This is a genomic window from Pseudomonas entomophila (genome assembly GCF_029193575.1).
In the GTDB taxonomy this organism is placed as follows: Bacteria; Pseudomonadota; Gammaproteobacteria; order Pseudomonadales; family Pseudomonadaceae; genus Aquipseudomonas; species Aquipseudomonas entomophila_G.
Genome location: NZ_JARGCS010000029.1, coordinates 1 through 56,490, shown reverse-complemented (window position 1 = coordinate 56,490; position 56,490 = coordinate 1). Strand labels below are relative to the sequence as shown.

Below are 56,490 nucleotides of genomic sequence, written 5' to 3'. Positions count from 1 at the left end.
GCCTGCCAGCTCATTGATGAAGGAAATCTTGGTGGCGAGGAAGGCGTTGGCCGCGTACTTGCTGAACTCGGCGGCACGCGGCGCCATCACCAGCACCCGCTCGCGGTTGCGCACGAACGGCGCGTAAAGTCGCTGCAAGCACTGGCTGGCATGCTCGCTGTCGGTGCCGATGACAACGCGATCGGGGCGCATGAAATCCTCGACCGCGGTGCCCTCCTTGAGAAATTCAGGGTTGCTCGCCACCTCCACGGCCAGCTTCGCCCCGCGCTCACGCAAGCCAGCGGCAATGTGCCGAGCCACCCGCTCGGCGGTGCCCACCGGCACGGTCGACTTGTTCACCACCAGGCACGCACGGCGCAACTGGCGGCCGAGGCTGTCGGCCACCGCCAGCACGTGTTGCAAGTCGGCCGAGCCGTCTTCCTGGCTTGGCGTACCCACAGCGATGAACACTACCTCGGCGCGCGCCAAGGCCTGCGCCCAGTGCTCGGTGAAGCTCAGTTGGCCGCTGTGCAGCCCCTCCTGCAACAAGGGCGCGAGGCCCGGCTCGTAGATGGGACACTGGCCCTGGCGCAACTGCGAAAGGCGCGCCGGGTCACGCTCCAGGCACACCACCCGGTTGCCCATCTGCGCGAAACAGGCCGCCGTCACCAGCCCCACATAACCCGCCCCGATCACACAGAGTTCCATGGCCGCGCTCCTTCAATGAGATGACGGCCATTGCAACCCGAGGGCGATTGCAGGGCGGTGACAACGCCGGGACACGCCGATGACAGTGAAGCCGCTACGCGGCCCTGCGGGCGCAAGGGCTGCAAAGCCGCCCGCGCAACTACAACCCCTGCCCGATCAGCACGCCATCGATCTTCTGCCCATACAGGTTGACCCCATCGTTGGCATGGAACTTCACCCGCGTCTTCTCGATGGACCCCTCCACCAGGCGCGGATCCTGTGGCCGTTCATGGCGGTTGATCCAGGCCGCCACGTCCCAAGCCTGCTGGTCGCTGAGGCTGCCGGGTTTGCCCAACGGCATGTTGTGCTTGATGAACGATGCGGCGGTGTTGATCCGGTGCATGCCCGCCCCCCAGTTGTAGGCGTCTTTGCCCCACAACGGCGGCATGACGTACTCACCGGCCACTTTCTGGCCCTCGCCGTTGTCGCCATGGCAGATCGCGCACTGCTCGCGGTACACCTGCTGGCCACGCTTGAAGTCATGGCCACCGGAGGGCTGGGCCACCTCGGGGTAGCCACGCCCCGGGGTTTCCACACCGGTCGGCGCCTTGGTCGAAAGCCAGTAGGAATAGGCGCTCAATGCCGTCATCTGTGGGCTGTCAGCGGCCGGGGGCTTGCCATTCATGCTGAACTGGAAGCAACCCTGGATGCGTTCGGCGTAGGTATTGACCTTGTCGTTCTTCTTTCGATAAGCCGGATACATCGGATATGCGCCCCACAACGGTGCGGAGTGCGCCAGGCGGCCCTGGTCCAGGTGGCAGTTGCTGCAGTTCATGCCGTTGCCGACCGCCTCCGGCATCAGCCGCCGGGTATCGACAAACAAAGCGTGCCCCTCACGGACCATCTTGCCGAAGGCATTGTCCGGCAACGCGTCTTCGGCAGGCGGGTTGAACCGAGGCGCTGCGTCGCGGGCGGGAACCTGCAGTTGCGATTGGTCTTCCATGGCGATGTCAGCCGCCTGGGCACCACCGACAAGCAAAAGCGACAGGGCTGCACTCATGGCTGCTCTCATGGGGTGACCTCCTGGGCGGGGTTGGCGAAGAACGCGGCGATCGCCTTGACCTCATCGTCGGTCATGGCCTTGGCCACGCCGACCATCAACTGGTTGGGATCATTGCGGCGGCTGCCGTCACGCCAGGCGTCGAGCTGCGCGACCAGGTAGCCGGCCGGTTGCCCGGCCAGGGGCGGGAAGTGCTCGCCGACGCCACCACCACCGGGACCATGGCACTGCACGCAACCCGGAATGGTGCGGCTCCAATCGCCATACAGGGCCAGACGGGTGAGCGGGTCGGCAGCGACCTGCTGGCGACGCAGATCAGGGGCAGCGTCGGCGGGCAGTGCCGCCAGGTACTGACTAACGGCGCTGATCTCCTCGTCGCTCAGCGCCTTGGCCAGCGGCTCCATCACTGCCTGCTGGCGGCTGCCATTGCGAAAATCTTGCAGTTGCTTGCTCAGGTAGGAGGCCGACAGCCCGGCCAAGCGAGGAAAGCCGGCGGCGGCGATGCCTTTGCCGTCCGCGCCGTGGCAACCGAGGCAGGCCATGGCAGCGGGATTCTGCCCGCCCTGCTGGAAGATCTTCTGGCCCTCGGCGGCATGCGCCAACGGCCCGCCCAGGATCAGCAAGCTGCCGATCAGTGCATGACTCAACGGTTTCATCAGGAAGCTCCATTTCTCTAGTTATATGCTTAGTCTTAAAAGACATAAGAGAAAGGGATACTAGCCGCGGGACGGAAACCGCAACAATGACCGAACCGGCCAATAGCAGGCTATTGGCGGCCTACTTCAGCGTTCGTTGAGCCAGATCAAGAACCGGAGATGCACTGGGTAGCAGCGGTACGCACGTCGCCCAGGCGCAGGGGAAAGTTGTTAAGCCGCTCGTGCACCTTGATGGCGCTGCCGCTGCCGCGTTTGTCGATATCCAGCAAGGCCGCGGGCCCCGCCCCGGCGGTGATTTTCTGCGGCACCAGCAGGCGCAGGCCTTCGCCTCGCGTTTCCTCGGTCAGCGAGTCACGGGTGTCGGCCAGCTTGTGCTTGACACAATCGGCGTACTCTCGCGGCGTCTTGCCGGAAATCACGTCCATGGTCTCGCGCGATTGTTCCAGTTCCGAGACACTGACACAGCCGCCCAGTGTCAAGGTCAACGCCGCCATCACCCACTTCATTCGACACACCTCTGCCAATAAAAAATCTCTGACACCTTCCGGACGGATTTGCTCCCTGCTTTGGCAGATTTCTCCCTGGTCCGGCGGCCTAGCGCGGCAGTCTACCCTGACATCGTGGTATCGTGCGCGTTTGCAAAACCAGACTTTGCGGAGCCTCACATGAAATTCGTACACCAGCGCGAGCACCTCAACGAGGACGACATCGTCGTCATCGAGTGCTCCCAGCGTTGCAACATCCGCCTGATGAACGACGCCAACTTCCGCAGCTTCAAGAACGGCGGCCGCCACACTTACCACGGCGGCGCCTTCGAGCGCTTTCCGGCGAAGATCACCGTGCCGAGCACCGGTTTCTGGAACATCACCCTCGACACCGTGACCACCCGCCCGATCTCGGTAACGCGCAAGCCAGCCTTTACCCACAAGATCAAGATCATCCGCCGCTCTTCGCCCAAACTCGGATAACCCGCCAGCATGACCCAGACCATTAAATACGTGATCAAGTACAAGCTCGATGGCCAACGCCGTTGGGATTTCGCCCAGATGCCCGATGCCTCGCTTGAACAAGCCCTGGAAGCCCTGCGCAAGATCCACGGCGAAGACGCCGAGAAGATCAGCGACATCCAGGTCAGCAAAGCCCTGTAACCCCTCAACAAGGAGCTGCCCATGCGCACCTGGCAGGACCGCCGCCTCCTAGACCTGCTGGGCATCGGGGTGCCCATCCTCCAAGCACCCATGGCCGGTGCCAGCGGCGCGGCCATGGCCATCGCCGTCGGCAACGCTGGTGGCCTGGGTGCCCTGCCCTGTGCCTTGCTCAGCCACACCCAGGTGCGTGCCGAGGTCGACGCCTTCCGCGCTGCCTGCAAAGGGCCGCTGAACCTGAACTTCTTCTGCCACCAGCCGCCAGCGCCCGATGTCGAACGTGACGCGTGCTGGAAACAGGCACTGCACACCTATTACACCGAATTGGGCGCGGACTTCGACGCACCGACGCCGGTGTCCGACCGCGCGCCGTTCGACGAGCAGGCCTGCCAACTGGTCGAGGCATTGCGCCCAGAAGTCGTGAGTTTCCATTTCGGCCTGCCGCGCGCCGACCTGCTGCAACGGGTCAAGACGACGGGCGCCAAGGTGCTGTCCAGTGCCACCACGGTCGAGGAGGCCATCTGGCTGGAGCAGCGCGGGTGCGATGCGATCATCGCCATGGGCTATGAGGCCGGCGGTCATCGTGGCATGTTCCTCAGCGACAACCTCACCACGCAGATCGGCACCTTTGCCCTGGTGCCGCAGATAGCCGATGCGATCCGCCTACCGGTGATTGCCGCCGGTGGGATTGGCGATGCACGCGGGCTCGTCGCGGCCTTGGCGCTGGGCGCCTCGGCAGTGCAAATCGGCACCGCCTACCTATTCAGCCCGCAGGCCAAGGTCTCGCCGGCCCATCGCCAGGCGCTCGACAGCGCGTCGGCCAGCGATACCGCGCTGACCAACCTGTTCACGGGGCGCCCGGCACGTGGCATCAACAATCGGTTGATGCGTGAACTGGGGCCAATGAGCGAGCTGGCGCCGCGGTTTCCGCGGGCTGGGGGTGCGCTGGTGCCACTCCGGGCAATCAGTGAGCCACGAGGCAGCAGTGCGTTCAGCAACCTGTGGGCCGGCCAGGGGTTGCGACTGGGACGGGCGATGGACGCGGGGGCGTTGACCCGGGAGATTGCCAGCGGGGCACTGGCGCGGATGGGGGGTGGCTGAGCGTGCGCTGTCGCGGGGCAAGCCCGCTCAGGCGCAGCACCACCCTCGAAAACGGTGCTGTACCTGTAGCTGGCTTGCCCCGAGATAGCGTCGGCCAGCACAACCGATTCTCCCCGAATACGCCCCTTCCCGACGGACGGCTTATCGCTATATAGTCCGAGACATAACGATAACCACCCTCGGAGCCTTCCCATGCGTATCCGCTTGTCTCACCTGGCCGCCAGCGCCCTCGCCAGCCTGATTTCCCTCAACAGCGCCTGGGCCGACGAGGTCCAGGTGGCCGTCGCCGCCAACTTTACAGCGCCAATCCAGGCCATCGCCAAGGACTTCGAGAAAGACACCGGCCACAAGCTGGTCGCCGCCTTCGGCGCCACCGGCCAGTTCTACGCACAAATCAAGAACGGCGCACCGTTCGAAGTGTTCCTCGCCGCCGACGACAGCACTCCGGCAAAGCTCGAGCAGGAGAAGGAAATCGTCGCAGGCTCGCGCTTCACCTACGCCATCGGCACCCTGGCCCTGTGGTCGTCCAAGCCCGGTTACGTCGACGCCAACGGCGACGTGCTGAAGAAGAACGAGTTCCAGCACCTGTCCATCGCCAACCCGAAAACCGCGCCTTACGGCCTGGCCGCCACCCAGGTGCTGGACAAGCTCAAGTTGACCGAAGCCACCAAAGGCAAACTGGTCGAAGGCCAGAACATCACCCAGGCGTTCCAGTTCGTCTCCACCGGCAATGCCGAGCTCGGCTTCGTCGCCCTCTCGCAGATCTACAAGGACGGCAAGGTCAGCGAAGGTTCGGCGTGGATCGTTCCGGCCAACCTGCACGACCCGATTCGCCAGGACGCGGTGATCCTCAACAAGGGCAAGGACAACCCGGCGGCCAAGGCCCTGGTCGACTACCTCAAGGGCCCGAAGGCCGCTGCGGTGATCAAGTCCTACGGCTATGAACTCTGATGCCGCTCGACGCCAGTGACTTCGGCGCGGTCTGGCTGACGATCAAGCTGGCCAGCCTGACCACGCTGATCCTGCTGGTGGTGGGCACACCCATCGCCTGGTGGCTGGCGCGCACCCGTTCGTGGTTGCGCGGGCCGATCGGCGCGGTGGTGGCGCTGCCCCTGGTGCTGCCACCGACGGTGATCGGCTTCTACCTGCTGATCGCCCTGGGCCCCCACGGCTGGATCGGCCAAGCCACCCAGGCCTTGGGCCTGGGCAGCGTGGTATTCAGCTTCGCCGGGCTGGTGATCGGCTCGGTGGTGTACTCCATGCCGTTCGTGGTGCAGCCCCTGCAAAACGCCTTCGGCGCCATTGGCCAGCGCCCGCTGGAGGTGGCCGCGACCCTGCGCGCCAGCCCGTGGGACACGTTCATCCATGTGGTGTTGCCACTGGCCCGACCCGGTTTCGTCACCGCCAGCATCCTCGGCTTCGCCCACACCGTGGGCGAGTTCGGCGTGGTGCTGATGATCGGTGGCAACATTCCCGACAAGACCCGCGTGGTCTCGGTGCAGATCTTCGATCACGTCGAGGCCATGGCCTATCCGCAAGCGCACTGGCTGGCCGGTGCCATGCTGGTGTTCTCTTTCCTGGTGCTGCTGATGCTCTATGCTGGCCGCCGTGGCAAGGCAGGCTGGAGCTGAAATGACTGCATCGATACAGGCGCGGCTGAAACTGCGGCGCGACGACTTCACCCTGGACGTCGACCTGCGCCTGCCTGGGCGCGGAATAAGCGCGCTGTTCGGCCACTCCGGCTCCGGCAAGACCTCCTGCCTGCGCTGCCTGGCGGGCCTGGAGCGGGCCGCCGAGGCCTACATCGAAATCAACGGCGAGGTCTGGGAAGACAGCGCCCGTGGCCACTTCATCGCGCCGCACCAACGCCCAGTGGGCTATGTGTTCCAGGAGGCCAGCCTGTTCCCGCACTTGTCGGTACGCGGCAACCTGGAGTTCGGCTGGCGACGGATCACGACCAGCGAGCGCAAGGTCAACCTTGACCAGGCCTGCGCACTGCTGGGGATCGGCCACCTGCTCGACCGTCGCCCGGCCACGCTTTCCGGTGGCGAGGCGCAGCGAGTCGGCATCGCCCGGGCCCTGCTGAGCAGCCCGCGCCTGCTGCTGATGGACGAGCCCCTGGCAGCGCTCGATGGCCCACGCAAGCGCGAAATCCTGCCATACCTGGAGCGCCTGCACGACGAACTGGACATCCCGCTGCTGTACGTCAGCCACGCCCAGGACGAAGTGGCGCGACTGGCCGATCACCTGGTGTTGTTGGAGCAGGGCCTGGCGATGGCCAGCGGGCCGATCGGCGAAACCCTGGCGCGCCTGGACCTGCCGCTCGCCCAAAGCGAGGATGCTGGCGTGGTCATCGCCTGCACAGTCGCCGGCCACGACCCGCACTACGAGCTGCTCGACCTGCGCCTGCCCGGCGAGAGTGGCCCGCCACTGCGCATCGCTCACCCGCCGCAAGCCATCGGCAGCAGCCTGCGGGTCAAGGTACAGGCCCGCGATGTCAGCCTCACCCTGGCCCAGGACAACGCCTCCAGCATTCTCAACCGGCTGCCGGTCACCGTGCGCGAGTGCCGCCCGGCCGACAACCCGGCCCATGTGCTGGTGAGCCTGGACGCCACTGGCAATGCCCTGCTGGCACGCATCACGCGTTACTCGGCGGACCAACTCGGGTTGCACCCCGGACAAACCCTATGGGCGCAGATCAAGTCGGTGGCGTTGCTGGGCTGAGCAACCGTGGCGCAGGCGTTGTCCATTGTTCAGATGACTGGCCGATGGAGCGCGCGATGCCCGACACCCTCCTGCCACCGACCCTGCACTTCGTCGACGACAGCCAGCCGGGGCTGACCCGGCGACGCTGGCGCGGCCGTTTCATCTACCTGGACCCGGACGGAAACCGAGTACGCGACGAAGCCACCTTGGCGCGCATCACAGCGTTGGTCATCCCACCTGCCTACACCGATGTGTGGATCTGCATCGACCCCCAGGGCCACCTCCAGGCTACCGGCCGCGATGCCCGCGGGCGCAAGCAGTACCGCTACCATGCGCAGTGGCGCGAGGTGCGCGACGAGCACAAGTACGGGCGCATGCTCGCCTTCGCCCAAGCCCTGCCCCGCCTGCGCAAGCAACTGGACGGCCACCTGGCGCGACCCGGGCTGGACCGCGAGAAGGTCATGGCCCTGGTGGTCAGCCTGCTGGACAACACGCTGATCCGCATCGGCAACCAGCAATACCTGCGCGATAACCGCTCGTACGGCCTGACCACCCTGCGCAACCGCCACGTACAGGTGAACGGCAGCACCATCCGCTTCCAGTTTCGTGGCAAGCGCGGCGTCGAGCACAACGTGACCCTGCGCGACCGGCGCCTGGCCGGGTTGCTCAAACGTTGCCTGGAGTTGCCAGGGCAGGCGTTGTTCCAGTACCTCGACGAACACGGTGAACGCCATTGCGTCGGCTCCAGCGAGGTCAACCAATTCCTCCAGCAACTGACCGGCGCGGACTTCACCGCCAAGGACTACCGCACCTGGGCCGGCAGCTCACTGGCCCTGAGCCTGCTGCGCCCGCTCGCGTGGGAGCCGCAAAGCGAGGCGCGGCGCCAGGTGGCGGCGATCGTCCGGCAGGTGGCCTCACGGCTTGGCAACACCCCTGCCGTGTGCCGACGCTGCTATATCCACCCTGCGGTGCTGGAGCACTTCGAACTCGGCCGCCTGGCGACACTGCCGCGCGCGCGTGCGCGCAAGGGCCTTGACCCCCAGGAAGTCGCATTGCTGCGTTTTCTCGAAGCGCTGGAGGCCCTGTAGCCCACGATTGAAAGCCGCTATTTACCACATAACGCAGAGAAATTTCCCATATTCGCTCGAGCCCCCTATCCTTGCCACCGAGCACCTTCGCCGATTGACCTTGAACCGGTTGATTTCGGCACCTGCGACTGAAGACGGGCAACAGAATTTGTCCGCGGGGGAATTAATATCCGCCGAAAGCGTCTTTAATGAGAAGGAAGAGGGACAGGCTCCCGCCGCTACGGCAATTGGCCTCGCGGTTTTAATCATCACCAAGGAGAACTACATGCTGATACTCACCCGCAAGGTTGGCGAAAGCATCGTCATCGACGATGACATCAAAGTCACCATTCTGGGCGTCAAAGGGATGCAAGTGAGGATCGGCATCGATGCGCCGAAAGATGTCCAGGTTCATCGGGAAGAGATTTTCAAGCGTATCCAGGCCGGCAACCCCGCTCCGGAGAAAGCCGACGACCAACACTGACCCACCCCCGCCTCAAGCCGCACGGATGCGCTTGAACGCCCGGCCCGCCCATGCGGGAGCCTGCCTGACACTCAGGTATCCAGCAGTTCGCGCACCTTGGCGATCATCCTGTCCATGTCGAAGGGTTTGTCGAACACGGCGGCGAATAGCTCCGGGCAGATCCGTCCCTCGCTGGCCTGTGCCCCGCTCATCAAAATCACCGGTAAATCCGCCAACTGCAGTTCATCGCGAATGGCCCGCGCCAATTCCTCACCGTTGAGCACCGGCATCATGTAGTCGGTGATCACCAGCTCCACCCGTTTCTCCTTCAGTGCCTCCAGCGCCTTGCGTCCATTGCCGGCCTTCTCCACCAGGAAGCCCTCGTCTTCCAAGGCGAAACCGAGGATATCGGCAATCAGGTATTCGTCATCGACGATCAGGATGGTGTTCATGGCACTGTCCGTCAGCCGCTCCCTTGCGGCACCGCCGTGCCGGATAAAACGCCGCTGGCCCCTTCGAACGCCTTGTGCAGGGCGATGCCATGCGGACCGATATCCAGCTCATGCAGCGCCGGGTCGTGGTGGCTGTCACGCACCTTGAGGATCGACAGCATGCGTCGCAAGCGCGACTCATGCTCGACGAAGCGCATGAGCAGCAGGTTGTCGACGATGCTCGACAAATCCGGGGCCGGCGCGGTGATCTCCGAGCCGAAGATGTCGCGCATTTCCCAAGTCAGCAGGACGCTGACGTCACGCGCGCGCAGCTCTGCGCTGAGGGCCCGGAAGAAGCCGTTCAAGCGTGCCGGATCTACCGCCAGGCGGCCAAAGGCGCCCAGGCTGTCGATCAGCACACGCTTGATGCCGTGGCGCTCGACCTGATCGAGCAAGCGCGCGCCCACCTGGTCGAGCAACCCTTCGGTAGTCGGCTGCCAGCTCAGTTGCAACGCGCCCTGGCCCTCCAGGGCGGCGAAGTCATGCCCCAGCGCGGCAGCCTTTAGGCGCAGGCGCGCGGGTGTTTCATAGAAACCGAAGTGCAGCCCGGGTGACTGCGCGGTGCAGGCGCCGAGGAAGGCCAGGCCCAGCGACGTCTTGCCTGCCCCCGAAGGCCCCATCACCAGGGTCACAGAGCCCTCCGCCAGGCCACCGTCGAGCATCTCGTCCAACGCCTGCACACCCGTGGACACCCGGCTCAGCACCGCCGAGCCCAACTGGCTGGGGTGGCTGTAGAGCGACTCCAGGCGTGGGTACACCTGCAACCCGGCCTCGCTGATCAGGCACTCATGCCGACCGGAAAGCGCGCCGCTGCCGCGGGTCTTGCGCAGTTGTACATGACGCACCGCGCGGCTGCCCTGCAGTTGCTCGCCCAACTCGATCACGCCATCGACCATGGTGTGCTCGGGGCTTCCCTCATCGAGCCGGGCACTGGTCAGCAGCAGCACGGTGCAACCGGCAAAGGCGGCATGCCCTTGCAGCTCGGAAACGAACTTCTTGGTATCCAGGCTGGTTTCGGCCCGCGCGCGGGCATTGAGCAGGCCATCGACGATCAGCAGGCTGGCCTGTTGCCGGGCGATCTCCTGACGCAGCAGTTTCACCACCGCATCCAACCCTTCCTGCTCGAGGGTATCGAAGGCGCTGACGAACTGGATCTGGTCGCCGACCAGCGCCGGGTCGAAGAACTCCAGGGTCGAAAGGTACTGGAACAAACGCTCGTGGGACTCACTGAGCAGTGTCGCCACCAGCACACGCCCACCCTCGCGAGCATGGCTGCAGGCCAACTGGTTGGCGAGAATGGTCTTGCCCGAACCCGGCGGGCCTTGGACGATGTATGACGCGCCCACCACCAGCCCGCCCTTGAGCAGCGCATCGAGCCCTTGTATCCCCGTAGGCAATCGCTTGAGTGTTTCTACCATGTCGGTCTCTACCCGTTGCGTTCAAGGTCGGGGGCGCTGGGTTGGGCCGGCAGGAACAGGCTCATGGAGGTGCCCTCGCCCACGGTACTGGCCACGCAGATGGCGCCGTTGCTCTGCTTGGCGAAACCATATACCTGGCTCAAGCCAAGGCCGGTGCCCTTGCCAAAGGCCTTGGTGGTGAAGAATGGCTCAAAGATACGCGGCAGCACCTGTGCGTCGATACCCTGCCCGGTGTCGTGCACGTCGAAGCGCACGAACGCCCCTTGCAGGCCATCCACCTCTCCCGCCAGTTCCACCACGCCGACATCGAGGCAGATACGCCCGCTGCCGACGATGGCATCGCGGGCGTTGAACAACAGGTTGAGCAGTACCATCTGCAACTGCCCGGCGTCCACTTCGATCAGCGGCAGGTCAGGCTGCACGTTTTCTTCCAGCTCGATGCCGTCGGGCAGCGCGTGCTCCAGCAGACTGCGGGTGGAATCGATCAGTTCCCCGGGCCTGATGCGTGTCATGCTCAACTGCCGGTGACGGGCGAAGCTGAGCAGTTGCCGGGTCAGTTGCGCGCCGCGCTGGCCGGCATCGAGAATATGTTCCAGCAGGCAGTTCACACGCTGCGGGTCTTGGCTGGTCAGGGCCAGGCGGGCGGAGCTGAGGATGATGGTCAGCAGGTTGTTGAAATCGTGGGCCAACCCACCGGTGAGCTGCCCCAGGGCTTCGAGCTTCTGCGCCTGGAACAGTTGGGCACGCATGGCATCGAGTTGTAGCGCCGAGTCGCGTCGGTCGGTGATGTCGCGGGTGATCTTGGCCAGGCCGATAATCTGGCCATGGTGGTCACGGATCACATCCAGCGCCGCCAGCGCCCAGAACTGGGTGCCATCCTTGCGCACGCGCCAGCCTTCATCCTGCGCCACGCCTTGCTCCAGGGCCTGGCGCAGCAAGCGCTCCGGGCGGCCGTCAAGGCAATCCTGCGGGGTGAAGAACAGCGAGAAATGCCGACCGATCACCTCTTCGGCCCGGTAGCCTTTGATCCGCTCGGCACCTGCGTTCCATGACACGACGTGCCCGGTGGGGTCGAGCATATAGATGGCGTAGTCGACCACCGCTTGAACCAGCTGTTCATAACGGTAGGCAGGCATGAAAGGGTCAGGACGACTGGCTGAAACCATGCGAGCTCCCACAGGCACAGCGAGAAGAACATAATGAGCTTAGTCAAAGCAGCCCGATGAGAGGCGGCACGGACAGAGTGTCCGATACATGGCCCGATGGCGGCAAGGCCTGGTTTGACCTATAGTGCACGCGCCCTCCTCCCTCTCGGAATCGACATGTTCGCCAACGTCCGTCTGCTGGTCCTGCAGGATGACCTGATCCACACCGCGCAGCAGCTCGATGAACTGTGCCGAGGGCTTGAAGGCCACGCACGCTTTCTCGGCCATTCGCTGTATCGGGCCGACGCCTCGGCCATGTCCGAGCGTGCGAATGAGTTACGCGATTCGGCGCGGCAAATGCGCCACATTGCCCAGACGATGACCCCTTGAAAGCATGGGTGCGGTTGACGTCCCTATAACGATGGGTTATAAAGCGCGCTTGATTGCATGGCCCTTCTGCACTGAAGCGCGCCGGTCAGCGATGACCCTTTCAAGCGTGCGAGTGTGGTGGAATTGGTATACACAGCAGACTTAAAATCTGTCGGCGCAAGCCTTGCGGGTTCGAGTCCCGCCACTCGCACCATCTCTTTTCGAAAGGCGCCTTCGGGCGCCTTTTGCATGCCCACCGGAAATCCGTCACGCAGCTGCTAGAGTGGAATCTGTCTCCGTCCACTGGAATGCCGCCATGCGCCACACCCTGTTCGAAGGTCAACGCGACGCCATCATCCTGCTTGCCCGCATCCTGCTGATGATCCTCTTCGTGCTCTCCGGCTGGAGCAAGCTCACCGGTTTCGAAGGCACGGTCGGCTACCTCGGCTCACTGGGCGCCCCCGCCCCCACCCTGGCCGCGGCGATCGCGGTGATCATGGAGTTCTTCGTCGCCATCGTGCTGATCCTCGGCTTCTATACACGGCCGCTGGCGTTTCTGTTCGCCTTGTTCGTGCTCGGCACGGCGCTGATCGGCCACCCTTACTGGAACATGGTCGACCCACAGCGCAGCGCCAATATGACCCAGTTCTTCAAGAACATGAGCATTATCGGCGGGCTGCTGCTGTTGGTGGTGACCGGCGCCGGGCGCTACTCGCTGGACCGACGCTGAGGCTCAGTCGTCCTCGGGGTCGTCGTGCCAGGCTGGGTGGTCCTGGTCATCGAAGTCATCCAGCACGTCGTCTTCCTCGACCTCATCCTCCGCGCCTTGAGCGTCGGCTTCCGGGTCGAGGTCGTCATCCAGGAATTCGTGATCGAGCAGGTGATCGTGCTCGGGTTCGGGGAGGTCGTCTTCGTCGTGCATCACAGGCTCCGGGAAATGAGGCAGGGCTGTATAGGCTGCCTGGTGAAAGCAGTCAATCATTCTGTCGTTTAACGATGACTTAACCCGGGATGCCCTAGCCTAGAGCTGCTCCCTTCAGAACGTCTTGCCCGCCGCCATGGTGGGCTTTTTTTTGTGTTGGGTTTTAGGGCCCTATCGCGGGGCAAGCCCGCTCCAGGGACGGCGCAGTTCCTTGAGCAGGCTTGCCCCGCGATAGGGCCATCAGCAGTCACCACCAACAGCCGGCCCGCCCCCTGCAGTAGCTGGATGACTTGCGCACCAGCGATGCACGCGAAGAAGGCCATTGGCCACGAAACTTGCGCGCTTTTTGGAGCTCGGACAGGTGTGTCAATCACCTCCCGCGCAAGGAAAAAACCGCATGGCTGTAAACATGGACAAGCTCATCATCACCACCCCAGTGCCCAAATCCGCCACCAACCCGGTGGCTTTGGAGCTCACCGGCGCCCAAGCGCTGGCCACCCTCCCCAAGGTCATCGCCCGCCTCAGCGACGGCTCGGTACGCATGACCGCTCCCACCCGTGGCGCCTCCAGCAAGAGCACCCACCGTACCCGCTGCGAATGGAAGGAGGCCACCTACTGGAGCCTGGCCAGCGCCAGCCGCCACCACAATCATCAGGTGATGACGCTGGAAAAAGTGAATTCGGCGCAGAAGGTGGTGATCGCCCAGATGCACGTCAAGGACGACGACAGCCCGGCGATCAAGGTGTTCTGGAACAAGGGCAAGATCACCCTGGGCTTTCGCCAGGACTTCAACCAAACCACCCCGGTCACCAGCACCGTGCTGGAAGACGTGCCTCTGGGCAGCCGCTTCGAGGTGGTCATCGAAGTCTCCTCCGGCGGCGTGGCCAAGGTCAGCGCCCTGTGCAGCGGCCGCAGCGCCAACAGCGGGATGCTGCAGATGGCCACGAGCTGGAAGGCGCGGACGTTCAACTTCCACGGCGGGGTATACAACCAGGTGGACTACACCGACACCACCCCTGCGGCCGATGGGTCGGTGTGCGTGATCAGCCGCCTGGAACTGCAACACGTCTAGAACGCTTTGTGAACACAAGGTTCACGAAATTCTGACATTTGCATAGGCACACTGACCTGGCTTCGATACGTTCCTTGGGCCCGCCTGTTTAGGCGGGTTTTTCTTTTGCCTGGCGAAAAACCCGCCCTTGCCGCAGCCTCAAAAATCGCCGCGCAGGGTGAGCATGTAGCTGCGCGGTGTGCCGTAGGTGGTGCCCCGCGTCCAGTACCCGGTCGAGTCGAAGTATTGGCGGTCCAGCAGGTTCTCGATATCCACGCCCACGGTCCAGTGCTGGTCGAGCTTGTAGGCCGCACGCGCGTCGAAGACCGCTCGGCCGCTGTTGCTCACTCCGTTATAGGCATCGTAGTAGGCCGACTGTGCCGACACGCCAGCGCCAACGCTGAAACGGCCCCATTCACCCGGCAGGGTGTAGTGGGTGTTGAGGCGCAGCAGATGCTTGGGGGTTTGCGCGGAAATCGGCCCGCCATCCTGTGAACGGGTGGTATTGAAGGTGTAGCCGGCAGCCACCTGCAAGCCCGGATACAGCTCGCCGCTGGCCTCCGCCTCGAAGCCCTTGCTGCGGCTGATGCCGTCGCTGTTCACGTAGCAGCGCCCGGCGACATCCTGCGGGCAGTTGCCGTCGTTGGCGTAGTCGCGGGCGGCGACGTCCTGCTGCTCGATATAGAAGGCTGCGAAAGACAGGTTCAGGCGCTTGTCGAACAGCTCGCCCTTGATGCCAGCCTCGTAGTTGGAGCCAATGGACGGGTCCAGCATGCCGCCGTCGGCGCTGCGGTAGCTGGCCTGGGGCATGAAGATGTCGGCATAGCTGGCGTACAACGACCACGTGTCGTCGAGGTCGTAGATCGCGCCGACGAAGGGCGTGAATTCGTGCTTCTGTTCATTGGTGGAGACCCGCGGGCCATCCCAGGCCTCGGTCTTGTACCAGCTCAGGCGCGCGCCCAGCACCAGGCTCAGGGCTTCGGTCATGTGCAGGCGGGCGTTGAGGTAGGTGCCGTAGCGGGTGTCGTGAGTGTCGTCCGCGTAGTCCCAGCCCGGCCGCGAGGGTTCGGGCACGATATCGTGGTCAGGGTTGAACACGTTGAGCGGGATGGGGCTGTCGAGCCTGACTGTCGTGTCCTTGTCGTTCATCTTGCGCCGCGACCAGTTGGCCCCCAACGACACTTGATGGCTCAGGCCGAAGGCCTCGAAATCGCCATCCAGGTGGCCGTCGATGGCGTTGGAAGTGACGTCGAACTTGTGAAAGCTGGTGTCGTAGATCATCGGGCCAGTCGGGCTGCCGTACGCCAGGGTGTCCTCAGCGCCCCACTCGATGGCGCTGCGGTTATAGGCGCTTTCGGAATGGGACAGGGCCAACTTGCCGCTCCAGTTCTCGTTGAAGCGGTGGCTGAGGTCGGCGAACACTTCGTCGGTGCGGGTCTGCAGGGTGGCCCAGTCCTGGCCGAGGAAGGTCGAGCGCTTCAAGTGCGGGTTGCTGCCGTCGGGGTTGGTCGGCAAGCCCAGCACACTGTAGCCATCGATACGCGAGGTCTGCCGACGCAGGCCAAGGGCTACGGTGGTGGCGCTGCCCAGGTCGCCCTCGACGATGCCATAGAGCAGTGGGCGCTTGGACTGAGTGACATCAGTGAAGTAACCACGATCCTCATACGAGGCGACCATGCGCCCGCGCAGGGTGCCTTCGGGGTTCAGCCTGCCGCTGGCATCCAGGTCCAGGCGGTAGTTGTCCCAGGAACCGGCCCGCGTGGTGACAGAGAAACGCGGCTCGACGGTCGGGCGCTTACGCACAAGGTTCACCGCGCCACCTGGGTTGCCCGCCCCTACCAGCAGGCCCGCGGCGCCACGCAACACCTCGACGCGATCGAACACCGCCATGTCCGGGATCATCCAGCCTGTGTAGGCATAGGCCTGCCCGGCCACGCCATCGACCATGTAGCTGTCGTCGGTGAGGTCGAAACCGCGGGAGCTGAAGTGGTGGTTGCCATAGCCACGGTTGGCGCGGGTGATACCCGGTGTCTGGGCCATCACCTGGTCCAGCGATACCAGGTTCTTGTCGTCCATCAGTTTACGCGTGACCACCGTCACCGACTGCGGTGTCTGGCGCAACGATTGCGGCGTCTTGCCAATTGTCACCGCGCCAGTGGTGTAGGACCCGCTACCTTCCGTGGTCTCGCCCAGGCCCACACTGTTGATGCGCGTGGCGCCAAGCTCCAGCGCGCCGTTGGCGTCGACGGCTGGCGCGACGGTGAAGGTCTGGCTGCCGGTCACGATCACCTGCAGGCCACTGTTCGCCAGCGCCAACTGCAAGGCCTGCAAGGCGCTCATTTGCCCATGGATGGCGGGTGCCTGCTTGCCGGCGACCAGGGCCGGGTCGAGCGACATCACCAGACCGCCCTGCCGAGCGATGGCATTGAGGGTTTGCGCCAGGCTCGCGGCCGGCAGGTCGAAGCGCTGCACCTGTTGCTGGACAGGGCCGTCAGCCCGAACGAAAGCCGTCGGCGCGACGGCCAGGGCGATGGCAAGGGCGAGTGGCCAGGGTTTTAGCACGTGAATTCTCCTGATTGTGTTGGCGTTGTCAGGAGAGAGGTGCAACGAACGCGGAAAACCAGACAGCAATGAGAAAGATTTTTACTCATCAATGACAAAAACCAGTGCTCAAGCCGCGTCGATCAGGGTCAGCCACGCACCATAGCGCTCGACACGGATGGGCAGGGTTTCCGCCAGCGCCGCGAGGGTGCGCTCGCTGTCATCCAGCGGAAACACACCCTGCACGCGCAGGTTTCGCACCTGCGGGCTAACCCGGATAAGCCCCGCACGATAAGGCCTCAGGGCGTCGACCACCGTGCCCAGGGGTTCATCCAGCACGCTGAGGCGACCCTCGACCCAGTCGGCCCGGTAGGCCTGACCGGCAGCCAGCGGCTCGATGCGGCGCGCGTACAGCAGCGCGGCTTGGCCTTGCGCCAGATCCCACACGGCACCACCCGGCAGTGAAGCGCGCACCGCATGCTCCAGCACCACCACCCGGGTGGCGTCCGCCAGTTGCTCGACCATGAAGCGCGTACCCAAGGCGCGCACATCGCCCTGGGCGCTGCGCACGATGAACGGCCGCGTCGGGTCCGCCGCCACTTGCACCACCAGTGCACCTTGGTAAAGACGCAGCAGGCGGTGCTCGGCGCTGAAATCGAAGTCCACTGCACTACCAGCGTTGAGGATCAGTTGGCTGCCGTCCCGCAAGGACAAACTACGGCGCTCGCCCGTGCCGGTGCGCAGCTCGGCCATCAACGCGCGGCTGCCGTCACTGCGAGCGGCCAGCCACAAGCCGCCACCGAACAGCCCGAGCCCCGCCAGCCCACGCACCAGGTCGCGGCGGCGCATCTCCGGTTGCAGCAGCGCGTCGCGCAATGCCCCCGGCGCACGACGCACGACGTCGTAGTGCCCGCCGAGGCCACGTTGCAACTGGGCCCAGGCTGCGGCGTTGGCCGGGTCCTGGCCCAGCCACTGCTGGAACAGGGCCTGCTGACGGGCATCGTCACCTCCACCGCACAGGCGCACCATCCAGGCGATGGCCTGCTCGGCGGCCGGGTCCAGCACGTTGCGACTCATGCTTGCGCGCCACTCAGGTAGCACTGGCGCAGGGCCTGGGTCATGTAGCGGGCAACGGTGCGTTCGGAAATGTCCAGGCGGCGGCCAATCTCCAGGTAGGTCAGGCCATCGAGCTGGCTCATGAGGAAAGCCTTCTTCACCAGCTGCGGCAGGCCTGCGAGGCTACGGTCGATGGCGTGCAAGGCTTCAAGCAGCAGGTGGGTCTCTTCCGGCGAGGGTGCCAGCGCCTCGGGCAGCAGTATCAGGCGCTCCAGGTAGGCCTGTTCCAGGCGACGTCGGCGATGGCGGTCGTAGATCAGCCTGCGGGCGATGGTGGAGAGGTAGGCGCGGGGTTGTTCCAGGGTCGCAGGGTCGACCTGCGCGGCGAGCAACTGGCAGAAAGTCTCGGCAGCAGTATCCTCGGCGTCTGGGCGGTTACGCAGTTGCCGGTGCACGTGCTGCAGCAGCCAGCGGTGGTGGTCGCTGAAGAAGAAACCCAGTTTGCGGGTGTCGAATGCGGGCACGGGAAAGCCTGGACCAATGAGAATGCGTCGCATTTTATAGATCGAGCTATAGCTTTCGCAATATCGGGGCTGCTGCGGAATCGATTTGTTTTTCTTGACGCAAAGAAAAACCCCGCAAATTTTCATTTGCGGGGTTTTCGAAGAGTGGAGGCCGAGGTCGGAATCGAACCGGCGTAGACGGATTTGCAATCCGGAGCATAACCACTTTGCTACTCGGCCTCAAAGTCGGAGTCAGCTTTCGCTATCCCCTTGAAACCGCTCAACTTTTTCAAGCGAGCTGCGTTTCGATGGACGCCATTATGTCGGCATTCGACTCACCTTGCAACCCCCTGCAAGAAAAAAATCTTCAAGGGGTTCAAGGTGTTAGCGCAGACGACCGAGCTTGCTCCACAGCCCTACCAGCGTGTTCTCCACCGTGCCGCTGGCGGCCATGCCGATGCGCTCCTGCAACGACTTGCGTTCGGCATAGCGCACGTGGAACAGGTTGGCTTCGCCGGCGCGCTCGCTCAGGTATTCGTCGCTGGTGCGCAGTTCGTCGACCAGCTTGCGGTTGAGCGCGGCAATGCCCAGCCAGACTTCGCCGGTGGCCACTTCGTCGATGTGCAACTGCGGACGGTAGCGGCCGACGAAGTCCTTGAACAGCTGGTGGGTGATGTCCAGGTCCTCCTGGAACTTCTCCCGGCCCTTCTCGGTGTTCTCGCCGAACACGGTCAGGGTACGCTTGTACTCGCCGGCGGTCAGCACCTCGAAGTCGATGTCGTGCTTCTTCAGCAGCCGATTGACGTTGGGTAGCTGGGCCACCACGCCGATCGAGCCGAGCACGGCGAAGGGGGCGCTGATGATCTTCTCGCCGATGCAGGCCATCATGTAGCCGCCGCTGGCGGCGACCTTGTCGATGCAGATGGTCAGCGGGATGCCCGCCTGGCGGATGCGCGCCAGCTGCGAGGCGGCCAGGCCGTAACTGTGCACCAGGCCACCGCCGCTCTCCAGGCGCAACACCACTTCGTCACGCGGGGTGGCGAGGGTTAGCAGCGCGGTGATTTCGTTGCGCAGGCTTTCGGTGGCCGAGGCCTTGATGTCACCGTCGAAATCCAGCACGAACACCCGGCTCTTTTCCTCGGGCTTGGTCTTGGTTTTCTTCCGCTGTTTTTCCGCCTTGGCCTGCTGCTTGCGCAGGGCCTTGAGCTGAGCCTTGTCGAACAGGCCCGCCTCCAGCCGCTCGCGCAGTTCCTTGTAGAATTCGTTCAGGCGCGTGACTTGCAACTGCCCGCCCGGTTTGCGCCGCCCTTTGCCGCGCATGCCGGCAATGGCCGAGAGCACCACCAGAATGGCGATTACCAGAGTGGCGGTTTTGGCGAGAAAGCTTGCGTATTCAGCAAGAAACTCCACAGTGACTCCTTGATAGACCAGCGCTCTTGCAGCGCGAAATTGTTCCAAGCATACCGGCACGCCTGGGCTGCTGCCAGCCGGGGAAAACGCTGGCAACACAGTTCAAACAACCTTTTCAAACGCTTGTATGTTTTTTCATTGACAGCCTGTCTGGCGCATCCTAACCTCGCAGCAACCTCCATCCAGGCCGGACTTCCACGTGGGCAACATCTACCTGATCCGACATGGCCAAGCCTCCTTTGGTGCCGACGACTACGATGTCCTGTCGCCCGTGGGCGTTCGCCAGAGCCGGGCGCTGGGTGAACACCTGGCCCAGCTCGACCTGCGCCTGGACCGCTGCCTGGCTGGCAACTTGCGCCGCCAGCAAGACACCGCGCGGCTGGCGCTCGAATGCATGGCCGCCAGTGGTTGCGCCACCCCGGCAGTGGAGACCGATCCTGCGTTCAACGAGTTCGATGCCGACGGCGTGATCCGCGCCCTGCTCCCCGACCTGCTGCCCGAAGAGCCCGAGGCGCTGCATGTGCTGCGCAACGCCGCGCAGCACCGTAGCGAGTTCCAGCGCCTGTTCGCATTGATGGTGCAGCGCTGGCACGACGGCGAGCATGCCCACGACGACGGCCTGGAAACCTGGCAGGCGTTCATCGCGCGCGTGGGCGGCGCCTTGCAGCGTGTGCTCGCGCAGGCCTCCAGCCGCGACAACGTCGCCATCTTCACCTCCGGCGGCACCATCGCCGCCCTGCTCCACCTGGTCACCCAGGTCACCCCAGCCCAGGCGTTCGCGCTGAACTGGCAGATCATCAACACGTCGCTGAGCCAACTGAAGTTCCGTGGCCGCGACGTGGCGCTGGCCTCCTTCAACAGCCAAGCCCACGTGCAGCTGTTGAGGATGCCGGAGCTCGTCACCTACCGATGAGCCCGGCCTGTTGTGTCCCTGCACACGCGACTATCACTTAACAAGGAATACACCATGAGCGACGTAGCTAAAGCAGTCGAAGCGATGAAAGCCAAGTTCAACCCAGCCGCTGCCGCCGGCCTGGACCTGGTGTTCGGCTTCAACATCACCGACGAAGACAAGCACTACGCCCTGCTCGTCAAGGACGGCACCTGCGAGATCCAGGAAGGCGAGAACGCCGACGCCAACTGCACCCTGGTGCTGGACAGTGAAACCCTCAAAGGCATCGTCAGCGGCGACACCGACGGCATGCAGGCGTTCATGAGCGGCAAGCTGCGCGTCGAAGGCGACATGATGCTGTCGATGAAACTCAGCGAGCTGTTCCCGGCCTGAGGGGCGCGAACGGTGTGGTGAAGAAAACCGAGGCCCTTGGGCTTCGGTTTTTTTTTGCTCCCGCAGCGCCTGTGTCGGCCATCAGGGCCAGTGATCGACCAGCAACACGCTCGCCTATATGGCTATTGGGACGCTTGTTCCAAGGCGACAGGGAAATTAGATTAGCCAATAGTGCTCGCTATCGAGAATAAGGAACGCGCATGACGCTCACCGACCAGTCCACCCAGGTACGCCCCGGCGAAGAACTCGACGCGGCCGTCATCGATCCCTACCTCAAGGCACATATCCCCGGCCTGGATGGCACGCCGACGATCAGCCAGTTCCCGGGCGGCGCGTCGAACCTGACCTATCTGGTCGCCTATCCGAACCGTGAATTCGTGCTGCGCCGCCCCCCCTTCGGCCACAAGGCCAAGTCGGCGCACGACATGGGCCGCGAGTTCCGCATCCTCAACCAGCTCAACGACGGCTTCCCCTACTGCCCCAAGGCCTATGCGCACTGCACCGACGAAGCGCTGATCGGCGGCGAGTTCTACGTGATGGAGCGGGTCAAGGGCGTGATCCTGCGCTCGGACATACCGCCGGCACTGGGCCTGGACGCCACGCGCACCGAGGCCCTGTGCAAGAGCTTCATCGAGCGCCTGGTGGAACTGCACCAGGTCGACTACAACGCCTGCGGCCTGGCCGACCTGGGCAAGCCCGAAGGCTACGTGCAGCGGCAGATCGAAGGCTGGACCAGCCGTTACGAGAAAGCCCTGACCCCCGACGCCCCCCGCTGGGAAAAGGTGACCGCCTGGCTGCGCGAGAAGATGCCCGCCGACCACCCGCGTCCTGGCATCGTGCACAACGACTACCGCTTCGACAACGTCATCCTCGACGCCGACAATCCGATGCGCATCATCGGCGTGCTCGACTGGGAAATGGCCACCCTCGGCGACCCGCTGATGGACCTGGGCAACAGCCTGGCCTACTGGATCGAGGCCGATGACCCGGCGCCGGTGCAACTGATGCGCCGCCAGCCGAGCAACGCCCCCGGCATGCTGACCCGCCGCCAGTTCGTCGACTACTACGCCCAGCGCGCCGGCATCAGCCTGGACAACTTCGATTTCTACTACGCCTACGGCCTGTTCCGCCTGGCCGGCATCGTCCAGCAGATCTACTACCGTTTCCACCACGGCCAGACCCAGGACAAGCGCTTCGCCCAGTTCATTCACATGAACCGGCTGCTGGAGCACATGACCCTGCAGTTGATCGGCAAATCCGCCCTGTAACGCGGCCCCGCATGGCAGACCACAAGGAACCTAGCATGTCCAAGACCCACCTGTTCGACCTCGACGGCAAAGTCGCCTTCGTCTCCGGCGCCAGCCGCGGCATCGGCGAGGCCATCGCCCACCTGCTGGCCCAGCAAGGTGCCCACGTGATCGTCTCCAGCCGCAAGCTCGACGGCTGCCAGCAGGTCGCCGATGCGATCGTCGCCGCGGGCGGCAAGGCCACGGCGGTGGCTTGCCATATCGGTGAGATGGAGCAGATCCAGCAGGTGTTCGCCGGCATCCGCGAGCAGTTCGGACGCCTCGATATCCTGGTCAACAACGCGGCGACCAACCCGCAGTTCTGCAACGTGCTCGACACCGACTTGGGCGCCTTCCAGAAGACCGTGGACGTGAACATCCGCGGCTACTTCTTCATGTCGGTGGAAGCCGGCAAGCTGATGCGCGAGCAGGGCGGCGGCAGCATCATCAACGTGGCGTCGATCAATGGCGTATCCCCCGGTGTGTTCCAGGGCATCTACTCGGTGACCAAGGCCGCCGTGATCAATATGACCAAGGTGTTCGCCAAGGAATGCGCCGCCTTCGGCATCCGCTGCAACGCCCTGCTGCCGGGCCTGACCGACACCAAGTTCGCCTCGGCGCTGGTGAAGAACGACAGCATCCTCAACGCCGCGTTGCAGCAGATCCCGCTCAAGCGCGTGGCAGACCCCAAGGAAATGGCCGGCGCGGTGCTGTACCTGGCCAGCGATGCCTCCAGCTATACCACCGGCGTGGCGCTCAACGTCGACGGCGGCTTCCTCTCCTGATCAAGGCTTGAGCGCCTGCAGCGTGTAGCTCAGCGGCAGGCGCTCGGGCAGCTCGCGCAGGCGCCATTCGCCGTCGGCGCCCTTGTCCATCTGCCCCGGCAAGGCCTCCCAGGGAATGCTCTGGTGCTCCTCCAGCGCGGTCAGGCGCAGGCCGTGCGCCAGCAACGCGGTCACCAACTCGCCCATGCCGTGGTTCCACACATGGGTCTCGGTGTGCGCCAGGCGCTGGCTGCTATCGACGTAGGTTTGGTCACTGAACCATACGGTCGGCGCGGCATGCTCGAAGTACGGGTACTCGACCTGCAGACGATCACCGTGCTCCTCGTTGATCGCCCACAGCATCGGGTGGCCTTCACGCAGGAACAACCGCCCGCCCGGCTTGAGCAGCGCGGCCACATTGGCGGCCCACGCGTCGATGTCGGGCAACCAACAGAGCGCACCGACACCGGTATAGATCAAGTCGTAGCTGGCAACGGGCAGCACGCTGGCCGCCTGGTACACATCCGACTCGACATAGTCGATGGGCGTGCCGCAACGCTCGGCCAGGCGTCGGGCCTGGGCCAGCGACGCCGGGGAGAAGTCCAGGCCGCTGACCTGCGCGCCCAGACGCGCCAGCGACAGGGTGTCGGTACCGATATGGCATTGCAGGTGCAGGGTACGCAGGCCGCGGATGTCACCGAGGCGCGGCAGGTCGAAGCGCACCACCTCGGAGAGATGCTCGGGCCGTTGGACGAAGAGCTCTACCTCATAGTCGCGTGAAACGGCATGCAGTGGCGCGCGTTCGTCCCAGCTGGTGCGGTTGAGTTCCAGTGAGCGGTTCATGGACACTTCCTTGTGCGAAGAAAGCCGCTACGTTAGCGGGCCGCACAACCGGCTTCAAGGAGAGAAGAACATGACCCTCTACCATGGCGGCTGCCTATGTGGCGCCATTCGTTTCCAGGCCGAAGGGCCGGGTGCCAACCCACATGATTGTTCCTGCCGCTGGTGCCAGCAGCACACCGGGGCGTTGATTGCCACCTGGGTGGAGTTCCCCCGTGAGCAGGTGCAGTGGACGGGGAGCGGCGGCGCGCCGCGCACCTGGCGCTCGTCGGATGCCTCGAGTCGGGCGTTCTGCGGGCAGTGCGGGAGCTCGATCGGGGCCATCGACGATGCGCCGACGGTGGCATTGCTGTTGGGGTGCTTCGACCGGGTCGATGATCCACGGCTGGAGCCGGTGGGGCATTCGTTCAGTGATCGGTGCCCGGGGTTCATGAGACGCTGAGGTCGCTATCGTGGGACAAGCCCGCCCCTCCAAGCATCCGTGCCGGCCTCCCGATTGCAACCCTTCATACCGACCTCTTCGCGGGTAAACCCCCACAGGTACGCCGCAGTTTTGGCGAAATCAAGGAAGCTACCAATGAGGAAAAACCTCATTTGGCATGCAAATGGGGAAAGGTCGCTCGGATATACTCCGCTTTTCGCGCATCCCCCACCTGCATCGACCTGGGGCGCGCCGGGTCCGAAAACGGAGGCATCGATGCTACCGGGAAGCCTGTCCCCCCTTGGCAAACGGCAGCGGCTGATCCAGCGCCGCGGCGCGGTGGGCCTGTATTTCGTCGCCGCGTTGTCGGTGCTGGCGGGCATGACCGACGCCATCGGCTTCATGGCCACCGGCGACTTCGTCTCGTTCATGAGCGGCAACACCACGCGCCTGGCGGTGTCTCTGGGCAACGCCGAGCTGGGGCCGGTGCTGCGCCTGGCGCTGGTGATCGCGGCGTTCGTGCTGGGCAATGCGCTGGGGGTGATCGTCGCCGCCCGCAGCGGCCGCCGACCCTGGCCATTGCTGGCGCTGATCGCTGGCCTGCTGGCGCTGGCCGGCGCGCTACCCGAGCCCCTGCAACTGCTGGCGCTGCTGGCTGCGGTGACGGCCATGGGAATGATCAACGCGGTGGTCGAGGAAGTGAACGGCCTGCCCATCGGCCTGACCTACGTGACCGGCGCCCTGTCGCGCTTCGGCAGGGGCCTTGGCCGCACGCTGCTCGGCCAGCAGCGCCTGGGCTGGCGCGTGCAACTAATACCCTGGAGCGGCATGTTCGTCGGCGCCATCGCCGGGGTGCTGCTGGAGCAGCGCTTCGAGCGCTCGGCACTGCTGGCCGGCGCCCTGCTCGCGGTGCTGCTGGCAATGGCCTCGTTGAAGATCCCCCGGCGCTGGCAATTGCGCTACATGCCACGCTAAGCGGCGCGGGCGACTACAGGCAGGTGGCCGCGGCCGCTCTGCGCCGCAGGGCCGTGCCGTCGTTCTTCTGCGCGTAGTAGTCGACGTGGGTGCCGCCCGCCTGGGGGTAGATGTCGGCGAAGGACTCCGCCTCGCGGGTATACACGGTGAAGCCCCCCTGCTTGCGCGACTCCAGGTAGCCACTGGCATCGACGCCAAAGGCCGACTCTTCCTGCCAGCTGAACTGGATGCACTGCGCGACCAGCTCCGGCGCCTTGTGCGAATCCAGGCGCGCGGTGGGTTGGCCATTACGCGCCGCATCCATGGTCGACGACGCACAACCGACCAGCGCCAGGGCCGCGGCCATCGGCAGAATTGCTCGCATGTTCCTTCCTCGGGACGAAAAAGAAGCGACTCTAGCACCGGTCACCCGTGCCGTGAATCGCCGACCTAGCAGACACTCAACGGCGCCGCCAGGCGCACAGCATTGCGCCCGCCCGCCTTGGCCTGGTAAAGCGCCGCGTCAGCCTGGGCGATCAGGCTCGCCGTGCTGTCGTCCAGGTTCGGTACACCGCACCACAGGCCGACGCTGAAACGCAGCTCGATGTCGGCGCCGTCGAAACGTGCGGGGCTACGGGCGATGGCTTCGCGCAGGTCGTGCAGGGCCTTGAGCGCGCCGTCGCGGTCGGTGTGCGGCAGCACCAGCAGGAACTCCTCGCCGCCATAGCGGCCCAGGCTGTCCTCCTGGCGCAGGCGCTGTTGCAACTGGCGCACGCAATGGCACAGCACCTCGTCGCCGGCCAGATGACCGTGCAGGTCATTGATGCGCTTGAAGTGGTCGATATCGATCATCGCCACCGCCAGGCTGCTGCGCTCGACACGGGCGCGCTCGAGCTCCACGGCAAAGCGCTCGAGGATCGCCCGGCGGTTGCTGGTGCCGGTCAGCACGTCGTGCCCGGCCAAGTGCTGCAAGCGCGACTCGCTGCGCTCCTTGGCCATGAGCACCAGGCCGATGGAGTACATCATCACGGTGACCGTGCCGATGCTCACCGAGACGGTCTGCTTGAGGTTGCTGGTGTCGTAGCGCATCTCCTGCGCGGTGCCAGCGGCTATCGCGACCACGCGCATGCCCAGGCCGACCAGGCTGATACCCGCGCCAATGACCAGCAGCAGGTGCGCCCGGCCACGGTGCTCAGCATGGCGCTGGGCCCAGTAGAGGATCAACGCGCATTGCAGCATCAGCACCAACGTGGCCAACAGCATGCGCGGCTCCAGGGTGTCGAGCAGCAACGCCAGGCCGACGAGCATGCACAGCGGGATGATGAAGATCCGCCGCCACGGCACACGCGATTCGCGTACCCGGAACAGGCTGGCCGAGTAGAACGCCAGCGCCAGCGACAGCAGGGTGTTGCCCAGCGCGTAGCTGAGCCACAGCGGCATGTGGCCGTACAGCGTGTAGCAGACATAGGCCAGAGCGTGCGCAAGCAGGCCGCAGCCGGTCAGCAACAGGTTGTCGCGGCGGTTGAACTGGCCTACCAGCAGCAGGCAGAAGGCCAGGATGGTCGCAACCAGCGCGACCGCGCCGAACAGCGTCGGGGTATGGGCGATCATCGTGATTCACCGTGTGGCAGATGGCCGTCTTGGTTGCGGCCTGGGTGACAGTCTAGGTTCCCGGCTGGCACCCGGCCATGACCGAACGGGACAGAACAGCAGCCAGCAAGCACGTCGCTCGTCTCACGCGTAACAATATTTTGCGCGACAGGGAAACCAAATGGATCGCCTTCGGTCTCAGCGAGTGCCCGGTAAACCGTTGTGGATCAAGGACCTGTACCGTCATGCCACGCCTAAGCTTTTCGTTGGTCGCCGCCGTGCTGCTGCTCGCCGGCTGCTACAGCCACCATTACCGTGACGACGATGACGGCTGGCGCGACCGCGACCGCGACCGTGATCGCCACCACCGCCATGACCGTTATCGCGACGACGATCGCCGTGACCGCGACTGGCGCTGAAGCGTCTTTCCAATCCCTGTGCGCCGCACACCTTGTGGCACCCCTCCCCTGATGACTCCTTCGAGGTTCATGAAATCATGCGTCTGACTCTGCCTTCCCTCGCCCTCGGCCTGCTGCTGTGCCAAGGTGCCTTCGCCGGTGACGGTACCGCGGCCATCGGTGGCGGCCTGGGCGGCGCCCTGGGCAACGTCGTCGGCAAACAGATCGGCGGCAGCACCGGCGCCGCCATCGGCGCGGGCCTGGGTGGCGCCGCCGGCAGTGCGGTCGGTGCGCGCAAGGGCAACCGCACCGAAGCGGCGATTGGCGGTGGCCTGGGCTCGGCCGGCGGTTCGCTGCTGGGTGGCCAGCTCGGCGGCTCGAACGGTTCGACCGTCGGCGCCGGCCTGGGCGGCGCGGCCGGTGGCGCGATCGGTAACCACCTGGGTGGCAAGGACAAGAAGCACCGTCGTCATTAAGACCTAGGAGCACCCCTCGCGGGGCAAGTCGAATCGCCCCGCGATGGCGTCCAGCCAAAACCCTGCAACACGTCAACAGCGCCCCCACCACAACCTGCCACACTGACCCTTCGCCCCCCGTGAAGGATCACCCTCCCCGATGTCCCATGACCTGCTCCTGGTCCTCGGCCTGCTGGCCGTCGTCGTCACCCTGTTCATCGTCAACCGCCCGCGCATGGATGTGGTCGCCCTGCTGGTGATCCTGTTTCTGCCGCTATCGGGCATCCTCACCGTGGAACAGGCCCTGGCCGGCTTCAGCGACCCCAACGTGGTGCTGATCGCCGCACTGTTCGTGATCGGCGAAGGCCTGGTGCGCACCGGCATCGCCTACCGCATCGGCGAGTGGATGAGCGAACGTGCCGGCAACAGCGAGGCGCGCCTGCTGGTGCTGCTGATGGTCTCGGTGGCGCTGCTGGGCTCGGTGATGAGCTCCACCGGCGTGGTGGCGATCTTCATCCCGGTGGTGCTGAGCATCGCCGCACGCCTGAAGCTTTCGCCCAGCCGGCTGATGATGCCACTGAGCTTCGCCGGCTTGATCAGCGGCATGCTCAGCCTGGTGGCGACCCCGCCCAACGTGGTGGTGCATAGCGAGTTGGTGCGCCACGGCCTGGCCGGTTTCAGCTTCTTCAGCTTCACCCCGTTCGGCCTCGTGGTGTTGGCCCTGGGCGTCGGCTACATGCTGCTGACCCGCCACTGGCTCAATGGCGAGGTGCGCAAGGATGGCCGGGTGGAAAGCCGCCGCACCCTGCTCGACCTGGTACTGGACTACAAGCTCGCCGGCCGCGAGCGACGCCTGCGCATCCGCCCGCATTCGCCGTTGATCGGCCACACCCTCGGCGAGCTGGAACTGCGCACCCGCCACGGCGCCAATGTGGTCGGTATCGAACGCCAGCACAAATTCACCACCCGGGTGATCGCCGCCGATTCCGCCACTGTGCTGCAACAAGGTGATGTGTTGCTGCTCGATTTGTTTGCCAACCGCGACGATTTGCGCAACCTGTGCCAGACGATGCAACTCGAACCCCTGCACTTCAAGGCCGCGTATTTCATCGACCAATCCCAGGAACTGGGCATGGCGGAAGTCTCGCTGCCGCCCGGCTCGCAGTTGCTCGGCAAGAGCGTGCTGGAACTGGGGTTCCGCAGCCGCTTCGGCCTCAACGTGGTCGGCCTGCGCCGCGAGCAGGCGGCCATCGAGGAGCAGTTGGTCGAGGAAAAGCTGCGCCTGGGCGACACCCTGCTGGTGGTCGGCCCGTGGAAGGCGGTGCGCCAGTTGCAAGTGCAGCCACGGGACTTCCTGGTGCTCAGCCTGCCGACGGAGATCGACCAGGTGGCACCGGCCCGCGCCCGGGCGCCTTATGCGTTGATCAGCCTGGCGGTGATGGTCGGGCTGATGGTCAGCGGCATGGTGCCAAACGTCATCGCCGCATTGATCGGCTGCCTGCTGATGGGCGCAGGCCGCTGCATCGACATGAACAGCGCCTACCGCGCCATACATTGGCAAAGCCTGGTGCTGATCGTGGGTATGCTGCCGTTCGCCTTGGCCCTGCAGCAGACGGGCGGCATAACCCTGGCCGTCGACGCGCTGGTCGGCCTGCTCGGCGGCGCTGGGTCCTACGCCATCCTCGCGTGCCTGTTCGCCCTCACCGCGCTGATCGGCCTGTTCATCTCCAACACCGCCACCGCGGTACTGATGGCGCCGGTGGCAGTCAGCACCGCACAGCACCTGGGCATGTCACCCTACCCGTTCGCCATGACCGTGGCGCTGGCGGCCTCGGCAGCGTTCATGACGCCAGTATCATCGCCGGTCAACACGCTGGTGCTGGGGCCTGGGCAGTATCGCTTCGGCGACTTCGTGAAGATCGGCGTGCCGTTCACCCTGCTGGTGATGTCGGTCACCGTACTGATGGTGCCGTGGCTGTTTGGGCTGTAGGCGAATTCCGCAAAACTGCGTCAAAAAGCTAAATATCGTGGAGGATCGACACCAGATAATATCCAATTGACATCAATTATGCCGGTGCAACACACTGACATGACTTTGTCCCAGGTGCCTACCGCTGTCGTCCTGGATTCCGTTTCCGCTTGCCGGTCGAACCCATGGTGTCTTCAGCCCACGCGCGCCTGCTGCCCCCGCTTATCCTGTTTGGCCTGACCTTCGCCCTGACCTTGGGCGGCATCCTGGCACGGCCCATCGAATCCCTGTCATTGTTCTGGCCGGTGAACGCCGTGCTCGCCGGCCTGCTGCTGCGCCAACCGCGCCAAGCCAGCCTGAGCGGTTTCGCCCTGATGTACCTGGCCATGGTCGCCGCCGACTTGCTGTGCGGCAGCGCCTGGCTGCCGGCGCTGTGGTTCAACCTGTGCAACCTCGGCGCAGTCATCGCCATCTGGCGCCTGCTGGTGCGCCTGCCACGCACGCACCGACGCCTGCGCACGCCCTACGGCGTGCTACGCCTGTTCGGCGCCTGTGCCGCAGGCGGCGTGGTGGCAGCCACCCTCGCCTGCCTGGTAGCCACGCCGTGGTTCGAACAATCGCTACGCGCCACTTGGTTGGCCTGGTTCAGCGAGCAGTTCTCCACCAGCGTGCTGGTGCTGCCGATCCTGCTTACCGCACCGTCGCCCCATGCACTGTTGCGTAGCGGCAGCCAGCCAATCCGCCTGGCGCCGCTGCTGGTGCTGCTGGCCTCGCTGGGGGTGAGCATCGCCTTCGGCGGGCCGGGGGCGATCGCCTTCCCGATCTCGGCGCTGTTGTGGTGTGCGCTGAGCTATTCACCGTTCCTGGTGTCCTTGCTGACCCTTACCGCCGGTAGCACGCTGATCGTCGCGGTGGCGCAGAACCTCATGCACTTCAGCGTGCCGCAGAGCGAGGCCGGGGTCACCGCACTGATGTCAGCGCGCCTGGGCATTGCCATGCTGGTGCTCGGGCCGCTGGTGGTGGCGTGCGTCAGCAGCGCCAACCGCAGCCTGCTGGCACGCCTGGCGCACCAGGCCACGGTCGACCACCTCACCGGCACACTGACCCGCAGCGCCTTCACCGAACGCGCCAGCGCCCTGCTAGGGGGCCGTGACCAACATAGTCCGGGCCTGCCGCTGACCCTGATGATGCTCGACATCGACCACTTCAAAGCGATCAACGACCAGTACGGCCACGCGGTGGGCGACCAAGTGCTGCGTCAGTTCGCCCACACCCTGCAGGCGCACCTGCACGAAGGCGAGTTGTTCGCCCGCTTGGGTGGCGAGGAGTTCGTGGTCGTGCTGCCCGGCCTTGCCGCGCAGCAGGCCGGCTTCACCGCCGAACGCCTACGCCGGGCGGTGCAGGAGATGCAGGTGCTACATGGCGAGAAACACCTGCGCATCACTGTCAGCATTGGCGTCGCTGGCGACGCAGAAGCCGGTGCCCGACTCAGCCTGGACGCCCTGTTGGCCGATGCCGACCAGGCGCTCTACCGGGCCAAGGCACAGGGTCGCAACCGCGTCGAACACGCCGTGGCCCAGCGCCAGGTAGTCTGAGCCAGGCAACGCATTGAGTTGCCAAAACGGCTGTACAAATTCTGTTCAATCTAACAAAGGCCGCTTCAGGCCTGGCCTACAGCGTTTTATCCACAGACCTACCCACGTTTTTTGTGGACAGATTTCTCCATGGCAAGAATGACTTATCGCACACGCAGCAGCGCTGCGTTGGCTTGCCTGACCAGTTCTATCCACTCCCCAGTGCTGATCACCCCCTCCCGCTCCAGTTGCTCGGCGTTCAGCAGTGCCTGGTCATACTCCCGTTCCAAAAGCGTGCCCTCGCCGAGAAACCGCCCGCGCCACTCCAGCATCGCTTCAGGGCCCTTCTTGCATTCCATGTACGACTCCAAGGCAAATGACCGGGCCGCCCGCGCGAGCCCTGTTGACGGCGGCGGGAGATTACACGAGTCATTTGCACTTGAGAATCACTTGCATAATCCATTTATCCCGACGCTACGCTGAGGCCAACGCATCGAGCCCGTCTCACGGGTAGACGGGCTAGGAAAGGATGTTGCAAAGCGTGAGGCCTCAACCCGGCGGAATGGTGCCCAGCAGGCCAATCAGCAGGGTCAGCAGCAGAAAACCACCCAGGAACAGCGAGAGCTTGCCCATCGGAACCTCTACAGTGTGTTGACGGAACGCACCTGGCGGCTGGCGTTGCAGCCACCTGGGCCTGGTGCTGATTGTCCGCCCACGGCTGATACGGTTACAGATTCAGGTTGCCCGAAAAAAACCGTATCAGCGGCAACGCAGCGTCGCTTAGAGAACCATGACCATCTCGTGCCAGGCCATGCCGCCATGGTCGGAGGTCGACGGGCGCACGTAGCCATAACCCATCTTTTCGTACAACCCCACATGCCGCTCCTTGCACATCAGGTGGATGGTGGCTTTGCCGCCGGCGCGCATCTGCTCGACGAAACGCGTCATCAGCAGCGTCGAGTAACCCTTGCCCTGATACGCCGGGTCCACCACCACCGACATGATCACGACATTCGGCGCCTGGGCATCGTGACCGACCAGTTCCTTGAAGGCCTCGTCGGACATCACCACCTGGTGGGCGCACCCACTGTTGATGAAGCCCACCACTTGACCCTCGAGCTCCAGTACCAGGAACCCCTCCGGATACTGGGCGATACGCGTGGCGATCTTTTCCCGAGTAGCAGCCTCGTCGCCCTCGTAGGCAGTGGTTTCGATGTGGTAGCAGCGGTCGACGTCCCCGGCGGTGGCCGGGCGGAAGATCGGGGTAGTCATGGCGTATCCGAGTGCGGAGAAAAAAGAGCGACATGCTAACGGATTTTCCCCTGCGTCCGCTTTTGTAGCGTTATGTGTATGAGCAACCCCTCGACACAGGTACACACACCCGGCGCACATGTCGACACACGCACGACACAGCCCTCTTCTTAACTGACGCCACCCCGCCGCTACCCAGGCCACGCCACGGAGACCGTCACATGAGCGCCACGCTCGCCCCCCGACACTTCCAGCTTTGCGCATTATTCGCCTGCGTGCTGCTACCTTTGGGCATCCTCGCCTCGGGCGCCACACAAGCTGCCGGCATCGCGGCCCGGCCCACCCAGGTGGCGGCACCCTCGACCTTCGGCCCGCTCAAGCACGTGAAGGCCGGCGTGCTCGACGTGGCCTACATCGAGCAGGGCCCGGCCGATGGCCCGGTGGTGATCCTGCTGCATGGCTGGCCATACGACATTCACAGCTTCGAAGAAGTGGCGCCGTTGCTCGCCGCCGAGGGCTACCGAGTGCTGGTGCCCTCGGTGCGTGGCTACGGCGAGACCCGCTTCCTGTCCGACAAAACCCCGCGCAACGCCCAGCCCGCCGCGCTGGCCAGCGATGTGATCGCCTTCATGGACACCTTGCAGGTCAAGCGCGCGGTGCTCGCCGGTTTCGACTGGGGCGCACGTTCCGCCGACATTGTCTCGGCCCTGTGGCCTGAGCGGGTCAAGGCGCTGGTCGCGGTCAGCGGCTATTTGATCAGCAGCCAGGAAGCGGCCAAGGCACCACTACCACCGAGCGCGGAATTGCAATGGTGGTACCAGTATTACTTCGCCACGGAGCGCGGCCGAGCCGGCTACGAGAAGAACCGCCACGCCTTCGCCAAGTTGATCTGGCAGCTCGCCTCGCCGAAATGGGCGTTCGACGACGCGACCTTCGCGCGCAGCGCCCAGGCTTTGGACAACCCGGACCAGGTCGCCATCACCGTCAACAACTACCGTTGGCGCCTGGGCCTGGCCCAAGGCGAGACCCAGTACGACCCGCTGGAGGCCAAGCTGGCCACCTTCCCCAGCATCAGCGTGCCGACCATCACCCTCGAAGGTGACGCCAACGGCGCCCCGCACCCGCCCGCCGAGGCTTACGCCAAGCGATTCACCGGCAAATACGAGCACCGCGTGTTCACCGGCGGCATCGGCCACAACCCGCCGCATGAGGCACCGAAGGCGTTCGCCCAGGCGGTGATCGACGCCGACCATCTCTGACCAGGTTTAACGCGTCGCCAGTGATCACGGGGTAACCTGCAGCACGGTCTTACCCCGCCCACGTCCTTCGGCCACCTGGCGTAAAGCCTCGTTGGCTTCCGCTAGCCCGAAGCACCGGGTGTCGAGGCGGATGCCCAGTTGCCCCGCCTCGACCAACGCGGCGGCTTCGCGCAAGATCGCGCCATGGTGCTCGCGGCCGTTGCCGGTCAACAACGGCATCAGGGTGAACACCCCGGAGTAACTCGCTCCCCTGAACGACAGCGGCGCCAGGCTGTGCGTGCCCCAGCCCAGGCAACTGAGCACATGGCCGGTGTACGCCTTCACCGAGTGGAACGCAGCCTCCAGGGTGTCGCCGCCGACCGTGTCGTAGACGATATCGAAACCCTCCCCGTCGGTGCAGCGCTGCACATAATCCTCGTGCGTCTCGGCGCGATAGTCGATGGCCGTGGCGCCCAATGCGTGGATGAATGCCAGGCTGCCCGCTGCCCCGGTGGCGTAGACCTCGGCGCCGCGCGCCCTGGCCAGTTGCACAGCGACCTGCCCCACGCCTCCCGCACCACCGTGAATGAGCACGCGCAGGCCCTCGCCCACGTTGGCGCGGTCCACCAGCCCTTCCCAGGCAGTAATGAATACCAGCGGCAACGCGGCCGCCTCGGCCATGCTCAGCCTTCGCGGCTTCGGCGCAATCAGCCGGGCATCGACGGCCATGTACTCGGCCATCGCGCCCTGCGCACCGCCGATCCCGCCCGCCATGCCGAATACCTCGTCACCCACGGCGAAATGCTCGACGTCCGGCGCCACCTCGATCACGGTGCCTGCGACGTCCAGCCCCAGTACTGCAGGCAACGGCTGCCGGGCATGGCCAGCGACCCCTGCGGCGATCTTGGTATCCAGTGGGTTGAGCCCAGCCGCATGGACCTTGAGCAGCACTTGTCCCTTGCCCGGTTGCGGGCGTGCTATGCGCTTCACAACCAGCGGCACCGAAGCGGATTCAGCGACAACGGCAAGCATCGTGTCTTTCATGGTGTGGATCCTGAGTGATGGATACCGACAGGTTGCCGCCTCGCTCGCATTCCTATAAGAAAGCTAATTCGAATATGTTCAATTCCTGATAACGAGCAAATTGATCATGGACCTCTTCAGCAGCATGAGCACGTTCGTCCGGGTCGTGGAGCGCGGCTCGTTTTCTGCCGTGGCGAGGGAGTTGAACCTGGGGCAACCCGCCGTGAGCAAGCACATCCGCGCGCTGGAAACCCACCTCGGCGGCCCGCTGTTCACCCGCAGCACACGGCAGTTGGCACTGACCGACCAGGGCGCGCGCTTCTACGAGCACTGCCGGGCAATCCTCACCGACCTGGAAGCGGCCACCCTGCGCTTTGCCCAAGGCCAGGAACAGGTGGCCGGAACGCTTCGCATCGCCGCGCCAGTGAGTTTTGGTCGAAGACAGATCGCGCCGCGCCTGGGGCTGTTTCTCGAACGCCACCCGCAGGTGGTCATAGACCTGCGGCTGAACGATCACAACGAGGACCTGGTGCAGGAAAACATAGACGTGGCGATCCGCATTGGCGCCCCGTCCCATGACCGACTGATCGCGTTGCCGTTGGGTTCCAGCATGCGCCACGTCTACGCGGCGCCCGCTTACCTGGAGCGGTACGGTCGACCAGAAAGCCCAGCCGACCTCGCGGCGCACAACTGCATCGGTTTCACCTTGCTCAAGCGCTACGACGTCTGGCAGTTCCAGCAGCAAGGTCAGGTACTCGAGGTGCCTGTCACCGGCAATGTGAAGAGCAACAGCAGCGAGGCCATCCGCGAGATGGTACTCGCCGGATTGGGCATTGCGCTTTCGCCCCGCTGGTTGTTCGCCGATGACGCCGCCCGTGGAGATGTTTGCACGTTGCTGGAGGCGTTCCAGCCACCCGCGCTACCGGTCAGCGCGGTTTTCGATGGGACACGCCGGCAGTCAGCGCGGGTCAAGGCGTTCGTGGCATTTTTGCGCGAACAGCTAGCGGCGGTGTGAGGCAACCCGCCACTCAAAGGTTGATTGTTTGACAATCAATCTTGCGCACTGCTATAACAGCCCCCATGAATACGACTCTCATCAATATCCCCAAAGTCCAGAAGCGAAGCACCGAGGTGAAAGCCGCCGACCTGCTGCGTGACGCGATCGTTTCTGGCGCTATCCCGCTAGGCACGCGCCTGACGGAGATCAGCTCATCCGAGCAACTAGGCGTATCCAGGGGGACCGTCCGCGCCGCGTTCCACCAGTTGGTGCAAGAAGGCCTGGTGATCCAGACGCCTTACACCGGGTGGTCGGTCATGAACCTCAGCCCGGAGGATGCCTGGGAGCTTTACACCCTTCGTGGAAGTCTCGAAGCCCTCGCCGCCCGGCTTGTGACGTTGCGGGTTCAGAAAGAAGGTGTGTCAGGGTTTACTTTCACCGCTATCAGCAAGGCTGTCGAAGCGCTGAAGACCGCGTGCCTGAGGGGCGATAACCGTGAAATCGCCAGCGCTGACATGGCGTTGCACAAGACGATTATCGACCTGACCCAGCATAGCCGCTTGATCGACCAGTACTCACGTATCCAGCCGCAGATTTTAATCTACATCCAATCCAGCGATGCACTGGCTTCCGAAGGTGCGCAGATCATGGACCAGCATCAACCTTTGATCGAGGCCATCGAGGCCATGGATGAGCAGGCCGCCATGAACTGCGCCATGCAGCACAATGAAACCGAAGGGGCCATCCTGGTTGAACATTTGAAAACCATGAGCCACATGATCACCTAGGAAAGCAAAACGCCAGGTTTGAACGACTAGCGTCTATTGAGCATGAAGGTTGGGCGGAACGTCCCGGCCTTCTGCTCAAAAAATTTGAGCGAATCAATTGTTGGACAATCAACACTGGCAAGCAAATCCAGTGATATGGCCAAAGGACGCTGGATAGGGATAGACAAAAAAATTTGCCAGAAACAATTGTTGGACAATCGACATTGAGACAGAAGCCTTCAGACCCCGTATGACTCAACGCAGGAATTGAAATGAAAAAAATCCGAAATTCCGTGGACTTGCTCGACTGTGGGGACATCAGCTCTCGCCGAATCGTGCTCGAGATCGCTGACAAAACCCTGGCTCGCCTGGACAGCTATGAACGCATCCGCAGCATCATGCGCCTTGAGGGTGATGTGCTGCACGTAGGTGCAAAGTGCTGGGATCTCAGGCAAAAGAGGAACATCTATCTGTTCGGGGCCGGCAAAGCCTGCAATCACATGGCGATGGCCGTCGACCACGTGCTCGGCGACCGCCTCACGCGCGGCATTGCCATCGTCAAGATTCACGAGGCGTCTGACCGCTTCGACAAAACCGAGGTGTACGTCGGCGGGCACCCTCTCCCTAATGAAGAAGGCTACCGAGCCTCTCGGGAAATCATCCGAATCATCAAGCAGGCGAACAAGGATGACCTGTTCATTGCGGTCATCAGTGGCGGCAGCTCTGCGCTGATGTCGTGCCCACGGGAGGGCATCACGCTGCAGGACGAGATCGACGCCACCGACGTCATGCTCAAGTCGGGTGCCGGCATTTATGAGATCAATGCGGTAAGGCGTCATATCTCCGCGCTGAACGGCGGCATGCTGGCCAAGCGCATCCAGGACATCGGTGCGGAACTGATCGGCATTGGCATCAGTGACGCGGTCGGCACCCCTGCCACCGGCGATATCGCCCAACCCTACCCGGCTTACAAAAGCACCCCAATCGGGCCGGACGCGACGACGCTGGATGACGCCCGCGCAACCATCGTCAACTTCGACCTGACCGACAAGCTGCCCCAGAGCATCGTCAACTACCTGAGCACCGTCGGCCCTGAAGGTGAAACCCCCAAGGCATTCCCCGACAACACCTATTACCTGCTCAATACCTTGCCGGACTCGTGCCTCTACGCCAGGGAAGCGTGCGAGGCCATGGGCATTCCTGCATTGATCGTTTCCTCCTTCCTTGAAGGCGAAAGCCGAGATGCCGGTACGTTCATGGCCTCGATGGCGCGTGAAATCCAGGCCTATGGCAACCCGATCAAACCGCCCTGCGTGCTGCTGAGCTCCGGTGAAGTGACGACGCAAATTCTGGATAACGCGGTGATCAAGGGCCACGGCGGGCCAGGCCAGGAAATGTCGGTTGGCTTCGCCATCGCGGCGGCCAAAGCGCCGGGCGCCTGCCTGCTGTCCATCGACAGTGAAGGCACGGACGGCACGACCAACGTCGCTGGCGGCATTACTGACTCCCAGAGCCTCAAGGTGGCCACTGCTCGAGGCATCAATCTCTATCAAGCACTTCGCGAGCACAGCACCTTCGAGGCGCTGCAAGCCATGGGCTCGGCGATCTTCACCGGCAACACCGGCACCAATCTGTGCGACCTCAACATCGTCTATGTGCCAGCCGTAGGGGGGCATTGAGATGGCCGACAAAATCGTTTCGGTGAGTGCCCAACAGATCATCGACTGCAAGTGCCGACCTGCTGTTGAAGTTGAAATCCGCACCGAGAGCGGTGCGTTGGGTCGTGGGGCCGCGCCGACGGGCACGTCTGTGGGCATGCATGAGGCGTTCGTCCTGCGTGACGGGGACATGTCGTCTTATGGCGGCTTGACCGTCCATAAAGCCGTCGATGCCGTGATGCGAGTGATCGCCCCGGCGATCATTGGCTTGGATGTCAATGACCAGCGTGCAATCGATCAAGTGATGATCAACCTGGATGGCACCTCGGACAAGCACGTGCTGGGCGGCAACGCCATCTACTCCACCTCGATCGCGGCTTTTCGCGCCGCGGCGGATGCCCGACGCATTCCGCTCTACAACCACATCGCGGGGGGTGCGATCGAGACCGTTCCAGTTCCGTGCTTCAACGTGGTGAATGGCGGCCAGTACGGCGACTTCACACAGTCGTTCAATGAGTTTCTGATCGTCCCCTATGGCACCGACAGCATCGACCATGCGATCGAAATGGCCGTGGCGGTGTTCCAGCACCTCAACCAGGTACTGACCGAGCACTTGGGGCACAAACCAGGCGTGGCCAGTTCCTATGGCTATGCCGCCCCAAGCGATGACCCGGAAGTGGTTCTGCAACTCATGCAGCGCGCGATCAACCGATCAGGCTATGGCAACGCGATTGCCTTCGCATTGGATTGCGCCTCGAGCGAGTTCTACGACCCGCACAGCAAAACCTACCTGTTGAAGGGGCAGCGAGTCTCCTCCAATGAGCTGATCGCCTACACGAAGCGGCTGACGGAGAAGTTTGACTTCGTCTTCATTGAAGACTTGTTGGATGAGAACGACTGGCACGGCTACCAGAACGCCAAGGCCGTGCTGCAACGAACACTGATCCTCGGGGATGACCTGACCGTCACGAAAACCGAACTCCTGCAGAAAGCCTACGACCTGAAGGCAGTCGACGGGTTCGTTCTAAAACCCAACCAGGTCGGCACGATCACGGAATCGCTGGACGCTTATCGCTTCGCGACCGATCGCGGACTGATCGCGGTGCCTTCCGGGCGCTCGGGCGGTGTGGTCGACGATGTCGTGATGGATCTTTCCGTGGGCTTGCAAGTGCCCTTCCAGAAGAACGGCGCCCCCCGCTCGGGTGAGCGCATCGAAAAACTCAACTTCCTCATGCGTGCCAATGCTCGTAACGCAGGCTGTCGCCTGTTCGACATCAAACCGCTGCTGCGCTTTTAACCGCCGCCCCTCACAAGCAGGAGACAAACTATGTACCCGAAAATCGATTTCACTTACTTGTCTGAAGCCGACATGGTCGCCGCTGGCGTACTGGATGCAAAACGTTGCGTGGAAGTGTGCGAGGAAACCTTCAGCCTCTTGGGCACTGGCGACTACCTGATGGGTGGAGCCAATCACAACAGCCACGGGATGAACATCGTTTTTCCGAAGCAAACCCACTTCCCCAACATGCCGGTGGCCGGGCCTGATCGTCGTTTTGCCGCGATGCCAGGTTACTTGGGCGGGCGCTTCGATGTCTGTGGCAACAAATGGTACGGCTCCAACCATGCCAACATGGAAAAAGGCCTGCCTCGCTCCATCTTGACCATGATGCTCAATGACAAGGACACCGGTGCCCCCCTCGCGCTGATGTCCGCTAATTTGCTGAGCGCGGCGCGCACCGGCGCAGTGCCTGGGGTGGGTGCCAAGCATCTGGCGAACCCCACCAGCAAGAAGGTCGCGGTTGTCGGGTGCGGCCCGATCAACAAGGCGTGCTTCTCGGCCATCATCACGCAGTTGAAGTCTGTCGAAGAAGTCGTGTGCTTCGATCTGTTCCTCGACAAGGCCAACGAGTTGGCGGCCTGGATTACCGAGACCTATGACATCAAGGCCAGCGGTACCGACGACACGCAAGCCGGTTTCCGTGACGCGGATGTCATTACCGTCGCGGCCTCGCGCCTCAAGCCGCTGTTCTTCAAGGACGAATGGATCAAGGCCGGGGCGACCCTCCTGGTTTCGGGGCCGGTCAATACCGATGAATCCTTCCTGACCAGCGCGCGCGTCGTCTATGACCACACCAAGCTGCACGAGGCCTACGTGGAAGACGCGATCGGCTCGGGTAACAAGGAGGGTTACTACAACGGCGTGATCGGCGGCCCCCTGTATCGGCTCATCGATGCCGGCAAGCTGCCAGCGCTGACGGAATCGACGGGGCTGGGCGATGTCGTCAATGGAAAAAAAGCGGGCCGTACCCATGCGTCCGACCGCGTCATCTTCATCGCCTGCGGCATGTCGGTCTTCGACATCAGCTGGGGCTACGAGGTGCTGCAGAACGCGCACGCCAAAGGCATTGGAACCCCGCTGAACCTTTGGGACATCCCTCACCAGGGTTGAGGACGAATGCCGCAGCTAATCACTGCGGCATTCCCCTGCACGTTAATACGCCACTAACGACCCTGGCCAGCCGTTGGCCTCCACAAACATTTGGGGTTTCGCAATGCACCGCAAGACGAAAATTGTCGCGACCATTGGACCTGCGTCCGCCTCGCCCGAGGTCTTTTCAGAAATGTTGCATGCAGGCCTTGACGTGGCTCGCTTGAACTTTTCCCACGGCACGGCCGAGGATCATCGGCGCAGCGCCCATATGATTCGCGAGATGTCTGCACGCGCGGGGCGCGAGGTCGCCATCATGGCCGACCTTCAAGGGCCCAAGATTCGTGTTGGCCAGTTCGTTGAGGGTCGCGTGACGCTTAACCCCGGCGCCCCGTTCGTTCTGTGTGGCTATGGCGTCGCAGGCAGCACGGAGCGTGTTTCGCTGGACTATCCCGAGTTGGTTGATGAAGTGGCACACGGGGACGTCCTGGTTTTGAACGATGGTGCAATCGTGCTGGATGTCCAGTCGGTCAAGGACAAGCAGATACACACGACGGTCCGTGTGGGCGGTGAGCTGTCAAACAACAAAGGCATCAATCGACAAGGCGGCGGGCTCTCGGCACCGGCGCTTACGCCAAAAGATATTCGTGACCTGGAAGTGGCCCTTGAACTGGGGGCCGATCTGATTGCCGTTTCTTTCCCCAAGGCCGCATCGGACATGCAACAGGCGCGTGCCTTGGTGGAAAAGTTCTGCAAGCGCGCAGCCGCGCGCCCCAAGCTGATCGCGAAGATTGAACGCGCCGAGGCCATTCCTGCACTTCAAGCAATCATCGAGGCTTCTGATGGGATCATGGTGGCGCGTGGCGACCTCGGCGTGGAGGTCGGTATCGCCGCCGTCCCTGCGTTGCAGAAGATGATGATCAAGATGGCCAGGGCAGCCAATCGCCTGACCATCACTGCAACGCAAATGATGGAGTCGATGGTCACCCACTCGATTCCAACCCGCGCCGAAGTCTCCGATGTGGCCAACGCCGTATTGGACGGCAGCGATGCGGTGATGTTGTCTGCGGAAAGCGCCACGGGTCGCTACCCGGTGCAAACCATCGCGGCGATGGCCGCTATTTGCGAAGAGGCGATTAAGCTGCGCATCGGTTTGCCTGACAGCGAGCTGCTGGCGCGCGACCTGGACAAGATCGATGAGGCCACCGCGGTCAGCGCCGTGTTTGCGGCTTACCGCTTGCGGGCATCAGCCATCATTGCGCTAACGGAGTCTGGGGCGGCGCCACTGTGGATGAGCAGGCATACCTCCTCTATTCCGATTTACGGACTGACGCGATCCGTGTCGACTGCCCGCTGGATGGCCCTGTTCCAGAATGTCGAACCGATCGTCGCCGATGCCTGGCGTCATCACGATGAAGTCATTGCTGGTGTTGAGGAACTGCTGATCAGACGTGGCGTGGTAAAACCGGGGGATTTGCTGGTCGTCACCTCGGGCAAGCCCATGGCGCCACCTGGGGGGACCAACTCGCTGCAAATAGTGAAAGTAGGCGAGCACGCTCCGGTCAATTCATCGCATCGATAGTAGAGGGTTGGGCCTTGCCTGGTATCTAGAGGAACCGCCGCCAGGGCAGCCGGATCGTCCACCACGATGAAATCCGCGTACAGGTGTTGAAAGAACCTGGGCGCGAGCCCAGTAGCCAGTCCTGGATGTGGGTACAAACCGGCGGCCCACCTGATCGGCCGGTGATCCTTTTCGACTACGCCACCAGCCGAGCGCAAGAGGTGTCAACGCGCCTGCTGGATGGCTATCGCGGCTATGTCATGACTGGAACGTTACGTCGAGCACGGTTACTTGCCGATCGAAAACAACGCCGCTGAGCGCGCCATCCGCCTGTTTGTCATCGGCCGAAAGAACTGGCTGTTTAGCGACACGCCCAAGGGCGCGACGGCCAGTGCGCAACTCTACAGCCTGGTCGAAACAGCCAAAGCCAACGGCAAAGAGCCTTATGCGTGGCTGCGCCACGCACTGGAACGCCTGCCGCAGGCGTCCTCAGTGGAAGCTTACGAAGCCCTGCTGCCTTGTAATTGCACGCCTCATCTGCATAGCTAAGGGTTTATGGAGCGCTTACTTTCACTCCGCAGCTACTTGACGGCACTTCTGCGATAGGGCCAGGCGTCTCTAAACCAGAGAGTAGTCGAATCACTACGCCACATTTCCTGTCACGCCGGTAAAGATATGCCTCATAATCCTTGCCTGCCTCAGGAATAAAAACTCGGCGAGGAGGCGTGCAGGACACGTGGTCGGTGAGCTCTTTTATGTCGACTACAGTAGGCACCCCCGCAGGGATAACAAACTCTGAGTAAGACTCGCCATAGCTCAGGTGATCGCTTCGCCATGACGCAGGCATTCCCACGCCTCGTTTGGTGTGTTGTCCTGCGGTGGATCTGAGCTTATCTGCCAAGGTATAGCCGTAGGCCAAAATAGGCTCTTTGCTAGAGGTGCAGTTTTGTCCCGGATTGATTGCGGCTGGCAAACCGTTGTTCCCGAAAAGACGAATCCGTGCGGAGGTTGTCTGATCGTAAGGCTGTTCCTGTAGAGGCTGCTCATAATTGGTAGAGCCACAGCCACTCAGCAACAGTGCAGAAAAAATGGACAATAGACGGATCTTCAAAAGAAACTCCTTGGCTCAGAGATCAAACCATTATCGACGATTTTTTTGAAAACCTAAATCGTAGGTACCTCTCAACGTTTTTCTAAAGCGGATTTTCGCTCCAATTTTGTTCTTCTTGAGGCGAGGCTACCGGCCGGTATCCACCGCTGCCTCGAGTAGCCACTCGTACCCGATCCGCTGACGGCGTTCAGCAGCAGCGCCCGCACCTTCACCTCTAAGCTGTCAGTCTTGCGCAGGTCGGCCGCAGCCCTAGGCGGTACCCCAACCTCTAGCGCGGCAAGGCACCTGGACCGAAACCTCGACGCGCACCTACTGGACCTGGGGCTCTGCCCTGCCAGCGCAGGCGGCCAGCAGCGCGATGCCTGCAAGCCGCCCCCATCGCAAGGGTCGACCTGCAATACTCATAACCCAAACTCCTTGTCGATGATCGAGGTCGCTGCCGCGCACTGGTGCGTTCTTGCTGCAGGCGGTTCGCTGCAGCGTAGTCGTCCTGGGAAGCTGGCCCAGATGTTTGAGCACTTGGCGACCGCATCACCATTTCCACCGCACTCATCATTATTGAGTTGCGCAAGGCTTTGGAAAGCGCTCAACCGAGATAACCCATGGACACGATCACCATCGGCTCTTGGACGGGCCACCTTGGGCGCGGGCTCGCGCCCCGCGAACTGGAGTGCGTACTCGACATTTGCACAGGGCCTGACATCCAAGCAGATCGCCAGGCACTTCGGCATCAGCGAGGACGGCGTCGAGAACCGCAAGATCGCAACCCTATCTCACATATTCAACATTGCCAGGGAATGGGGACTGACCATGCGCGAGAACCCCTGCCAGGGAGTGCGCAAGAACAAGGAGGTGCCGAGGGATTTCCTACACGAACGAAGCGATCTGGAACGCGGTATACGCGAAAGCTGTGGGTGAGCTGAAGGATGCCATGGACTTGGCATATTTTGACGGGCCAGCGTCCGGCGGACGTGCTGGTGATGAGGAGGGATAACATCGAGGGCAATGCCCTAGACGTGAAGCAGAAGAAGACCCACAAGAAGCTGCGGATCATGCTCGAGGTGGATGGAGCGGAAAGCAGCCTGGGCGCACTCATTCGGAAGATTCTGGAACGCAACGGCGTGCATGGGTTTCCCCATCTGCTGCTGACCGAGCACGGCAAACGTGTCACGGCGCCGATGCTCCGACACCGCTGGGATGACGCCCGAGAGGAGTCTGTGAAAGAAGCGGTCGCCGCTGGCGACCAGGTGCTGGCCGGCCGTATCAGCCAATTCCAGTTCCGCGACATCCGCCCGAAAGCGGCCTCGGAGATCGCCAATGTCGACCACGCCAGCCTGCTGCTTGGGCACACCAAGGGCGATATTACCGAGCGGGTTTACCGCCGAGTAGGTGCCCTGGCGAAGCCGACAAAGTAAGGAAGCGCTTCCGAAATAAACCGTTCCCGTAAGCGGCCAGCGAACACACCTTCGGAAATCCTGAATTAAGGACGATGGTGTCCGCCTATTTTTAAGCGGACGCGATCACCCTTATCGCCAGGATTCTCATGCGCCAACGAAGCTCTTACCCCAAACCCTTCAAGAGGAATGCCTGCAACCAGGCGCCACTGTGTCCAGCGTCGCCATCAGCCATGGCATAAACGCCAACGTCATCCGCAAGTGGCTGCCGATTTACCGTGACAAACCCGTCGCTCCACTTCCCGCGTTCGTACCGCTGCAACCGATACCTAAACGGCACGCTGATGAAGCGGTGGTTATTGCACTGCCGCTGGGCGAAAAATCCATCACGGTCAAATGGCCCATCTCCGACCCGGACGGCTGCGCACACTTTATCCGCAGCCTATCGCATAGACGTCACCCCAGCGGCGGCAGACCTCCCAATTATTGACCTTCACGTCAATGAAGGATGCGTTATTCAAATTTTCATGCCCTTGCATGTAGGACACCGGCAGGTCACTCCAGGCCTCTGCGAGCAACGCGGCACGAGAGGGCAATTTGTCAAACTACAGAGCAATCCCTGATTCAAGCAGGCGCGCAGTACCTTGCACTCATATGCCCAAAGGCAATGGTGCATCGCCTGAAAATACCGACGCTCGGTATCCGCCGCAGGCTCCAACGCCGAAAATGTTGCAACACGAAAACCAGCCGGCAGCGTGACAGTCGACGCTTCAGGGATAAAGCAGTGCTCTTAACGCATTCTGCGTCCGGGCAGTCGACACATCGACAAAGTTCTGCGGTGCCGCGACCAGCTTGAGCACTCCACCCTCCAGCACCTGCGTGGTCACGCCGGGTGCCTGCATGACGTTGGCCTTATGCTCATCGCCGCCCCGAGCCCAGAACCGCTCCCCCAACCACATCCGCGCGGCCACCGCCTCTACGTACCCCTCCCGCAGAGCCCATCGCCCCGGGTTGCCCGAGATGTCGATTTCCAACTGCTCCAGGGGGAAAGGCAAGCCATTCGATAACTTCGCAAGCCCCGAGTGGTCCCTGCCGACGGCGTCATATTCCAGCACATCCTTGGCGTTCTGCCAGTAGTCGTACTCTGTGTCCACCACCCAGGCCTGAACAAAGCCTGGCAGTTGCATCAAAGCCTCCACCCACAAGTCCCACGACCCTGCCGCGCCCACCCTCTGCTCTTCGACCAGCAGGAAATCGTGCAGCCCAAAAACGATACCGAAACGCAGGTCGAGGTCGTTGCAGGCCATACCACTGGGCCAGGCGCGCTTTTTCGCTATCTGCTTTTTCAACGCGGCCACCTGCACCGGACGCCCCTGCAACAGAATCTTCGGCGCAGGCGTCAGACGTGCCAGTATCTCCACAACCCGGTCAAGCACGGCTTCGCCGGTAATGGTTTCAGGCGCGAACACGACCTTGAGACGCTCAAGCCTTGAAGTCATTTGAATTCCTTGATGATCACGGTGACGTTGTTCTCGGCACCAAATTTGATGAGTTGTCGGGCCGCGTCGGCACCGCCTGGCTGAACCCGTATATCCAGCACCATCTTGGCCAACTGTCCATCGACCTTGGCGCCGTTCGTGCCAAGGTCGACGATGTGATCCTGCATACGCGTGAGCCAGGTAGTGCCCGCCGTATCGACCGACTTGAGGCTGACCAGTGTGTTGCCTTGCTGGAAATCAACCAAGGGGAAATACCCGCCTCGCTCTTTTCCAACGTTGTACCAGCCATTTTTGGGCGAGTAATCGGTCTTGGCCAACTGCGCCTCGATGAGATTGCCGCGCTGTGTCGGTGCTTTTGCCCAGACGTCAGCTGCACTCTCAAGCACCTTGGGGCCTGCGCCAAACCAGGATTTTATGGATTCGATGATGCCTTTGCTACCTTGCGCCAACCCGCGAACAGCCCCTGCGCCCGAGAGCACCATGCCAGCCAACTCGGCCTTCTCAAGCGTATCCAGCCGCTCGGCTTCGGATGCCGTGGGTTTGAACAGGGTCCCCTGCTCCGGGAACATCGCAAGGAACTGGTCCGTCAGTAGGACGGCCTGAGGGTTGAGCTTCTCTACCCCCTTGCCATGCTGCGCGGTCGACTCGAGGGCATCCACCAGGTCCTGCTGGGTCACCTTGCTGGCATCACCGGTGCACAAGTCCGGCCGCTTTGCGCACATGTCCAGAATGCCCTTGGCATAGGCCTCGGCATTCTTGCGGTGCAAGTCATGGTTGTACTGTGTCGCCGACTGGGCAATCTGCACGCCCTGCTCAAGCTCACCATCCACCGCCGCGGCAGCCACCAGCCCGGTCAGTTGCGACAGCATCAAGTGCAGCGCCTCGTTGCCCTGTGCGGCCGTGGACAGCGCGTTGACCATAGTTTCATTGAGGCCGGCTGCCGCCGCGCCAGTCTTGAAATCGCCTCCGGTGGCTTCGGCAATCAATCCACCCACGATGGCGTGGGAGATGATTTTGGGGATGCTGCCGTTTTCGAAACTCAGCGTGTTGTCGCCCACCCACTTGAAGCCGGTGGCCATGGCCACGGTGCTGGCTTCACCTGCCAGCGAACCCAGCAGGTTGTCCTTCAGGCTGCCGCCGTTGATCGCTGTGGAAATGCCACCGCTGATCACCGCCCGGCCGCCAGCACGCAGCGCGACATTGGGCGCGTTGCTCCAGGTCAGGACATTGTCGGGGGTAGAACTGGCCGGCAGCACTTGCCCGTTATCAACGCTGATCGCGCCGTTGTTCGCCGCATCGGTGGCCTTGAACCATTTCTGATCGGCATACTGCAACGCCCCCGCAACGGCCATCGCGGTCGCAGCGCTTTTCAGGCTTTCCTTGCTCAAGGTTTCCTTAAGCGCCGCGCCCAGGTCACCCTTATTGTTGATGGTGCTCACCGCACCGGTCGTAGCCAGGCTGGTAGCACCCGCCAACGGTGCACCGGTCAACCCCAGCCCGGCCGGCCCCATCACGGCAGCCATCATGATCGCGATTGCCAGTTGTGCTGCCGGCCCAAGGCCGGAGTTGGCGTACTTGAAGCTGGTGTGAACCTCCTCGACCTGACGCCAGTCAATGCCTCCCTGCGCTTCCAGTTGCTTGAGCCAGGCCAGCTTCGGATCGGCCTTGACCATCGCATCGATGGAGTCGCTCACGGTTTTCTGGTTGATCTGGCGCACGTCCGCCTGGATAGTGCCGACGGCACTGATCACCAGCTCGCCCTGAGCGCTCAACTCACTCTGGCGCAGCGTCTCATCGGTACTGCCCTTGCCCTTCATGCTGAACCAGCCAGCGTCAGACTTGGACTTTTCGTGGCTTTCCTGGTGCAGGTCACTGACACTGGCGAAAGTGATGTCGCCGCCACTGCGCAAGGTCAGGTCGCCTCCACTGTCCAGCTTGGCGGCCTGATACAGCTGGTCGCCCTGGCTGACCAGACGCAGGTCGCCACCGCTGGTCATCTCGCTGCCGACATGGGTGATCTGGGTGACTTCGTCGCGCTGGGTCTGCTTGCTGCCCCAGCCGCCCTTTTTCTTCATGTCGTAGAGTGTGTAGTCGCGCTCCTGGCCGGCGATCAGATTGATGTCGTTACCGGCATAGACGTACGCCTCGTCACCCGCATGGAGCTTGCTGGCCATCAGGTTGACATCGTTGCCGGCAACGGCATCCAGGTTGTTGCCGGCGCTGAGGCTGGCCGCGACCAGGCGGCTTTGCTCCTCGACTTCATGGATCTTCTTGTTGCCTTTTTTGCTGCTACTGTCGATCGCATGGGAGTCTTCGCCGGCCACCAGGCTTATGTTGCCCACCGCGCTGGCTTCAAGGCTCTTGCCAGCCTTGGCGCTACTGGCTTCGACATACAGGTCGCGCCCGGCCTGCAGGGTAACGTTGCCTGCAGCCTCTAGGCTCGAGCCCAGCTGGGTGACCGTTTCTTCGGTGCGTAACCCACGGCGCAGGGCTTCGCGTGCCACTGTGCGATCCTGCACGGCAAGCAGATTGATGTCGCCACCGGCCTTGGCGCTCAAATCGCCAGCGCTGCTGATCCACCCCTTGTTGGTCAGGTCGCCGCCGGCATCGAGTTTCAAACCCCCACGCGACGTGATGACCGAACCGGCATCCACATGGGTCTTGCTGCCCGCGCCGACTGCCACTTCGGTGGCGGTACGGTCATTGAGGATGTCGCCCTTGAGCGACACTAGACTCACCTGATTGCCACGGATCTCGCCCGCCAGGGCATTGCGAATACTGTCCTGGGCCATCAGCGCCAGGTGTTCGTTGGCCTGGGCCAGGCCGCCTTGGTACAGGCTGCCACCGGCCACCGCCGTCAGGTCATTGCTCGCCCGCAGGGTACCGACGCTCTTCAGGTCACCACCGGTGACCAGTTCCAGGTCGCGGCCCTGAATCAAGCTGCCGCCGCGCAGGTTGCGCGCGTCGACCTTGGCCAGGTACAGCACCGGGGCCAGTACCTTTTGGCCACCGACCACCCGCTCTTCCATCCACACGATATCGTGGGTCAGCGCCGCGACCTGCTGGCTGGTCAGGCCCACGCCCACCGCCAACCCAAGGGCATCCTTGCTGGCCACGGCGTTGTCCATCAGGTACTTGAACTGCTCGTAGTCGGTGCTCAGGCCGTCGGCGAGGAAACGCTGGCCGGTTTGCGCACGCACCGAGTCGGCGACCAGGCGGGTTTCGTAGCGGCCATCGCCAAGGCGGCGCCAGGCTTGGTCGGCGTCGAAACCAAGGTGACCGAGCAGGTAATCCGAGGCCATGAAGAGGCCCAGGTCGGTGAGCTCGGGGTTGGTTTCGATCAGGTAGCGGGCGTTCGAGCCCTGGTTGCGGACGAACAGGCCGTACTCGCCCTGAGGCAGCCGGAAGCTCGGCAGTGCGGTGGGGTCGACGCTGACGAAGGGTGCGCCGCTGAAGTCCACCGGGACGAAGCTGACCTGGGTGCTGCCGTCGGCGCCAATGGTTTCGACCCGCTTGACGTCGGTGGGCAGGCCCGGATCGCCAGCCTGGGTGCCGAGGGTGATACGCACGCCACCAGCGCCAATGGCCGCGCTATCCGGCGTCTTGCCGGTAAGCTGGGCATTGCTCTGCGCATCGAGGGTGCCGTTGACCAGCTCGCCACTGACATTCAGCGCCAGAGTGCCGCCGGCCTGGACGGTGCCGGCGTAGGCGGTGTCGGTGCCGGGCAGCACCTGGGTGGTGCTGCTCGACACCGGATACTGGGTGACCGCGGTGGGGATCGGCGCCTGCTGCGCGATGGGCAACCCAGCGTATTGCGCGTTCCAGGCGTTGGTGGCGGCCTCGGTGACGCGGTAGGCGCCCTGACTCACCCCGAGCAGCCAGTAGCTGACCTCCTCGATCTGCGTGTCCAGGGTCTGGCCACGGTTGTAGAAATTCACCGCGTTGGCGGTCAGGTTGCCGTTGGCCGCCAGCAGGCTCTGGCGGTTGTCCACCGTGGTGGCCTCAAGGGTCATGTCGCGGTTGGCCAGCAAACGCGCGGCTGGCGAATCGCTTTCGATGGTGCCCTGGTAGGTGGTGGTGACGATGTAGGTGCCGGTGTGATGGTCACCGCTGCAATCGGTGCAGTTGATGCGGATGTAGCGATTGGCGATGGTGCGGCCAGGGACAAAGACGGCCTTGGCGTTTTCCAGCGAATCGACCTTGAGGCTGATGTTGCCTTCGCTCTCGATGCTGCCCGAAAGGTTCTGCAGGCTCAGCGCCCGGCCGCCACCGAGCGCCGCGAAACTGAGGTCGCCCTTGCTGTAGATGTCGGCGTAGCGGTTGAGCAGGCTGGTACCGCGCAACTCCAGCGGGCCGCCGGCGAACAGCAGGCTGTCTTGCTGGTTGGCGATCGCGCCGCGGGCATGCAGGGTGGTCTTGCCCTGGCCGCCGAGGGTGCCCTGGTTGTCGATGCTGGCGGCGCTGATGTCCAGGGTCTGGCTGCTGATAAACCGGCCACGGTTGCTCAACGCGCCGTCCAGTGTCAGCGTCATCGCCTCCTTACTGGCGATGCGGCCACCGTCCTGGGTCAGGTTGTTGCCGCTGATGCCCATGGCCTTCAGGCTGGAGAACAGGCCCTGGTTGAGCAAGTCGCCGGTCATCTCCAGGGTCAGCTTGCCGTCGGTGACCAGCTCCCCGGCATTGGTCAGTTGCACGCCGGCCAGGCGCAAGTCGCCGGCGCTGGCGATGCGCTCGCCGGCATTCAGGGTCAGGTACTGCAGGCCGCTGATGTCCAGGCCCGCGTTGGTGTGCCAACGGCCAACCCCGTCGACGCTGCCGAAGGTCCAGGTGCCGCTGCCCAGGCTACTGACCGTGCCCTGGTTGCCGCTGAAGCTGGCCGCCTTCATCAGCAAGTTGCCCTGGGCCACGTGTTCGAGGGTACCGCCCTGGTTAAGCAGGCTGGCAGCCTTGACTTCCAGGTTGGTGGTGGCGCTGCCGATGTGGCCGCCGCGGTTGTCCAGCTCGCCGCCCAGCTCGATGCGGGTCTTGTCGCCGGTATGGGCGATAACCCGGCCGTTCTGGCGGTTGTCCAGGCTCTGGCCGTCGAGCTCGATGGCCTGGCTGGCTTCGATCAAGCCGTTCTGGTTGATCAGGCGCTGCACAGTCAACTGCTGGTTGCCGGCCAGGCTGGCCAGGGTGCCGCCGCTGTTGTCGGCATCGCCGGCCACCAGGGTGATGGCGCTGGCGCTCAGGCTGCCCTGCTGGTTGTTCAGACGCCCGCTGTCCAGCAGCAGCTCGGCCAGCGAACCGCCGGCCAGCAGCTTGCCTTGCTGGTTGTGCACGGTGGCGGCCTTGATCAGCAGGCCCTCGCTACCAGCCAGCACCTGCCCACCGACGCGGTTGTCGACGCTGTCGGCGACCAGTTCCAGGCGGCTGCCCAGCAGTTGGCCCCCGCGGTTGTCGAGGGTGCCGCTGATAGCGGTGGCCTTCACCGCCTTCTGCCCGACCACCACACCGCCCTGGTTATCGAGGCTGGCGGCCGTGATGCCCACGTCGGCTGTGGTCGCCTGCAAGCGCCCACCACTGTTATTCACGGCCCCGCTAGCCTTGACCGTCAGCGCCCCTTCTTCGGCCACCACCCGGCCTTTCTGGCTGTTGTCCACGGACGCGCCATCGAGCGTGACGCTGACGCCCAGCATGGCGCCGTCCTGATTGAGCAGTTCACCTCCGTTGACCTGCAGGTGGGTCTTGGCCTGCAGCGTACCGCCAGCGTTGTTCAGTTGCTGGTGGGCAGTGACGGTCGCCGTGCCCTCGCGGGCGACCAGGCTGCCGCCCTGATTGTCGAGCCGGTCGAAGGTGGCCTCGACGGTGTTGCCCACCACGCTGCCGCCCTGGTTGTTCAGGCCACCGGCCTTGAGCTGCTGATGGCTGGCGGAGAGCGTGCCGCCCTGGTTGTTCAGTTGTGCAACGTCGACGGTCAACTGGCCATCGCTGGCGATCAGGCCCTTGGCGCCGTTGTTGACCTCGCCGCCGTTTACCTGCAGTTCGGTCACACCGACCACCCGCCCGCCCTGGTTGTCCAGGCGTTCGCGGGCGGTCACGGTGGTGCTGCCGTCGCTGCTCATGGCGCCGGCCGCGCGGTTGTCCAGCAGCCGGCTGGTGACCTTCAGTTCATTGTCCGCGAGGACCTTGCCGCCGCGGTTGTCCAAGGTGTCGGCCACCACGGTCTGACCCTGCCCCTTGAGGCCGCCGCTGTTCACCAGGGTGTCGCTGACAATCACCTCAAGATCATCGCTGGCCACGATCTGGCCGCTGTTGACCAGGCCTGTGCTAGTGAGGGTCAGGTCAGCGTTGTCGTTACGGCGCTTGTCCGCCTCGACTCCGGCCTCGATCACCCCCTGGTTGCGCACTTGGGCGCCTTCCACCGTCACGTGCTGGCGCGCTGCCAGACTCTGGCGCACCTCCACGTCACCGCTGCTATGCACGCTGGCTTCGCGCCCGGCGTAGGTGCTGCCGGTCAGCTCCACCCCAGCGGCCTTGAGCTTCACATCGCCCCCGGCGCTGGCGTTGGCCAGGATCAGCTTGCCGCTGGCGTCGATGTCCAGGTCGCCGGCATCCACCGCCATGTCGCCGGCCAGGCGCACCCCCACGCCCTGCTCAGTGCCCACCAGGCGGATCGCCCCGGCGTACATGCCGCCCAGCACCGTGCTGTCGATGGCGAGCGTCGGCGCCGCGCTGCCATCGCTGGTGCGGGTAGTGGCCTTGAGGGTGTTGGCATCGACGTCGTTGCGCCCGGTGACGATGTCCAGCTGTTTGGCGTGCAGCTTGGCGTTGACCTTGGCGCTACGGGTGATCAGCTCGAAGCGGTCGACGTTGCGCGCGTCCAGCCCGCTGCCTTCGATGGCGATGGCACCGCCGTCGACCTGGTAGCTGCGCACCTGGCCGCTGCCGTCGAGGATCGGCTTGCCGGTGCTCAGGGTCACCCGCGGTGTGTTGATGAAGCCGCAGCCGTTGCAGGTGATGCCATGGGGGTTGGCGACAATCACCCGCGCGCCCTGCCCGGCCACCTCGGTGAAACCGCGCAACTGGCTGGGGTTGCTGCCAGTGACTTCGTTGAGGATGGTGCTCGCCGCCCTGCCCTGCAGGTTGGGGTTGCCGAGGATGATCCCGCCTAACTGGGTGCTCTGGGTGCGCCCGGTGGCGTTGTTGAGGATCAGGCCTTCGCGGCCGACATTGTAGTCCTTGAACTGGTTGTGCGACAGGCCGCTGCCGTTGGGTGCGGCGATGTTGATCACCGGTACGCCGTTGCCGGCCTTGCCGAGGCTGGTGCCCGAGCCGCTGACCGCGATGCCGTCGGCCTGGGCCCACAGCGGCTGCCAGAACATGACGTTGGCCAGCAGCACGGCCAGGGCACGTTTGGGCAGGCCGCAGAGCTGCTCACGGGGCTGAATGACGGCCGAGGGGCGGCCAGCCAGGAAGGCAAAGAAGCGAACGTCCATGTCAGGTCTCGCGAATCAGGGGTCAGATGAAAAGGTCGAGGCGAAAGAACACCGGGCGCTCTTTCTCGGTCAGCACGCCGGGGCGCTCCAGGGTGTGGGCAAAGGTCACACTGGCGCCGAGGTGCTCACCCCGGGCGAACAGTTCCAGCGCATGGCTGCTGGCGCGCCCGTGGAACTCGCCGTTATAGCGGTCATTACTGATCACCCCGAGGTCGTAGCCCAGGCCCATGCCGTACTGGTTGAACACCGCGCGCAGAGGCTGCCAGGCAACCGGGCGGGTCCAGCGCAGGTCGCTGCGCCAGTAGCCGCCGCTGTCGCCCGACAGCGACTGTTCGCGCAGGCCGCGGATCGAGCCCAGGCCGCCCAGGCTGATGCGCTGCGGGCTGAACAGTACGTCCTCGCTGTGCTGCCCGGCGGCCAGGCTGCTGAAGCTCAGTTGTTCGCCCCACAGTTCGAAGCCCTGGATGAAGCTGACGGTGGCGCTGTACTTGCGGTAGCGCGCCACCGGCTCTCCGGGCCGCTGGCGGCCGTTGTCCTGGGCGTCGAAGGCACCGATACCTTGCTGCAGGCCGAGGTCGAGGTTGACGAAGGCGTTGCCCAGGCGCCGGCCATGGTTGATGCCGAACTGCGCTTCGCTGAGGCGGTTGCTGCTGCCGCGCAGGCGGCTGTCTTCGATGTAGTTGTTGCTGCGCAGGTGGGACATGCCGGCGCTGAGCGAGGTCTTGCTGGTGGCGTCGCGGTGCACCACGCGCTCGGCACGCAGTTCGTGGGTCTGGCTGTCGCCGCTCTGCTTGAAGGCAAAGCCTTGGGCGAAGATCGGCGAGCGGTATTCGGTCTTGCTGTAGCTGTAGCTGAAGTTCCACCAACCCCAGGGCAGGTTGTACCAGAGCATGCCGTTCTTCGAGCCCTGAGTATGGTCGCTGACCACGTCGTGGCCGCCGCGCAGCACCAACTGGTCGGCCAGGCCCAGCGGGCTGTCCCATTCCAGGCCGAGGTTGAGCATCTGCTCACCCGTGCTGGGCTGGCCTTCGTTGTTGCGCGACAGCGAGGCGCGCCAGGGCTTTTGTGGCTGGTTGCGTACCAGCACCTCGGTGCCGCCGACCGCCTGGCCGGGGGCCAGTTCCATCTGCGCCTGGTTGGACGGCAGGCGGTTGAGCTGGTCGACCATCTGCTCAATCTCGCGCAGGTTCAGGGACTCGCCGTGCCTGCCGGGGAAGGTCATGTCCAGCTCGCGGGTGGACAGGCCACTGCCCTCGGCCGGGCGCAGGCCTTCGAGCCGGCCTTCCACCACCAGCATCTGCAGGTGGCCGGCGGAGAGGTCCTGCTGCGGCAGGTAGGCACGGCTGGTGACCCCATGCCGCGTTCCAGGTACAGGTTGGTGATGGCCTTGAGTAGCTCGTTGAGCTGGCTGACGCCCAGGCACTGGCCAATGAAGGGCTGGAGTACCTGCTCACGGTCAGCCGCCGAGAGGCTGTCGGCGCCTTTGAGGTCGATACTGCGGATATCGAAGCAGCGCTGCGTCGGCGCGCGCTCCTGGGGCGCCGGGCCTTCGGCCTTGCCGGGCAGATTGCGCAGTTCTTCGAGGCGCCGCTGCTGCTCTTCGAGCAGGCGGTTCTGCCGTTCGCGGATCAGTTCCTGATCGCCCGGGGAGGCCCAGGCGGTGCCGACAAGGTTGCAGAACAAGACGTATAAGAGGATTCGTTGCACTGAGCGACGACGCTGACCACATCCCATTGACGCTTCCCTGTGTCATGAAAATCGGGGCGCGATGCTATTTAGACATCATTAGGACGTCAATTTTCTATCAGCAGTTGATAGTAGAATCCGACGAGTGGTCAGAAGCCAGACCGTCTTCCACCATTTCCGCTATGTCCCAGCCAACATCGACCGCCAGAAAGTCGGCAACGTCTCGCCAACTGTTGTGGACATCCAGAAGAGTGTCATCTCCGGGACCTTGTTGAGGCGCTTTCAACCAACCTTTCAGGAATGCCCCTCACACCATGTAAACGCGCCATACATCGACATGGTCATCGCGCTCAACATAGAACACCAGATAGAGATAGCGTTTCAGCGGCCAGTAGATCGTATCGAGGCATGCCCGAGGTTGGATGGCAGCTGATGTGGGCATAGACCTTTTCCAGGGCATCGACAAAACCGAGTGCGGCCTGCTCACCACTCACCTCTATTTTTCATACAAAAACGCCATAACTGGCATTTTTTGCAAGTGGGTATAAACATGGGTACAAAAAACCATCGCCCACAAAAAAGCCCCATTTTCAGGGGCTCTGATGAGAAATATGTCCCGTCCTGAATAAGGTTTACACCTCCCATCCCGAATTTCCGGAGAGTCAGATGGAGCAAGGTGTAAAGCGCACACAGCGAGATTACTCACTGTCTTTTAAATTGGCCGTTGTTGATCAGATCGAAAAAGGCGAACTGACCTACAAGCAGGCCCAGGTGCGGTATGGCATCCAGGGTCGGTCGACGGTTCTGGTATGGTTGCGTAAGCACGGTCGGCAGGATTGGAGCCAAGGGGCATCGATCCGAGCCGAGAGGAGCTGCGCGATGTCTGACCCCAAACCGCTCACTCCAGAGCAGCGGATCAAAGAGCTTGAGCAGCAGCTTGAGCTGATGAGCCAGAAGGCCCAGTTCTTCGAGACGGTCGTTGATGTTCTGAAAAATGACTATGGTGTTTCGGTCGTAAAAAAGCGATCCGGCAAGTCCTCTCGCAAGGCCAAGTCGCAGGACTGAGCATTGCCAGGGCTTGTCAGTTTCTAGG

Annotated in this window: 49 protein-coding genes, 2 tRNA genes and 5 pseudogenes (1 of these 56 only partly in view); 33 read left to right on the top strand and 23 right to left on the bottom strand. The window is 63.4% G+C overall.

Translation table 11 applies throughout. The features are described 5' to 3' along the window. The 4 genes from P0Y43_RS13105 to P0Y43_RS13090 all read right to left on the bottom strand — a co-directional run. Positions 1-687, bottom strand: partial view of a UDP-glucose dehydrogenase family protein gene (locus tag P0Y43_RS13105; protein ID WP_275637680.1) — the 5' portion only. It extends 675 nt beyond the left edge of the window; the window shows 687 of its 1,362 coding nt (coding positions 1-687); the start codon lies at positions 685-687; the stop codon falls past the left edge of the window. A 139-nt stretch (positions 688-826) separates the two neighbouring features. Beyond that, entirely contained in the window at positions 827-1,726 is a 900-nt protein-coding gene (locus P0Y43_RS13100; RefSeq protein WP_430540248.1) for a c-type cytochrome, read from the bottom strand. 8 nt (positions 1,727-1,734) lie between these two features. Then, positions 1,735-2,382: a c-type cytochrome gene (locus P0Y43_RS13095; RefSeq protein ID WP_275637678.1), complete on the bottom strand. Its 648-nt coding sequence runs from the start codon at positions 2,380-2,382 to the stop codon at positions 1,735-1,737. 146 nt (positions 2,383-2,528) lie between these two features. Beyond that, positions 2,529-2,888: a hypothetical protein gene (locus P0Y43_RS13090; RefSeq protein WP_275637677.1), complete on the bottom strand. Its 360-nt coding sequence runs from the start codon at positions 2,886-2,888 to the stop codon at positions 2,529-2,531. A gap of 159 nt (positions 2,889-3,047) precedes the next feature. On the opposite strand from P0Y43_RS13090, the gene P0Y43_RS13085 reads away from it, so the two are divergent. From P0Y43_RS13085 to csrA, 8 genes are all read left to right on the top strand, one after another. Next, complete coding sequence (locus P0Y43_RS13085; protein ID WP_275637676.1) at positions 3,048-3,350, top strand: DUF1883 domain-containing protein; 303 nt, start codon at positions 3,048-3,050, stop codon at positions 3,348-3,350. A 9-nt stretch (positions 3,351-3,359) separates the two neighbouring features. After that, positions 3,360-3,530: a hypothetical protein gene (locus P0Y43_RS13080; protein WP_170030435.1), complete on the top strand. Its 171-nt coding sequence runs from the start codon at positions 3,360-3,362 to the stop codon at positions 3,528-3,530. A gap of 21 nt (positions 3,531-3,551) precedes the next feature. After that, complete coding sequence (locus tag P0Y43_RS13075) at positions 3,552-4,628, top strand: NAD(P)H-dependent flavin oxidoreductase (protein WP_275637675.1); 1,077 nt, start codon at positions 3,552-3,554, stop codon at positions 4,626-4,628. Between the two features lie 192 nt (positions 4,629-4,820). Further along, positions 4,821-5,579 carry a molybdate ABC transporter substrate-binding protein gene (gene modA, locus P0Y43_RS13070; RefSeq protein ID WP_275637674.1) on the top strand — a complete coding sequence of 253 codons (759 nt, stop codon included), beginning with the start codon at positions 4,821-4,823 and terminating at the stop codon, positions 5,577-5,579. Continuing rightward, positions 5,579-6,259 (top strand): molybdate ABC transporter permease subunit, encoded by a 681-nt coding sequence (modB, locus tag P0Y43_RS13065; protein WP_275637673.1) that lies wholly within the window; start codon positions 5,579-5,581, stop codon positions 6,257-6,259. Before modA ends, modB begins: the two co-directional genes overlap by 1 nt. Before the next feature lies 1 nt (position 6,260). Continuing rightward, positions 6,261-7,352 carry a molybdenum ABC transporter ATP-binding protein gene (modC, locus tag P0Y43_RS13060; protein ID WP_275637672.1) on the top strand — a complete coding sequence of 364 codons (1,092 nt, stop codon included), beginning with the start codon at positions 6,261-6,263 and terminating at the stop codon, positions 7,350-7,352. Between the two features lie 56 nt (positions 7,353-7,408). Next, a complete protein-coding gene (locus P0Y43_RS13055) occupies positions 7,409-8,422 on the top strand; it encodes a DNA topoisomerase IB (RefSeq protein WP_275637671.1) in 1,014 nt (337 codons plus the stop codon). Between the two features lie 265 nt (positions 8,423-8,687). Next, positions 8,688-8,885, top strand: coding sequence for a carbon storage regulator CsrA (gene csrA / locus P0Y43_RS13050; protein WP_275637716.1), 198 nt, complete (start codon positions 8,688-8,690; stop codon positions 8,883-8,885). A gap of 71 nt (positions 8,886-8,956) precedes the next feature. Here csrA and P0Y43_RS13045 read toward each other — a convergent pair whose 3' ends face one another. From P0Y43_RS13045 to P0Y43_RS13035, 3 genes are read right to left on the bottom strand one after another with little or no spacing between them, the layout of a single operon-like run. Beyond that, on the bottom strand, positions 8,957-9,316 hold the full coding sequence (locus P0Y43_RS13045; RefSeq protein WP_275637670.1) for a response regulator: 360 nt from the start codon (positions 9,314-9,316) through the stop codon (positions 8,957-8,959). Between the two features lie 11 nt (positions 9,317-9,327). Further along, positions 9,328-10,773, bottom strand: a complete 1,446-nt coding sequence (locus tag P0Y43_RS13040) for an ATPase domain-containing protein (protein WP_275637669.1) — start codon at positions 10,771-10,773, stop codon at positions 9,328-9,330. Between the two features lie 8 nt (positions 10,774-10,781). Beyond that, a complete protein-coding gene (locus P0Y43_RS13035; protein ID WP_275637668.1) occupies positions 10,782-11,939 on the bottom strand; it encodes a two-component system sensor histidine kinase NtrB in 1,158 nt (385 codons plus the stop codon). 156 nt (positions 11,940-12,095) lie between these two features. Here P0Y43_RS13035 and P0Y43_RS13030 point away from each other — a divergent pair, with 156 nt between their 5' ends. From P0Y43_RS13030 to P0Y43_RS13020, 3 genes are all read left to right on the top strand, one after another. Then, positions 12,096-12,308 (top strand): hypothetical protein, encoded by a 213-nt coding sequence (locus P0Y43_RS13030; protein ID WP_275637667.1) that lies wholly within the window; start codon positions 12,096-12,098, stop codon positions 12,306-12,308. A gap of 108 nt (positions 12,309-12,416) precedes the next feature. After that, positions 12,417-12,501: transfer RNA gene (locus tag P0Y43_RS13025), tRNA-Leu, on the top strand. 102 nt (positions 12,502-12,603) lie between these two features. Continuing rightward, complete coding sequence (locus tag P0Y43_RS13020) at positions 12,604-13,017, top strand: DoxX family protein (protein ID WP_275637666.1); 414 nt, start codon at positions 12,604-12,606, stop codon at positions 13,015-13,017. Between the two features lie 3 nt (positions 13,018-13,020). Here P0Y43_RS13020 and P0Y43_RS13015 read toward each other — a convergent pair whose 3' ends face one another. Next, positions 13,021-13,209 carry a hypothetical protein gene (locus P0Y43_RS13015; protein ID WP_275637665.1) on the bottom strand — a complete coding sequence of 63 codons (189 nt, stop codon included), beginning with the start codon at positions 13,207-13,209 and terminating at the stop codon, positions 13,021-13,023. Between the two features lie 397 nt (positions 13,210-13,606). Between P0Y43_RS13015 and P0Y43_RS13010 the strand changes: the two genes are divergently transcribed. After that, complete coding sequence (locus P0Y43_RS13010) at positions 13,607-14,281, top strand: polysaccharide lyase family 7 protein (protein WP_275637664.1); 675 nt, start codon at positions 13,607-13,609, stop codon at positions 14,279-14,281. A 138-nt stretch (positions 14,282-14,419) separates the two neighbouring features. On the opposite strand, the gene P0Y43_RS13005 is transcribed toward P0Y43_RS13010, so the two are convergent. The 5 genes from P0Y43_RS13005 to sohB all read right to left on the bottom strand — a co-directional run bounded on the left by P0Y43_RS13005 (position 14,420) and on the right by sohB (position 19,770). Further along, entirely contained in the window at positions 14,420-16,822 is a 2,403-nt protein-coding gene (locus tag P0Y43_RS13005) for a TonB-dependent siderophore receptor (protein WP_275637663.1), read from the bottom strand. Positions 16,823-16,930: 108 nt separating this feature from the next. Beyond that, on the bottom strand, positions 16,931-17,878 hold the full coding sequence (locus P0Y43_RS13000; protein WP_275637662.1) for a FecR domain-containing protein: 948 nt from the start codon (positions 17,876-17,878) through the stop codon (positions 16,931-16,933). Then, positions 17,875-18,381 carry a sigma-70 family RNA polymerase sigma factor gene (locus P0Y43_RS12995; RefSeq protein ID WP_430540247.1) on the bottom strand — a complete coding sequence of 169 codons (507 nt, stop codon included), beginning with the start codon at positions 18,379-18,381 and terminating at the stop codon, positions 17,875-17,877. Before P0Y43_RS12995 ends, P0Y43_RS13000 begins: the two co-directional genes overlap by 4 nt. Before the next feature lie 145 nt (positions 18,382-18,526). Continuing rightward, positions 18,527-18,600, bottom strand: a tRNA-Cys gene (locus P0Y43_RS12990). Between the two features lie 144 nt (positions 18,601-18,744). Further along, positions 18,745-19,770, bottom strand: a complete 1,026-nt coding sequence (sohB, locus tag P0Y43_RS12985; RefSeq protein ID WP_275637660.1) for a protease SohB — start codon at positions 19,768-19,770, stop codon at positions 18,745-18,747. Between the two features lie 199 nt (positions 19,771-19,969). Between sohB and P0Y43_RS12980 the strand changes: the two genes are divergently transcribed. The 4 genes from P0Y43_RS12980 to P0Y43_RS12965 all read left to right on the top strand — a co-directional run bounded on the left by P0Y43_RS12980 (position 19,970) and on the right by P0Y43_RS12965 (position 23,126). Next, entirely contained in the window at positions 19,970-20,683 is a 714-nt protein-coding gene (locus P0Y43_RS12980; protein ID WP_275637659.1) for a histidine phosphatase family protein, read from the top strand. A gap of 54 nt (positions 20,684-20,737) precedes the next feature. Beyond that, a complete protein-coding gene (locus tag P0Y43_RS12975; RefSeq protein WP_023381290.1) occupies positions 20,738-21,055 on the top strand; it encodes an SCP2 sterol-binding domain-containing protein in 318 nt (105 codons plus the stop codon). Positions 21,056-21,255: 200 nt separating this feature from the next. After that, positions 21,256-22,323, top strand: coding sequence for a phosphotransferase family protein (locus P0Y43_RS12970; protein WP_275637658.1), 1,068 nt, complete (start codon positions 21,256-21,258; stop codon positions 22,321-22,323). A 35-nt stretch (positions 22,324-22,358) separates the two neighbouring features. Beyond that, complete coding sequence (locus P0Y43_RS12965; RefSeq protein ID WP_275637657.1) at positions 22,359-23,126, top strand: SDR family oxidoreductase; 768 nt, start codon at positions 22,359-22,361, stop codon at positions 23,124-23,126. On the opposite strand, the gene P0Y43_RS12960 is transcribed toward P0Y43_RS12965, so the two are convergent. Next, the gene (locus tag P0Y43_RS12960) at positions 23,127-23,948 is read right to left on the bottom strand and encodes a class I SAM-dependent methyltransferase (protein ID WP_275637656.1); all 822 of its coding nucleotides are present in this window, start codon (positions 23,946-23,948) and stop codon (positions 23,127-23,129) included. It lies immediately after the preceding gene. A 70-nt stretch (positions 23,949-24,018) separates the two neighbouring features. On the opposite strand from P0Y43_RS12960, the gene P0Y43_RS12955 reads away from it, so the two are divergent. Beyond that, positions 24,019-24,387, top strand: coding sequence for a GFA family protein (locus tag P0Y43_RS12955; protein ID WP_275637655.1), 369 nt, complete (start codon positions 24,019-24,021; stop codon positions 24,385-24,387). A gap of 255 nt (positions 24,388-24,642) precedes the next feature. Beyond that, the gene (locus tag P0Y43_RS12950) at positions 24,643-25,341 is read left to right on the top strand and encodes a YoaK family protein (RefSeq protein ID WP_275637654.1); all 699 of its coding nucleotides are present in this window, start codon (positions 24,643-24,645) and stop codon (positions 25,339-25,341) included. Between the two features lie 13 nt (positions 25,342-25,354). On the opposite strand, the gene P0Y43_RS12945 is transcribed toward P0Y43_RS12950, so the two are convergent. Both P0Y43_RS12945 and P0Y43_RS12940 read right to left on the bottom strand, forming a co-directional pair. Next, the gene (locus tag P0Y43_RS12945) at positions 25,355-25,705 is read right to left on the bottom strand and encodes a hypothetical protein (RefSeq protein WP_275637653.1); all 351 of its coding nucleotides are present in this window, start codon (positions 25,703-25,705) and stop codon (positions 25,355-25,357) included. Positions 25,706-25,770: 65 nt separating this feature from the next. After that, positions 25,771-26,931, bottom strand: coding sequence for a GGDEF domain-containing protein (locus P0Y43_RS12940; protein WP_275637652.1), 1,161 nt, complete (start codon positions 26,929-26,931; stop codon positions 25,771-25,773). 224 nt (positions 26,932-27,155) lie between these two features. Here P0Y43_RS12940 and P0Y43_RS12935 point away from each other — a divergent pair, with 224 nt between their 5' ends. From P0Y43_RS12935 to P0Y43_RS12920, 4 genes are all read left to right on the top strand, one after another. Next, complete coding sequence (locus P0Y43_RS12935; protein WP_275637651.1) at positions 27,156-27,329, top strand: hypothetical protein; 174 nt, start codon at positions 27,156-27,158, stop codon at positions 27,327-27,329. A gap of 77 nt (positions 27,330-27,406) precedes the next feature. After that, positions 27,407-27,784, top strand: coding sequence for a glycine zipper domain-containing protein (locus tag P0Y43_RS12930; RefSeq protein WP_275637650.1), 378 nt, complete (start codon positions 27,407-27,409; stop codon positions 27,782-27,784). Positions 27,785-27,923: 139 nt separating this feature from the next. Then, the gene (locus P0Y43_RS12925; protein ID WP_275637649.1) at positions 27,924-29,753 is read left to right on the top strand and encodes an SLC13 family permease; all 1,830 of its coding nucleotides are present in this window, start codon (positions 27,924-27,926) and stop codon (positions 29,751-29,753) included. A gap of 149 nt (positions 29,754-29,902) precedes the next feature. Continuing rightward, the gene (locus P0Y43_RS12920) at positions 29,903-31,327 is read left to right on the top strand and encodes a GGDEF domain-containing protein (RefSeq protein WP_275637648.1); all 1,425 of its coding nucleotides are present in this window, start codon (positions 29,903-29,905) and stop codon (positions 31,325-31,327) included. Positions 31,328-31,470: 143 nt separating this feature from the next. Here the strand turns inward: P0Y43_RS12920 and P0Y43_RS12915 are convergent, their stop codons facing one another. Further along, positions 31,471-31,665 (bottom strand): hypothetical protein, encoded by a 195-nt coding sequence (locus tag P0Y43_RS12915; RefSeq protein WP_275637647.1) that lies wholly within the window; start codon positions 31,663-31,665, stop codon positions 31,471-31,473. A gap of 421 nt (positions 31,666-32,086) precedes the next feature. Beyond that, positions 32,087-32,578, bottom strand: coding sequence for a GNAT family N-acetyltransferase (locus tag P0Y43_RS12910; protein ID WP_275637646.1), 492 nt, complete (start codon positions 32,576-32,578; stop codon positions 32,087-32,089). Positions 32,579-32,778: 200 nt separating this feature from the next. Here P0Y43_RS12910 and P0Y43_RS12905 point away from each other — a divergent pair, with 200 nt between their 5' ends. Beyond that, on the top strand, positions 32,779-33,816 hold the full coding sequence (locus P0Y43_RS12905; protein WP_275637645.1) for an alpha/beta fold hydrolase: 1,038 nt from the start codon (positions 32,779-32,781) through the stop codon (positions 33,814-33,816). A gap of 24 nt (positions 33,817-33,840) precedes the next feature. Here the strand turns inward: P0Y43_RS12905 and P0Y43_RS12900 are convergent, their stop codons facing one another. After that, positions 33,841-34,839 (bottom strand): zinc-dependent alcohol dehydrogenase family protein, encoded by a 999-nt coding sequence (locus P0Y43_RS12900; RefSeq protein ID WP_275637644.1) that lies wholly within the window; start codon positions 34,837-34,839, stop codon positions 33,841-33,843. A gap of 106 nt (positions 34,840-34,945) precedes the next feature. Here P0Y43_RS12900 and P0Y43_RS12895 point away from each other — a divergent pair, with 106 nt between their 5' ends. The 7 genes and pseudogenes from P0Y43_RS12895 to P0Y43_RS12865 all read left to right on the top strand — a co-directional run. Next, entirely contained in the window at positions 34,946-35,833 is an 888-nt protein-coding gene (locus tag P0Y43_RS12895; RefSeq protein ID WP_275637643.1) for a LysR family transcriptional regulator, read from the top strand. 65 nt (positions 35,834-35,898) lie between these two features. After that, positions 35,899-36,603 (top strand): GntR family transcriptional regulator, encoded by a 705-nt coding sequence (locus tag P0Y43_RS12890; protein WP_275637642.1) that lies wholly within the window; start codon positions 35,899-35,901, stop codon positions 36,601-36,603. 251 nt (positions 36,604-36,854) lie between these two features. Continuing rightward, positions 36,855-38,261, top strand: coding sequence for a glycerate kinase type-2 family protein (locus P0Y43_RS12885; protein ID WP_275637641.1), 1,407 nt, complete (start codon positions 36,855-36,857; stop codon positions 38,259-38,261). A gap of 1 nt (position 38,262) precedes the next feature. Beyond that, positions 38,263-39,537, top strand: a complete 1,275-nt coding sequence (gene eno, locus P0Y43_RS12880; RefSeq protein ID WP_275637640.1) for a phosphopyruvate hydratase — start codon at positions 38,263-38,265, stop codon at positions 39,535-39,537. A 30-nt stretch (positions 39,538-39,567) separates the two neighbouring features. After that, complete coding sequence (locus P0Y43_RS12875; protein ID WP_275637639.1) at positions 39,568-40,689, top strand: tyramine oxidase subunit B; 1,122 nt, start codon at positions 39,568-39,570, stop codon at positions 40,687-40,689. A gap of 103 nt (positions 40,690-40,792) precedes the next feature. Next, positions 40,793-42,250 (top strand): pyruvate kinase, encoded by a 1,458-nt coding sequence (gene pyk / locus P0Y43_RS12870; RefSeq protein ID WP_275637638.1) that lies wholly within the window; start codon positions 40,793-40,795, stop codon positions 42,248-42,250. 29 nt (positions 42,251-42,279) lie between these two features. After that, a pseudogene (locus P0Y43_RS12865) lies at positions 42,280-42,778 on the top strand (IS66 family transposase); the annotation flags it as partial. A 688-nt stretch (positions 42,779-43,466) separates the two neighbouring features. Here the strand turns inward: P0Y43_RS12865 and P0Y43_RS12860 are convergent. Continuing rightward, positions 43,467-43,745 (bottom strand): annotated as a pseudogene (locus P0Y43_RS12860) (hypothetical protein). Positions 43,746-44,090: 345 nt separating this feature from the next. On the opposite strand from P0Y43_RS12860, the pseudogene P0Y43_RS12850 reads away from it, so the two are divergent. Both P0Y43_RS12850 and P0Y43_RS12845 read left to right on the top strand, forming a co-directional pair. Continuing rightward, positions 44,091-44,755, top strand: a pseudogene (locus P0Y43_RS12850) (tyrosine-type recombinase/integrase); the annotation flags it as partial. A 190-nt stretch (positions 44,756-44,945) separates the two neighbouring features. Next, positions 44,946-45,224 carry a hypothetical protein gene (locus P0Y43_RS12845; RefSeq protein WP_275637637.1) on the top strand — a complete coding sequence of 93 codons (279 nt, stop codon included), beginning with the start codon at positions 44,946-44,948 and terminating at the stop codon, positions 45,222-45,224. 280 nt (positions 45,225-45,504) lie between these two features. On the opposite strand, the gene P0Y43_RS12840 is transcribed toward P0Y43_RS12845, so the two are convergent. From P0Y43_RS12840 to P0Y43_RS12830, 3 genes and pseudogenes are all read right to left on the bottom strand, one after another. Next, entirely contained in the window at positions 45,505-46,233 is a 729-nt protein-coding gene (locus tag P0Y43_RS12840) for a hypothetical protein (RefSeq protein ID WP_275637636.1), read from the bottom strand. Continuing rightward, a complete protein-coding gene (locus P0Y43_RS12835) occupies positions 46,230-53,711 on the bottom strand; it encodes a DUF637 domain-containing protein (protein WP_275637635.1) in 7,482 nt (2,493 codons plus the stop codon). Before P0Y43_RS12835 ends, P0Y43_RS12840 begins: the two co-directional genes overlap by 4 nt. A gap of 22 nt (positions 53,712-53,733) precedes the next feature. Next, positions 53,734-55,445: pseudogene (locus tag P0Y43_RS12830) on the bottom strand (ShlB/FhaC/HecB family hemolysin secretion/activation protein). Between the two features lie 618 nt (positions 55,446-56,063). Between P0Y43_RS12830 and P0Y43_RS12825 the strand changes: the two are divergent. Continuing rightward, positions 56,064-56,490: pseudogene (locus tag P0Y43_RS12825) on the top strand (IS3 family transposase); the annotation flags it as partial.

Bases quoted from the DNA above. Each gene is read 5' to 3' on its own strand.
- P0Y43_RS13100 (WP_430540248.1), bottom strand. From the start codon at position 1,726: ATGAGTGCAGCCCTGTCGCTTTTGCTTGTCGGTGGTGCCCAGGCGGCT.
- P0Y43_RS13095 (WP_275637678.1), bottom strand. From the start codon at position 2,382: ATGAAACCGTTGAGTCATGCACTGATCGGCAGCTTGCTGATCCTGGGC.
- P0Y43_RS13090 (WP_275637677.1), bottom strand. From the start codon at position 2,888: ATGAAGTGGGTGATGGCGGCGTTGACCTTGACACTGGGCGGCTGTGTC.
- P0Y43_RS13085 (WP_275637676.1), top strand. From the start codon at position 3,048: ATGAAATTCGTACACCAGCGCGAGCACCTCAACGAGGACGACATCGTC.
- P0Y43_RS13080 (WP_170030435.1), top strand. From the start codon at position 3,360: ATGACCCAGACCATTAAATACGTGATCAAGTACAAGCTCGATGGCCAA.
- P0Y43_RS13075 (WP_275637675.1), top strand. From the start codon at position 3,552: ATGCGCACCTGGCAGGACCGCCGCCTCCTAGACCTGCTGGGCATCGGG.
- modA (WP_275637674.1), top strand. From the start codon at position 4,821: ATGCGTATCCGCTTGTCTCACCTGGCCGCCAGCGCCCTCGCCAGCCTG.
- modB (WP_275637673.1), top strand. From the start codon at position 5,579: ATGCCGCTCGACGCCAGTGACTTCGGCGCGGTCTGGCTGACGATCAAG.
- modC (WP_275637672.1), top strand. From the start codon at position 6,261: ATGACTGCATCGATACAGGCGCGGCTGAAACTGCGGCGCGACGACTTC.
- P0Y43_RS13055 (WP_275637671.1), top strand. From the start codon at position 7,409: ATGCCCGACACCCTCCTGCCACCGACCCTGCACTTCGTCGACGACAGC.
- csrA (WP_275637716.1), top strand. From the start codon at position 8,688: ATGCTGATACTCACCCGCAAGGTTGGCGAAAGCATCGTCATCGACGAT.
- P0Y43_RS13045 (WP_275637670.1), bottom strand. From the start codon at position 9,316: ATGAACACCATCCTGATCGTCGATGACGAATACCTGATTGCCGATATC.
- P0Y43_RS13040 (WP_275637669.1), bottom strand. From the start codon at position 10,773: ATGGTAGAAACACTCAAGCGATTGCCTACGGGGATACAAGGGCTCGAT.
- P0Y43_RS13035 (WP_275637668.1), bottom strand. From the start codon at position 11,939: ATGGTTTCAGCCAGTCGTCCTGACCCTTTCATGCCTGCCTACCGTTAT.
- P0Y43_RS13030 (WP_275637667.1), top strand. From the start codon at position 12,096: ATGTTCGCCAACGTCCGTCTGCTGGTCCTGCAGGATGACCTGATCCAC.
- P0Y43_RS13020 (WP_275637666.1), top strand. From the start codon at position 12,604: ATGCGCCACACCCTGTTCGAAGGTCAACGCGACGCCATCATCCTGCTT.
- P0Y43_RS13015 (WP_275637665.1), bottom strand. From the start codon at position 13,209: ATGCACGACGAAGACGACCTCCCCGAACCCGAGCACGATCACCTGCTC.
- P0Y43_RS13010 (WP_275637664.1), top strand. From the start codon at position 13,607: ATGGCTGTAAACATGGACAAGCTCATCATCACCACCCCAGTGCCCAAA.
- P0Y43_RS13000 (WP_275637662.1), bottom strand. From the start codon at position 17,878: ATGAGTCGCAACGTGCTGGACCCGGCCGCCGAGCAGGCCATCGCCTGG.
- P0Y43_RS12975 (WP_023381290.1), top strand. From the start codon at position 20,738: ATGAGCGACGTAGCTAAAGCAGTCGAAGCGATGAAAGCCAAGTTCAAC.
- P0Y43_RS12970 (WP_275637658.1), top strand. From the start codon at position 21,256: ATGACGCTCACCGACCAGTCCACCCAGGTACGCCCCGGCGAAGAACTC.
- P0Y43_RS12965 (WP_275637657.1), top strand. From the start codon at position 22,359: ATGTCCAAGACCCACCTGTTCGACCTCGACGGCAAAGTCGCCTTCGTC.
- P0Y43_RS12960 (WP_275637656.1), bottom strand. From the start codon at position 23,948: ATGAACCGCTCACTGGAACTCAACCGCACCAGCTGGGACGAACGCGCG.
- P0Y43_RS12955 (WP_275637655.1), top strand. From the start codon at position 24,019: ATGACCCTCTACCATGGCGGCTGCCTATGTGGCGCCATTCGTTTCCAG.
- P0Y43_RS12950 (WP_275637654.1), top strand. From the start codon at position 24,643: ATGCTACCGGGAAGCCTGTCCCCCCTTGGCAAACGGCAGCGGCTGATC.
- P0Y43_RS12945 (WP_275637653.1), bottom strand. From the start codon at position 25,705: ATGCGAGCAATTCTGCCGATGGCCGCGGCCCTGGCGCTGGTCGGTTGT.
- P0Y43_RS12940 (WP_275637652.1), bottom strand. From the start codon at position 26,931: ATGATCGCCCATACCCCGACGCTGTTCGGCGCGGTCGCGCTGGTTGCG.
- P0Y43_RS12935 (WP_275637651.1), top strand. From the start codon at position 27,156: ATGCCACGCCTAAGCTTTTCGTTGGTCGCCGCCGTGCTGCTGCTCGCC.
- P0Y43_RS12930 (WP_275637650.1), top strand. From the start codon at position 27,407: ATGCGTCTGACTCTGCCTTCCCTCGCCCTCGGCCTGCTGCTGTGCCAA.
- P0Y43_RS12925 (WP_275637649.1), top strand. From the start codon at position 27,924: ATGTCCCATGACCTGCTCCTGGTCCTCGGCCTGCTGGCCGTCGTCGTC.
- P0Y43_RS12915 (WP_275637647.1), bottom strand. From the start codon at position 31,665: ATGGAATGCAAGAAGGGCCCTGAAGCGATGCTGGAGTGGCGCGGGCGG.
- P0Y43_RS12910 (WP_275637646.1), bottom strand. From the start codon at position 32,578: ATGACTACCCCGATCTTCCGCCCGGCCACCGCCGGGGACGTCGACCGC.
- P0Y43_RS12905 (WP_275637645.1), top strand. From the start codon at position 32,779: ATGAGCGCCACGCTCGCCCCCCGACACTTCCAGCTTTGCGCATTATTC.
- P0Y43_RS12900 (WP_275637644.1), bottom strand. From the start codon at position 34,839: ATGAAAGACACGATGCTTGCCGTTGTCGCTGAATCCGCTTCGGTGCCG.
- P0Y43_RS12895 (WP_275637643.1), top strand. From the start codon at position 34,946: ATGGACCTCTTCAGCAGCATGAGCACGTTCGTCCGGGTCGTGGAGCGC.
- P0Y43_RS12890 (WP_275637642.1), top strand. From the start codon at position 35,899: ATGAATACGACTCTCATCAATATCCCCAAAGTCCAGAAGCGAAGCACC.
- P0Y43_RS12885 (WP_275637641.1), top strand. From the start codon at position 36,855: ATGAAAAAAATCCGAAATTCCGTGGACTTGCTCGACTGTGGGGACATC.
- eno (WP_275637640.1), top strand. From the start codon at position 38,263: ATGGCCGACAAAATCGTTTCGGTGAGTGCCCAACAGATCATCGACTGC.
- P0Y43_RS12875 (WP_275637639.1), top strand. From the start codon at position 39,568: ATGTACCCGAAAATCGATTTCACTTACTTGTCTGAAGCCGACATGGTC.
- pyk (WP_275637638.1), top strand. From the start codon at position 40,793: ATGCACCGCAAGACGAAAATTGTCGCGACCATTGGACCTGCGTCCGCC.
- P0Y43_RS12840 (WP_275637636.1), bottom strand. From the start codon at position 46,233: ATGACTTCAAGGCTTGAGCGTCTCAAGGTCGTGTTCGCGCCTGAAACC.
- P0Y43_RS12835 (WP_275637635.1), bottom strand. From the start codon at position 53,711: ATGGACGTTCGCTTCTTTGCCTTCCTGGCTGGCCGCCCCTCGGCCGTC.